The organism is Halorubrum sp. FL23, assembly GCF_052439115.2.
In the GTDB taxonomy this organism is placed as follows: Archaea; Halobacteriota; Halobacteria; order Halobacteriales; family Haloferacaceae; genus Halorubrum; species Halorubrum persicum.
In genome coordinates, this window is the sequence record NZ_JBQVRO020000008.1 from 1 (window position 1) to 54273 (window position 54273).

The 54273-nt window shown below is 69.1% G+C and carries 58 protein-coding genes, 1 tRNA gene and 1 pseudogene (1 of these 60 only partly in view); 34 read left to right on the forward strand and 26 right to left on the reverse strand.

All coding sequences use genetic code 11. From position 1 onward, the window contains the following. Positions 1-77, reverse strand: a pseudogene (locus ACT4MF_RS11015) (superoxide dismutase); the annotation flags it as partial. Between the two features lie 202 nt (positions 78-279). Here ACT4MF_RS11015 and ACT4MF_RS11020 point away from each other — a divergent pair. Continuing rightward, positions 280-1059 carry a pirin family protein gene (locus tag ACT4MF_RS11020; protein WP_444682650.1) on the forward strand — a complete coding sequence of 260 codons (780 nt, stop codon included), beginning with the start codon at positions 280-282 and terminating at the stop codon, positions 1057-1059. Between the two features lie 79 nt (positions 1060-1138). Continuing rightward, a complete protein-coding gene (locus ACT4MF_RS11025; RefSeq protein ID WP_099253794.1) occupies positions 1139-1825 on the forward strand; it encodes a haloacid dehalogenase type II in 687 nt (228 codons plus the stop codon). 39 nt (positions 1826-1864) lie between these two features. On the opposite strand, the gene ACT4MF_RS11030 is transcribed toward ACT4MF_RS11025, so the two are convergent. Both ACT4MF_RS11030 and ACT4MF_RS11035 read right to left on the reverse strand, forming a co-directional pair. Further along, the gene (locus ACT4MF_RS11030) at positions 1865-2497 is read right to left on the reverse strand and encodes a protein sorting system archaetidylserine decarboxylase (protein WP_444682651.1); all 633 of its coding nucleotides are present in this window, start codon (positions 2495-2497) and stop codon (positions 1865-1867) included. 2 nt (positions 2498-2499) lie between these two features. After that, positions 2500-3549 (reverse strand): AAA family ATPase, encoded by a 1050-nt coding sequence (locus ACT4MF_RS11035; RefSeq protein WP_444682652.1) that lies wholly within the window; start codon positions 3547-3549, stop codon positions 2500-2502. Positions 3550-3966: 417 nt separating this feature from the next. Here ACT4MF_RS11035 and ACT4MF_RS11040 point away from each other — a divergent pair, with 417 nt between their 5' ends. The 4 genes from ACT4MF_RS11040 to ACT4MF_RS11055 all read left to right on the forward strand — a co-directional run bounded on the left by ACT4MF_RS11040 (position 3967) and on the right by ACT4MF_RS11055 (position 8393). Beyond that, the gene (locus ACT4MF_RS11040) at positions 3967-5124 is read left to right on the forward strand and encodes an ABC transporter substrate-binding protein (RefSeq protein WP_444682746.1); all 1158 of its coding nucleotides are present in this window, start codon (positions 3967-3969) and stop codon (positions 5122-5124) included. 30 nt (positions 5125-5154) lie between these two features. Then, on the forward strand, positions 5155-6177 hold the full coding sequence (locus ACT4MF_RS11045) for a carbohydrate ABC transporter permease (RefSeq protein WP_444682653.1): 1023 nt from the start codon (positions 5155-5157) through the stop codon (positions 6175-6177). After that, positions 6174-7112, forward strand: a complete 939-nt coding sequence (locus ACT4MF_RS11050) for a carbohydrate ABC transporter permease (protein ID WP_099253798.1) — start codon at positions 6174-6176, stop codon at positions 7110-7112. Before ACT4MF_RS11045 ends, ACT4MF_RS11050 begins: the two co-directional genes overlap by 4 nt. Before the next feature lie 129 nt (positions 7113-7241). Then, positions 7242-8393, forward strand: coding sequence for an ABC transporter ATP-binding protein (locus ACT4MF_RS11055; protein WP_444682654.1), 1152 nt, complete (start codon positions 7242-7244; stop codon positions 8391-8393). A 128-nt stretch (positions 8394-8521) separates the two neighbouring features. Here ACT4MF_RS11055 and ACT4MF_RS11060 read toward each other — a convergent pair whose 3' ends face one another. From ACT4MF_RS11060 to ACT4MF_RS11070, 3 genes are all read right to left on the reverse strand, one after another. Next, positions 8522-9202, reverse strand: a complete 681-nt coding sequence (locus ACT4MF_RS11060) for a DUF4013 domain-containing protein (protein WP_444682655.1) — start codon at positions 9200-9202, stop codon at positions 8522-8524. A gap of 51 nt (positions 9203-9253) precedes the next feature. Then, complete coding sequence (locus ACT4MF_RS11065; protein WP_099253801.1) at positions 9254-9670, reverse strand: SHOCT domain-containing protein; 417 nt, start codon at positions 9668-9670, stop codon at positions 9254-9256. Positions 9671-9749: 79 nt separating this feature from the next. Next, positions 9750-10229, reverse strand: coding sequence for a DUF192 domain-containing protein (locus ACT4MF_RS11070; RefSeq protein WP_444682656.1), 480 nt, complete (start codon positions 10227-10229; stop codon positions 9750-9752). A gap of 61 nt (positions 10230-10290) precedes the next feature. On the opposite strand from ACT4MF_RS11070, the gene ACT4MF_RS11075 reads away from it, so the two are divergent. From ACT4MF_RS11075 to ACT4MF_RS11090, 4 genes are all read left to right on the forward strand, one after another. Beyond that, a tRNA-Val gene (locus ACT4MF_RS11075) sits at positions 10291-10364 on the forward strand. Between the two features lie 203 nt (positions 10365-10567). After that, positions 10568-11242: an HVO_2922 family protein gene (locus tag ACT4MF_RS11080; RefSeq protein ID WP_099253803.1), complete on the forward strand. Its 675-nt coding sequence runs from the start codon at positions 10568-10570 to the stop codon at positions 11240-11242. Between the two features lie 7 nt (positions 11243-11249). Next, positions 11250-11702: a DUF5518 domain-containing protein gene (locus tag ACT4MF_RS11085; protein ID WP_099253804.1), complete on the forward strand. Its 453-nt coding sequence runs from the start codon at positions 11250-11252 to the stop codon at positions 11700-11702. Between the two features lie 108 nt (positions 11703-11810). Beyond that, on the forward strand, positions 11811-12974 hold the full coding sequence (locus ACT4MF_RS11090; RefSeq protein WP_444682657.1) for a DNA primase: 1164 nt from the start codon (positions 11811-11813) through the stop codon (positions 12972-12974). Between the two features lie 5 nt (positions 12975-12979). Here ACT4MF_RS11090 and ACT4MF_RS11095 read toward each other — a convergent pair whose 3' ends face one another. After that, entirely contained in the window at positions 12980-13195 is a 216-nt protein-coding gene (locus tag ACT4MF_RS11095) for a DUF7472 family protein (RefSeq protein WP_099253806.1), read from the reverse strand. Positions 13196-13382: 187 nt separating this feature from the next. On the opposite strand from ACT4MF_RS11095, the gene ACT4MF_RS11100 reads away from it, so the two are divergent. Then, positions 13383-14036: an SWIM zinc finger family protein gene (locus ACT4MF_RS11100; protein ID WP_444682658.1), complete on the forward strand. Its 654-nt coding sequence runs from the start codon at positions 13383-13385 to the stop codon at positions 14034-14036. Here ACT4MF_RS11100 and ACT4MF_RS11105 read toward each other — a convergent pair. The 4 genes from ACT4MF_RS11105 to ACT4MF_RS11120 all read right to left on the reverse strand — a co-directional run bounded on the left by ACT4MF_RS11105 (position 14017) and on the right by ACT4MF_RS11120 (position 16380). Further along, positions 14017-14208 carry a hypothetical protein gene (locus ACT4MF_RS11105; protein WP_099253807.1) on the reverse strand — a complete coding sequence of 64 codons (192 nt, stop codon included), beginning with the start codon at positions 14206-14208 and terminating at the stop codon, positions 14017-14019. The two genes, ACT4MF_RS11100 and ACT4MF_RS11105, sit on opposite strands and share 20 nt — an antisense overlap. A 127-nt stretch (positions 14209-14335) precedes the next feature. Continuing rightward, entirely contained in the window at positions 14336-14680 is a 345-nt protein-coding gene (rpl12p, locus tag ACT4MF_RS11110; protein ID WP_099253808.1) for a 50S ribosomal protein P1, read from the reverse strand. An 18-nt stretch (positions 14681-14698) separates the two neighbouring features. After that, a complete protein-coding gene (locus ACT4MF_RS11115; RefSeq protein WP_099253809.1) occupies positions 14699-15745 on the reverse strand; it encodes a 50S ribosomal protein L10 in 1047 nt (348 codons plus the stop codon). Next, positions 15742-16380 (reverse strand): 50S ribosomal protein L1, encoded by a 639-nt coding sequence (locus ACT4MF_RS11120; RefSeq protein WP_008847380.1) that lies wholly within the window; start codon positions 16378-16380, stop codon positions 15742-15744. The genes ACT4MF_RS11115 and ACT4MF_RS11120 overlap by 4 nt, the downstream gene beginning before the upstream one ends. A gap of 318 nt (positions 16381-16698) precedes the next feature. On the opposite strand from ACT4MF_RS11120, the gene ACT4MF_RS11125 reads away from it, so the two are divergent. Both ACT4MF_RS11125 and ACT4MF_RS11130 read left to right on the forward strand, forming a co-directional pair. Continuing rightward, a complete protein-coding gene (locus ACT4MF_RS11125) occupies positions 16699-18243 on the forward strand; it encodes an acyl-CoA carboxylase subunit beta (protein ID WP_099253810.1) in 1545 nt (514 codons plus the stop codon). Beyond that, positions 18243-18572, forward strand: a complete 330-nt coding sequence (locus tag ACT4MF_RS11130) for a DUF8022 family protein (RefSeq protein ID WP_099253811.1) — start codon at positions 18243-18245, stop codon at positions 18570-18572. Before ACT4MF_RS11125 ends, ACT4MF_RS11130 begins: the two co-directional genes overlap by 1 nt. Before the next feature lie 28 nt (positions 18573-18600). On the opposite strand, the gene ACT4MF_RS11135 is transcribed toward ACT4MF_RS11130, so the two are convergent. Next, on the reverse strand, positions 18601-18843 hold the full coding sequence (locus ACT4MF_RS11135) for a DUF7987 family protein (RefSeq protein WP_444682659.1): 243 nt from the start codon (positions 18841-18843) through the stop codon (positions 18601-18603). Between the two features lie 140 nt (positions 18844-18983). Here ACT4MF_RS11135 and ACT4MF_RS11140 point away from each other — a divergent pair, with 140 nt between their 5' ends. After that, the gene (locus ACT4MF_RS11140; protein ID WP_444682660.1) at positions 18984-20849 is read left to right on the forward strand and encodes an acetyl-CoA carboxylase biotin carboxylase subunit; all 1866 of its coding nucleotides are present in this window, start codon (positions 18984-18986) and stop codon (positions 20847-20849) included. A gap of 4 nt (positions 20850-20853) precedes the next feature. Here the strand turns inward: ACT4MF_RS11140 and ACT4MF_RS11145 are convergent, their stop codons facing one another. Further along, positions 20854-21696, reverse strand: coding sequence for a beta-keto acid cleavage family enzyme (locus ACT4MF_RS11145; protein ID WP_444682661.1), 843 nt, complete (start codon positions 21694-21696; stop codon positions 20854-20856). Further along, the gene (locus ACT4MF_RS11150) at positions 21693-21953 is read right to left on the reverse strand and encodes a hypothetical protein (RefSeq protein ID WP_444682662.1); all 261 of its coding nucleotides are present in this window, start codon (positions 21951-21953) and stop codon (positions 21693-21695) included. The genes ACT4MF_RS11145 and ACT4MF_RS11150 overlap by 4 nt, the downstream gene beginning before the upstream one ends. Before the next feature lie 97 nt (positions 21954-22050). Here ACT4MF_RS11150 and ACT4MF_RS11155 point away from each other — a divergent pair, with 97 nt between their 5' ends. The 3 genes from ACT4MF_RS11155 to ACT4MF_RS11165 all read left to right on the forward strand — a co-directional run bounded on the left by ACT4MF_RS11155 (position 22051) and on the right by ACT4MF_RS11165 (position 23635). Further along, positions 22051-22398: a hypothetical protein gene (locus tag ACT4MF_RS11155; protein ID WP_099253816.1), complete on the forward strand. Its 348-nt coding sequence runs from the start codon at positions 22051-22053 to the stop codon at positions 22396-22398. Between the two features lie 123 nt (positions 22399-22521). Next, the gene (locus ACT4MF_RS11160; RefSeq protein ID WP_444682663.1) at positions 22522-23007 is read left to right on the forward strand and encodes a TRAM domain-containing protein; all 486 of its coding nucleotides are present in this window, start codon (positions 22522-22524) and stop codon (positions 23005-23007) included. Positions 23008-23143: 136 nt separating this feature from the next. Continuing rightward, positions 23144-23635 carry a Tfx family DNA-binding protein gene (locus ACT4MF_RS11165; protein WP_099253818.1) on the forward strand — a complete coding sequence of 164 codons (492 nt, stop codon included), beginning with the start codon at positions 23144-23146 and terminating at the stop codon, positions 23633-23635. 31 nt (positions 23636-23666) lie between these two features. Here ACT4MF_RS11165 and ACT4MF_RS11170 read toward each other — a convergent pair whose 3' ends face one another. Further along, on the reverse strand, positions 23667-24692 hold the full coding sequence (locus tag ACT4MF_RS11170; protein WP_444682664.1) for a succinylglutamate desuccinylase/aspartoacylase family protein: 1026 nt from the start codon (positions 24690-24692) through the stop codon (positions 23667-23669). Positions 24693-24837: 145 nt separating this feature from the next. Between ACT4MF_RS11170 and ACT4MF_RS11175 the strand changes: the two genes are divergently transcribed. Together ACT4MF_RS11175 and ACT4MF_RS11180 are read left to right on the forward strand one after the other, a co-directional pair. Further along, entirely contained in the window at positions 24838-25665 is an 828-nt protein-coding gene (locus tag ACT4MF_RS11175; protein ID WP_099253820.1) for an MBL fold metallo-hydrolase, read from the forward strand. Between the two features lie 58 nt (positions 25666-25723). Further along, positions 25724-26827, forward strand: a complete 1104-nt coding sequence (locus tag ACT4MF_RS11180) for a molybdopterin-dependent oxidoreductase (RefSeq protein ID WP_444682665.1) — start codon at positions 25724-25726, stop codon at positions 26825-26827. A gap of 25 nt (positions 26828-26852) precedes the next feature. On the opposite strand, the gene ACT4MF_RS11185 is transcribed toward ACT4MF_RS11180, so the two are convergent. Then, positions 26853-29249 carry a DEAD/DEAH box helicase gene (locus ACT4MF_RS11185; RefSeq protein WP_444682666.1) on the reverse strand — a complete coding sequence of 799 codons (2397 nt, stop codon included), beginning with the start codon at positions 29247-29249 and terminating at the stop codon, positions 26853-26855. A gap of 304 nt (positions 29250-29553) precedes the next feature. On the opposite strand from ACT4MF_RS11185, the gene ACT4MF_RS11190 reads away from it, so the two are divergent. Beyond that, positions 29554-29994: a DUF5807 family protein gene (locus ACT4MF_RS11190; RefSeq protein WP_099253823.1), complete on the forward strand. Its 441-nt coding sequence runs from the start codon at positions 29554-29556 to the stop codon at positions 29992-29994. A gap of 62 nt (positions 29995-30056) precedes the next feature. On the opposite strand, the gene ACT4MF_RS11195 is transcribed toward ACT4MF_RS11190, so the two are convergent. The 3 genes from ACT4MF_RS11195 to ACT4MF_RS11205 all read right to left on the reverse strand — a co-directional run bounded on the left by ACT4MF_RS11195 (position 30057) and on the right by ACT4MF_RS11205 (position 34488). Next, the gene (locus tag ACT4MF_RS11195) at positions 30057-31709 is read right to left on the reverse strand and encodes a long-chain fatty acid--CoA ligase (RefSeq protein ID WP_444682667.1); all 1653 of its coding nucleotides are present in this window, start codon (positions 31707-31709) and stop codon (positions 30057-30059) included. A gap of 177 nt (positions 31710-31886) precedes the next feature. Next, the gene (gene metX / locus ACT4MF_RS11200) at positions 31887-33185 is read right to left on the reverse strand and encodes a homoserine O-acetyltransferase MetX (protein WP_444682668.1); all 1299 of its coding nucleotides are present in this window, start codon (positions 33183-33185) and stop codon (positions 31887-31889) included. Positions 33186-33189: 4 nt separating this feature from the next. Next, positions 33190-34488, reverse strand: a complete 1299-nt coding sequence (locus ACT4MF_RS11205; protein WP_444682669.1) for an O-acetylhomoserine aminocarboxypropyltransferase/cysteine synthase family protein — start codon at positions 34486-34488, stop codon at positions 33190-33192. Between the two features lie 163 nt (positions 34489-34651). On the opposite strand from ACT4MF_RS11205, the gene recJ reads away from it, so the two are divergent. Next, positions 34652-36073 carry a RecJ family nuclease gene (gene recJ, locus ACT4MF_RS11210; RefSeq protein ID WP_444682670.1) on the forward strand — a complete coding sequence of 474 codons (1422 nt, stop codon included), beginning with the start codon at positions 34652-34654 and terminating at the stop codon, positions 36071-36073. A 19-nt stretch (positions 36074-36092) separates the two neighbouring features. Here recJ and ACT4MF_RS11215 read toward each other — a convergent pair whose 3' ends face one another. The 5 genes from ACT4MF_RS11215 to ACT4MF_RS11235 form a co-directional block, all read right to left on the reverse strand. Next, positions 36093-36392 carry a DUF8036 family membrane protein gene (locus ACT4MF_RS11215; RefSeq protein ID WP_099253828.1) on the reverse strand — a complete coding sequence of 100 codons (300 nt, stop codon included), beginning with the start codon at positions 36390-36392 and terminating at the stop codon, positions 36093-36095. Beyond that, positions 36389-36670, reverse strand: a complete 282-nt coding sequence (locus ACT4MF_RS11220) for a winged helix-turn-helix domain-containing protein (protein WP_099253829.1) — start codon at positions 36668-36670, stop codon at positions 36389-36391. The genes ACT4MF_RS11215 and ACT4MF_RS11220 overlap by 4 nt, the downstream gene beginning before the upstream one ends. A 93-nt stretch (positions 36671-36763) precedes the next feature. After that, positions 36764-38326, reverse strand: coding sequence for a molybdopterin-dependent oxidoreductase (locus ACT4MF_RS11225; protein ID WP_444682671.1), 1563 nt, complete (start codon positions 38324-38326; stop codon positions 36764-36766). 198 nt (positions 38327-38524) lie between these two features. Beyond that, positions 38525-38734 carry a hypothetical protein gene (locus ACT4MF_RS11230; RefSeq protein ID WP_444682672.1) on the reverse strand — a complete coding sequence of 70 codons (210 nt, stop codon included), beginning with the start codon at positions 38732-38734 and terminating at the stop codon, positions 38525-38527. A gap of 208 nt (positions 38735-38942) precedes the next feature. After that, positions 38943-39506 (reverse strand): HalX domain-containing protein, encoded by a 564-nt coding sequence (locus ACT4MF_RS11235; RefSeq protein WP_099253832.1) that lies wholly within the window; start codon positions 39504-39506, stop codon positions 38943-38945. A gap of 144 nt (positions 39507-39650) precedes the next feature. On the opposite strand from ACT4MF_RS11235, the gene ACT4MF_RS11240 reads away from it, so the two are divergent. Beyond that, positions 39651-40379 (forward strand): RAD55 family ATPase, encoded by a 729-nt coding sequence (locus ACT4MF_RS11240; RefSeq protein WP_099253833.1) that lies wholly within the window; start codon positions 39651-39653, stop codon positions 40377-40379. Positions 40380-40485: 106 nt separating this feature from the next. Here ACT4MF_RS11240 and ACT4MF_RS11245 read toward each other — a convergent pair whose 3' ends face one another. Beyond that, complete coding sequence (locus ACT4MF_RS11245; protein ID WP_008847358.1) at positions 40486-40824, reverse strand: helix-turn-helix domain-containing protein; 339 nt, start codon at positions 40822-40824, stop codon at positions 40486-40488. A 185-nt stretch (positions 40825-41009) separates the two neighbouring features. Here ACT4MF_RS11245 and ACT4MF_RS11250 point away from each other — a divergent pair, with 185 nt between their 5' ends. The 4 genes from ACT4MF_RS11250 (at position 41010) to ACT4MF_RS11265 (ending at position 43711) form a co-directional block, all read left to right on the forward strand. Further along, complete coding sequence (locus tag ACT4MF_RS11250; RefSeq protein WP_444682673.1) at positions 41010-41348, forward strand: hypothetical protein; 339 nt, start codon at positions 41010-41012, stop codon at positions 41346-41348. A gap of 329 nt (positions 41349-41677) precedes the next feature. Continuing rightward, complete coding sequence (locus ACT4MF_RS11255; RefSeq protein ID WP_444682674.1) at positions 41678-42256, forward strand: flagellin; 579 nt, start codon at positions 41678-41680, stop codon at positions 42254-42256. Positions 42257-42258: 2 nt separating this feature from the next. Further along, on the forward strand, positions 42259-42939 hold the full coding sequence (locus ACT4MF_RS11260; RefSeq protein ID WP_444682675.1) for a flagellin: 681 nt from the start codon (positions 42259-42261) through the stop codon (positions 42937-42939). Positions 42940-43024: 85 nt separating this feature from the next. Then, positions 43025-43711 (forward strand): DUF7500 family protein, encoded by a 687-nt coding sequence (locus ACT4MF_RS11265; protein ID WP_444682676.1) that lies wholly within the window; start codon positions 43025-43027, stop codon positions 43709-43711. Positions 43712-43723: 12 nt separating this feature from the next. Here the strand turns inward: ACT4MF_RS11265 and ACT4MF_RS11270 are convergent, their stop codons facing one another. Continuing rightward, entirely contained in the window at positions 43724-44170 is a 447-nt protein-coding gene (locus ACT4MF_RS11270) for a zinc-ribbon domain-containing protein (RefSeq protein WP_444682677.1), read from the reverse strand. A 334-nt stretch (positions 44171-44504) separates the two neighbouring features. Here ACT4MF_RS11270 and ACT4MF_RS11275 point away from each other — a divergent pair, with 334 nt between their 5' ends. From ACT4MF_RS11275 to arlG, 8 genes are all read left to right on the forward strand, one after another. Then, entirely contained in the window at positions 44505-45848 is a 1344-nt protein-coding gene (locus ACT4MF_RS11275; protein WP_444682678.1) for a CARDB domain-containing protein, read from the forward strand. Between the two features lie 89 nt (positions 45849-45937). Then, positions 45938-49630 carry a carboxypeptidase-like regulatory domain-containing protein gene (locus ACT4MF_RS11280; RefSeq protein WP_444682679.1) on the forward strand — a complete coding sequence of 1231 codons (3693 nt, stop codon included), beginning with the start codon at positions 45938-45940 and terminating at the stop codon, positions 49628-49630. A 117-nt stretch (positions 49631-49747) separates the two neighbouring features. After that, the gene (gene cheY / locus ACT4MF_RS11285; RefSeq protein ID WP_444682680.1) at positions 49748-50104 is read left to right on the forward strand and encodes a chemotaxis protein CheY; all 357 of its coding nucleotides are present in this window, start codon (positions 49748-49750) and stop codon (positions 50102-50104) included. Further along, positions 50104-51303 carry a chemotaxis protein CheC gene (locus ACT4MF_RS11290; protein ID WP_444682681.1) on the forward strand — a complete coding sequence of 400 codons (1200 nt, stop codon included), beginning with the start codon at positions 50104-50106 and terminating at the stop codon, positions 51301-51303. Before cheY ends, ACT4MF_RS11290 begins: the two co-directional genes overlap by 1 nt. Beyond that, complete coding sequence (locus tag ACT4MF_RS11295) at positions 51300-51818, forward strand: chemotaxis protein CheD (RefSeq protein WP_444682682.1); 519 nt, start codon at positions 51300-51302, stop codon at positions 51816-51818. Before ACT4MF_RS11290 ends, ACT4MF_RS11295 begins: the two co-directional genes overlap by 4 nt. A gap of 117 nt (positions 51819-51935) precedes the next feature. Further along, entirely contained in the window at positions 51936-53777 is a 1842-nt protein-coding gene (locus ACT4MF_RS11300) for a FlaD/FlaE family flagellar protein (protein WP_444682683.1), read from the forward strand. Then, positions 53767-54228 (forward strand): archaellum stator protein ArlF, encoded by a 462-nt coding sequence (gene arlF, locus ACT4MF_RS11305; RefSeq protein WP_099256129.1) that lies wholly within the window; start codon positions 53767-53769, stop codon positions 54226-54228. Before ACT4MF_RS11300 ends, arlF begins: the two co-directional genes overlap by 11 nt. Next, on the forward strand, positions 54229-54273 hold the start of the coding sequence (arlG, locus tag ACT4MF_RS11310; RefSeq protein ID WP_099256130.1) for an archaellum stator protein ArlG. 453 nt of this gene lie beyond the right edge of the window; 45 of the gene's 498 nt are visible here — the first part of the coding sequence; it begins with the start codon at positions 54229-54231; the stop codon falls past the right edge of the window.

Below are 54273 nucleotides of genomic sequence, written 5' to 3' on the forward strand. Positions count from 1 at the left end.
CATTCCAGCACCTGCTCGGAAATGTGCGGCTCTAACGCGTCGTAATCGTACGGCAGCGGATCGAGTTCGTAGCTCATGTCTACATTCGTGTCCATGCGCGGGACGGGTAAGAACGTTCTCTGTATCGTTTTTCAGTAATATCCTTGTCACTACTTCGAGCGCTATTTAACCCCTTCAATTGGCAGTTAACACCAAATTACGAGACAAACATACTATACCTGTTTGTTTTTGGCTACTGGCGACGCGGGGCTTATCTGTGCCGAACTCGTCAGATCGAGTATGACACCAGACGAGACGACCGCGGGCGGCGTCGAGCCGCTCTCGGGCGAGACGGTCAGACACGGAACGGGCGTGAACTCCGATCGCGCGTTTCCGACGAACGGGCATCCGGACAATCTCGACCCGTTCGTGCTGTTCGAGCGGTTCTACATCGACCCGGACAAGGGGTTCCCGATGCACCCGCACAAGGGGTTCGAGATCGTCTCGTACATGATCGAGGGCGGGATGGAGCACGCCGACTCGCTCGGCGTCGAGCACACCGCCCGCGAGAACGGGGCGATGCGGATCACGACCGGGAGCGGGATCCGTCACTCCGAGTTCCCCGCCGACGGCGAGGCCTGTAACGGGCTCCAGCTGTGGGTGAACCTCCCCCGCGAGGAGAAGGAGGCGGACCCGGACTACGTCGACGCGAGCGCCGAGGAACTTCCCACGACCGAGCTCGACGGTGCGACCGTCACGACCGTCGTCGGCGAGGGCTCGCCGATCGAGCTACGCACGCCGATGGAGTATCTCGACGTTCGCGTCACCGACGCGTGGACGTGGGAGATTCCGGACGAGTGGACCGGATTCCTCTACGGCGTCGAGGGAAGCGGGACCGTCCGAGAAAGCGGTGCCGGCGCCGACGCCAACCGCGAGTTCGGCGCGGGCGACGTGTTCCCGAACGCGGACGCGCGGGACGTGACGGTCGAAAGCGACGAGGGAGCGGGGATCCGGTTCGTCGCCGTCTCCGGGCGGTCGCACGGGGAGCCGATCCGGCAGCAGGGGCCGTTCGTCTTATAGAACCGCTCGGCAGCAGGGGCGATCTCCGAGCGAGCGGACGACGGGGTATGATAACGCGGGCCGCCGAAGGGACGACCGAATGCCACTCGATCCGGACCGCGTTCAGACCGTCACCTTCGACTCGTACAGCACTCTCGTCGACGTCGAGGCGGCCGAGGCGGCGCTCGCCGACCGCGTCCCCGATCCGGAGCCGGTGTCGCGGCTCTGGCGCTCGCGGTCGCTGGCGTACACGTTCGTCGCGAACGCGATCGACGCGTACCAGCCGTTCTACGAGATGAACCGCGACGCGCTGACGTACGCGCTGGCGGCCCACGGCGTCGACCTGACGACCGAAGAGCGCGACGAGGTCCTCGCGGTGTACCACGAGCTGGAGGTGTTCGGCGACGTGCGGTCGGGCATCGAACGCCTGCGCGACGGGGGGTACGAGCCGTACGTGCTCTCGAACGGGAACCCGGAGATGCTCGACGCGATGGTCGAACACGCGGGGATCGAGGACCTCGTCGCGGACACGATAAGCGCCGACGAGGTGGAGACGTTCAAGCCGGCGGCGGAGCTGTACCGCCACGGCGCCGCTCGAACCGGCACGCCGATCGACCGGATCGTCCACGTCACCGCGGGCTGGTTCGACGTACTGGGAGCGTCGCACGCGGGGATGCAGGCGGTTCGCGTCGATCGGAAGGGGACGCCGTGGGAGCCGTTCGCGGGCGACGACCCGGACCGCACGGTCGAGTCGATCCACGAACTGGCCGACGCGCTGGGCGTCTAACGGTCGATCCGAGGTCGGTAGCGGCGGCGACGTGCGCGATCAGTCCCGCTCGGCGATGATCGTCTCGCCGGCGCGCACCGCGTCGCCCTCGCTCACGAGGAGGTCGGTCTCGGCGACGTCTGCAGGGAGAATCACGTCCGCTCGCGAACCGAACGAGACGTGCCCGACGCGCTCGCCGCGGTCGACGTCGTCGCCGGGCTCGACCGCAGGGTGGATCCGCCGGGCGAACCAGCCGGCGATGATCAGCAGCTCGTACTCGCCGAAATCGATCGCGACCTGCTCGTTGCGGTCTGACTCCTTGTCGAAGGCGGGACGGTTCGCGCCGGGCCGGTGCCGCACCTCGCGGACCTCGCCCGCGAGCGGCGCGCGGTTCACGTGCACGTCGGTGACGTTCATGAACACGCCGACGCGCAGGCGCTCGCCCTCCTCGCGGACGACCGACACGGTGCCGTCGGCGGGAGCGACGACGGCGCCCTCGGCGTCGGGCGTCGAGCGCTCGGGGTCGCGGTGGAACCAGAGGACGCCGAGCGCGAGCGCGAGCAGGCCGATCCCGACCGGCGGCAGGAGCGGGAGCGTCACCGCGGCGGCGAGCGCGGGGACGAGCGCCAGCCGCCACGCCTCGTCGACCACCTCGAACGGGAGCACCGTCGCGAGCGGGGGGTTCCGTCCCATCGTCACGCCTCCGCAGGCTCCCGAATGTCGGGACGGAGTTCGGTGCGCCCCGCCGCCCACGCCGCGAGCAGGTGGACGAGGTGGGTCCGGTCGTCGAGGCCGTCGACGAGGTCGAGGTCGGCCTCGCCGGCGAGGACGTGAAGCCGAGCGAGGTCGTCGCCGCCGTACTCGGAGCCGGCGCGGGCGACCCGCAGGGTCTCGCGGAGGAGCTCGCCGCCGTCGTATCCCCCCTCGTCGAGGAGGTCGTCGAGGGTCGACCGGGCGTCTTTGAGGTCGCCGGCGCGGGCGTCGGCGAGCGACTCCCGGATCGCGTCGTCGTCGCCGACCTCGCCGAGCGTCTCGTAGGCGGTCGACATGGTGATCTCGCCGCCCTCGACGGCGGTCGCCTGCGCCGAGAGGATCGCCTCCCGGAGGTCGCCGCCGGCGGCGCTGGCGACGAACTCCAGCCCGTCGCCGTCGTAGTCGACCGCCTCGCGCTCGCAGATCGTTTCGAGCACGTCGATCGTCTCGTCGGTGGTCGGCGCGCGGACGCGGACCGGGAAACACCGCGAGCGGATCGGCGCGATCAGCTTCGACGGCTGCCGGGTCGCGATCACGAACTGCGTGGTCCGGTGGTGCTGTTCCATCACCCGACGGAGCGCCTGCTGGAAGTCCTCGCGGATCGCTTCCGCGTTGTCGAGCAGGACCGTCTTGTACTCGCCCGACATGGGCGCGTACGACGCCGACTCCTTCAGCACGCGGTTGATCATGTCGCGTTTCGCCATCCGGCTGCGCCCCTGCAGGAACCCCTCGAAGCGGGGGTCACTCCGGATCTCCTTTTTGGTTCGGCCGAAGAAGTCGGCGACGTTGATCTCGATCAGGTCGCTGTCGGGGTTCTCGTGAGCGGCCCGGGTCAGCGCCCGCGTCGCCGCCGTCTTCCCGACGCCGGGCGGCCCCTGAACGACGAGGTTCATCGGCTCGTCGACCGCGCGCTCCAGCCGCTCGCGGGCCTCGTCCTGTCGGATCTCGTCGAGCGCCGGGGCGTGCGCGTCGATCCACAGCGGTCCCTCCATGTGCCGTCCTCCGGGCCACGCGCTCAAGAATCGGTCGGTCCGGCCCCCAGCCGCTGCCGTCGACCCCAACGGCCCCCCGTGGGACCCGGTCCGGTGGGTCTCACCCGGTTGAGTCCGGCTCATAGAATTATTAACAATCGAAGTAAACGAACATCAATCGTTAAGTACCGGGAGTAAACATGTTCATTGTACATGTCACAAGACAGCCGATCTGACGACGACCGACTTACGCGTCGCCACTACGTGGCCGGCGCCGGAACTCTCGCCACCGTGGGAATCGCCGGCTGTTCCGGCGGCGGCGACGGCGGTGACGGCAGCGACGGGAGCGACGGTTCGGACGGCAGTGACGGCTCCGACGGCAGTGACGGCTCCGACGGCTCCGACGGCAGCGACGGGGGAGCGGCCGGTCCCGTCGAAGTGCTCCACGGCTGGACCGGCGGCGACGGCGCCACGGCCGCCGAGGCGCTGGAGGAGGCGTTCAACGAGGCGCATCCCGACACCGACCTCAGCATGAACCCCATCGGCGGCGGCGGGAACGAGAACCTCGACGCCGTCGTGGCCAACCGCCTCCAGAGCAACGATCCGCCGGGCGCGTTCGCCGGCTGGCCGGGGCCGAACCTCGAGCGCTACGAGGGGGCCCTCGGTACCGTCGACGACGTCTGGGAGGAGAACAACTTCGAGGACGCGATGGTCGAAGAGGCGGTCGACCTCCACCAGCAGGGCGGGAGCTACCGCGCCGTTCCGCTCGGATCGCACCGCCTGAACTGCCTGTTCTACAACGTCTCCGTCGTCGAAGACGCCGGTATCGACGTCGAGTCGCTGAACAGCCCCTCGGCGCTGATCGACGCCTTCGGCACGGTCGCGAGCGAGACCGACGCCGTGCCGATGACGCACGCGATGTCCGGCACCTGGACGACGACGCAGCTGTGGGCCGCCGTGATGCTCGGCGAGAACGGCTACCAGCCGTACATGGACTTCCTCGCGGGCGACGGCGACGAGAGCGCCGTCCGGGCGGCGTTCGAGACGACCGCGGAGATGCTGGAGAACCACATCAGCGACGACGCCGCGTCGCTCAACCTGACGCAGTCGAACCAGAACATCATCAACGGCAACGCCGCCTTCATCCACCAGGGCAACTGGGCGGCAGGCGCCTTCCGGAACGCCGAGGACTTCGAGTACGAGGACGACTGGGGCTTCAAGACGTTCCCCGGCACGGAGGGGATGTACACCCTTCACTTCGACTCCTTCCTGTACCCGGCTGACAACCCGACGCCGGAGGCCTCGAAGACCTGGCAAGCGTTCGTCGGCAGCGAGGAGGCCCAGATCGCGTTCAACCAGTACAAGGGGTCGATCCCGACCCGGACGGACGTGAGCATGGACCAGTTCGGCCCGTACCTGCAGGAGACGGCCGAGGACTTCGCGAACGCGGAGTACCGTCCGCCGAACCTCCAGCACGGACTCGGCGTCACCTCGCAGACGATGACGGCGCTCAACGAGGTCATCTCGTCGGAGTTCACCGGGCCGTACAACGTCGACGCCGCGACGCAGGGCTTCCTGGACGCGGTGTCGAACTAAGCCCACCAGATGCTCGATTTTTATCGTCGATTGCACCGGGCGATCAGTCCGTCCTCGGGCGACGGAGACGAGGCCCGTACGGACGGCGGCGTCGTGAGCGACGGCGCTACCACGAGTCCGGAACCGGGACCCGACCGAGGAACGACGGAGCGGCTCAAAGCCGCGATCGACGACCGCTTCGGGACCGACTTCGTCGAGTCGTCGATCTTCTGGCTCCCGCCGTTCCTGCTGATGGGGCTGTTCGTCTACGGCGCGGTCATCTGGAACCTCCTCATTTCGCTGACCGACTACGAGGGGTTCGCGAACGCACCGGACTACTCGAACCTGGACTTCGGGATGTACGCCCGGGCGCTCGGGGACTCGGGCTTCATCGACGCCGCGGTCAACACGCTCATCCTGCTGATCGCGTTCACGGCGGGGACGCTCGCGGTCGGCCTCGTGCTGGCCATCCTGGTCGACAGGGGGATCCGGTTCGAGAACACGTTCCGGACGATCTACCTCCTGCCGATGAGCCTCTCGTTCGTCGTGACCGCCCAGTTCTGGCTGTGGATCTACAACTACAACAACGGGATCGCCAACAGCGTCATCGGCGTGTTCGGACTCGGACCGGTGAGTTGGCTCGGAAACCAGGCCATCGTCCTCTACGCCGTCATCTTCGCGCTGATGTGGCAGTTCTCGGGGTACGCGATGGTCGTGTACCTCGCCGGGCTCCGCGCGATTCCGGACGAGCATTACGAGGCCGCCAAGGTCGACGGCGCGTCGACGCTGAAGATGTACTGGCGCGTGATCATCCCCCAGCTGAAGGGCGCGACGATCAGCGCCGCGGTGGTGCTGATGGTGTTCGGCATGAAGGCGTTCGACTTCCTCTACTCGCTGGTGGGGGGGTACCGGCCGCCGAACGGCGCCGACATCCTCGCGACGAAGATGGTCCGTGAGGCGTACTCGAACTCCCAGTGGGCGTACGGCGCGGCGATCGCGATCGTCCTCTTCGGGATGGCGCTCGCGGTCATCGGCCCGTACCTCGTCTACGAATACCGGAGGAACAACCTATGAGCGACGGAGAACTTCGAACGGACGGAAGCGGCGCGACGGCGAACTCCCGCTGGAATCTCGACGGGGTGACGGTCGAAGACGCCGCGCTGTACGTCGTGTTGGCGCTCGCGGCGGCCTTCTACCTCGTTCCCATCGAGTCCGGATTGGTCACGTCGTTCAAGACCGGCACCGCGATCGTCGAGACCGCCCCGTTCGCGCCGCCCGGAGCGTCCGGGTTCACGTTCGAGAAGTGGCAGACAGCGACCGACGCCCTGTTGCGCGGCATGGGGAACAGCCTCCTGTACGCCGTGCCGGCGACGATCATCTCGGCGCTCATCGGGAGCATCACGGCGTACGGACTGACGATCCCGAACTGGAAGGCGTCGTACAAGGCGCTGGTGCTCGCGCTCATCATCGCGGGGATCTTCATCCCGTACCAGGCCGTGTTGGTCCCGCTGACCCAGTTCTGGTCGCAGTGGGTCCAGCTCAGCGACCTGCTCTCGTTCGTCTGGGCGCTCGGCATCGACGACGACTACGTCGGGATCGTCGAGCTGGTGGTCACCCACGTCGCCTACGGGATCCCGATCTGTACGCTCCTGTTCCGGACGTACTACAAGACGATGAGCGACGAGATGATGGAGTCCGCCCGCCTCGACGGGGCGTCGCTCCGCCGCGTGTACCGGCGGATCGTCCTGCCGCTCTCGGGGCCGATGTTCGCCGTGGTGCTGATCTACCAGTTCACCCAGATCTGGAACGATCTGCTGTTCACGCTGGTGATCGTCTCGACGGAGTCGAGCCCCGCGGCGCCGGTCGTGCTGATCCTCGCGGGTCTCGGGACCTCGATGGAGGGCCAGGACTTCGCGCTCCGGATGGCCGGAGCGTTCTTCGCGGCGCTCCCGACGCTCGCGGTGTACATTCTCTTCGGCGACGAGTTCGCCGAGGGGGTGGCGGCGTGACCCGCGCCCGAACGGCGGGCGGCGTCGACGCGGCTCGCACGCGAACGGCGGACGAAGTCGGCGACGGTTCGATCCGGGAGTCGGCGCGACGCACAAACGACTATTCGACAGCGATCACAACTCAAAGATATGGCAACGCTTGAACTCGATTCGGTAACGAAGACGTTTCAGGACGGCGACGAGGAGATCGTCGCCGTCGACGACATCTCGATGTCGATCGACGACGGGGAGTTCCTCGTCGTCGTCGGTCCGTCGGGCTGTGGAAAGTCCACGACGCTGCGGATGATCGCCGGGCTGGAGACGATCACGTCCGGCACGATCGCGCTCGGCGATCGCGTCATCAACGACGTGAAATCGCAGGACCGAGACATCGCGATGGTGTTCCAGTCGTACGCGCTCTACCCCCACATGAGCGTCAAGCAGAACATGTCGTTCGGGCTCGAGGAGTCGACGGATCTCCCGGACGACGAGATCAGCCGAATGGTCTCGGAGACCGGCGAGCTGCTCGACATCGGCGAGCTCCTGGGCCGGAAGCCGAAGGACCTCTCGGGGGGGCAACAGCAGCGCGTCGCCCTCGGGCGCGCCATCGTCCGGGACCCCGAAGTGTTCCTGATGGACGAGCCGCTCAGCAACCTCGACGCGAAGCTCCGCGCGGAGATGCGGACGGAACTCCAGCGGCTGCAGAACGACCTCGGCGTGACGACGGTGTACGTCACGCACGACCAGACGGAAGCGATGACGATGGGCGACCGGATCGCCATCCTCGACGGCGGCGAACTACAGCAGATCGCCGAGCCGCTGAAGTGCTACCACGAGCCGGCCAACCAGTTCGTCGCGAGCTTCCTCGGGGAGCCCTCGATGAACTTCTTCGACGTGACCCGCGACGGCGACCGACTGGTCGGCGACGTCTTCGAGTACCCCGTCGGTGACGACGTACGTGCGAACCTCGGGGAGACGACCGACCTCGTCCTCGGGATCCGCCCCGAGGCGATCGAACTCGTCGAGGGGGAAAGCGACGCACACGAGTTCGAGATGACGGTCGATGTCGTCGAGCCGATGGGCGACGAGAACACGGTGTACCTCCACTTCGACCCCGACGCGGACCCCGAGTCCGCCGAGACGCTCGTCGCGACGATCGACGGGTTCACGCGCGTCAGCGAGGGCGACACGGTGACCGCGCGGATTCCGGAGGACGCCATTCACCTCTTCGACCGCGTCACGGGCGAGGCGCTCCACAACCGGTCGATGGAAGACGCCGCCGATCAGGTCAATCTGACCTGACCCGGCCCGGCTATCCTGACCCGTCCTGACCTATCCTACCTTGGCCTGATCGAACCGTTGTTGGCCCGACCGTTCCGGACGCGGGCTGGCGCGGTTGGTTGTTGTTTTCGCCGTCCGTCTCCGTTGCCTCACCAGTACGCGGTTCGATCGACGCCCTCGGCGAGGAGCGCGGCGGCGGCGACGTGAGCGTAGGCGCACCACCCGAGCGCGAGGAGTGCCGCGACGCTGCGCGTGGCCGTCGCCGCGAGCGCGCTCCACGCGGCGACGACGAGCACGGTCGCCCCGACCCACGCGAGGAAGTACGTGCTCGACGCCGTGCCGCGGAGCGCGTCCCGCCGGAGCCCGGCCCGGAGCCCGTCTCGAACGCTCACGACGGCCGCCGCCGGAAAGAGGTAGCTGCAGGTGACCGTGACGAGCAGCGCGCCGGTCGCGAGGGTGGCGAGGGTCACGCCCCCTAACGCGTCCGGGACCGTCCCGCTCGCGACGACGTATCCCGCGGCGACGACGGTGACGGCCGCGGGGAGGAGGTAGACGGCGGCAACGCCGAACAGCCGACCGGCGAGCCGCGCCGTGGCGGCCGTCGCCAGTCGGGGAAACCCGTCGTCTGCGAGGACGCCGCCGAGCAGGCCGAGCCACGCGAGGAGCGGGGCGACGGCGAGGGCGAGCGGCGCCACCAGCGACCAGTCGGGCCAGAGGCGCGCCGCGACCCGGACCAGCGCCCCGCAGAGCAGGAGCGCCGCGAGGCACTTCGCGGTGCCGTCACGGCGCGTTCGGTCGGCGAACGGATACCGGAGCGCGTCGGTGAACACGTCAGAATCTCTCGCCAGCGCCGCGCAAAACGGTGACGGTCGCGGGCGGGATCACTCGCGGACCCGCTCGACCTCGCGCCGGAGCCCGTCGCGGACGCGGTTCGCGATCTCCTCGGCGTCGCCGCGGTCGACGGTTTCGGCGTCCTCCGTCTCCAGGAGCCGGTCGAGCTTGCGCTCGAACTCGCGCTCGTCGATCTCCCCGCGGGCGTAGCGCTCGCGGAGCGCGCGGAGGGCTGGGTCTTGGGGCGCGTCGGCGTCCTCGTCGTCGTCCGCGTCGGGCAGGGGCTTCGTCAGCGTGTGGAGGACGGGGAGCGCGACGAACAGGCCGAAGAACCAGACGAGCGGCAGCGACCACCAGAGCCCGGTGGCGAGCGGGGCGGCGACGCCGGCGCCGACGACGAGGACCGCGAACAGCCGCCGCCAGCGATGGCGGAGGTTCCACGCGATCCGGCGGGGGAGACCGGTCATACGTCGGTCGACGCCCGCGAGGGGCAAATCGGTTTCGTCGCCGGGCGTCGGTTCGTCACGGACGGGAGATCGCCGCGGGTCAGTCCAGATCGAAGACGAGCCGGTCGCCGGGGTCGACCCCGTTGCGCTCGCTCCACCCCCGAGGCACCTCGAGGACGTATCTCCCCGTACCGCGGTACCGGGTGTACGGGCGCGATTCGGGCGCCGCCTCGTGGACCTCGGTGACGGTGCCGTCGGGGGCGACGAAGACGATGTCGAGCCCGAACGCCATCCCCCGCATCACGTAGGCGTGCTCGCCCGTCTCGTCGTGGACGAACAGCATCCCCTCGTCGGCGGCGAGCGCGTCGGTCTCGGAGAGTCCGACGTACTGCTTCGCGAGGCCGTCGGCGACGCGGGCTTCGACGGTCGCGAGCGAGTCGCTCGTCTCGCCGTCGACCGCCTCGACGGTCGTCGTCTCGTAGCCCGCGATCAGGAGGGTCGGGTTCGCCGCGACCGCGGCGGCGAACAGGAGGGCGACGGCGACGAGGGCCCCGGCGACCGCGAGGAGGCGGCGGTTCACGGCCGATCCTCGCGCCGGAGAAAGAAACCGTTTTCCGCTCCCGGCGGGTTTGAAACCCTGAGGGCTCGTGGTCTAGCTGGTCATGACGCGGCCTTTACAAGGCTGAGGTCGGCGGTTCGAACCCGCCCGAGCCCACTTCCTGCGGCGAGCAATCCGCGAGCCGCAGGTGTGGCGTGGCGGGTTCGAACCAGGGAGCGGGAGGTGAGCGAGCCCCGGCGAGCGAACGGGAGCGACTGAGGTTCGAACCCGCCCGAGCCCACTTCGCGCGTTTATAACTGGCTACCGGCTAACCGGAGTCGGCCATAGCGTTTTGTGCGCTCGCCGTAACGTGTTCCTGTATGCCCGAAGAAACCGTTCACGAGTCGCGGAAGCCGCGAAGTCGACAGGCGCTCGCAACCTACTTCCGACGCATCGCGAGGGCGCTCGGTCGCGGAGAGCCGGTGCCCGTCGACGACGCCGGCACGGTGACGGTCGATCCGGCGGCGGAGCAGGAGGTCGAAGTCGAACTCGAACGCGAGGATGGGACGGTCCACTTCGAGGTCGAGATGGAGTGGCCGGAGGCGGAGGGCGAGATCGACGACGACGCCGCGGCGAGCAAGGCGACCTTCGAGCTGTACGCGGACAACGCCGGCGACTGGCGCTGGCGGCTCGTCCACGACAACGGCAACATCATCGCCGACGGCGGCGGCGGCTACTCGGACAAGCGCGACGCCACGTCCGGCATCGAGAGCGTGCAGCGGAACGCGCCGGGCGCCCACGTGATCGACGCCGCCCGCGACGAGGAGGCGCCCGACGACGGCGGCAGCAACGCGACCTTCGAGCTGTTCCGCGACAAGGCGGACGACCACCGCTGGCGGCTCGTCCACGACAACGGGAACATCATCGCCGACGGCGGGCAGGGGTACGCCTCCAAACAGAAGGCGAAGCAGGGGCTCAACAGCGTGAAGTCGAACGCGCCCGGCGCCGCCGTCGAGGAGCCGGGCGACGACGATGAAGCAACCGAGGAAGAGTAGTCAGACCATGGTCCCCGACAAGAGACCCTCCACTGACGATCGCAGTGCGACCGACACCGCCACCACGGAGGTGGGCAGCACCTCGGCCGACTTCCTCGCACCCGGAGACGACGCGCCCGCAGAGCTGGTCGACGTGCTCGTGTACGGGCTCGTCGGCGGGATCGCCGGCTCGGTGCTGTCGTTCGTCCCCTTCGCCACCGTGCTCGGCGGCGCGGTCGCCGGCTACCTCTGCGGTGGCCGATCGGCGGACGCGCTCAAGACGGGGACGGTCGCCGGCGTCGTGATGACGCTACCGTTCGCGGTGATCGTGTTCGCCCTGCTGTTCTTCCTCGGCTTCGCCGGAGCGCCGGCGGAGTTCGGGCTCATCGCGCTGGCCGTGGTCGGATTGGCCGCCGTCTACACCCTCGGATCCGGGATCGTCGGCGGCTACCTCGGGCATTATCTCCGAGGGCAGCTCTGAGGCCGTCTCTGAGCCAGCCCCGCGGGCTACCCGCCGGCTCCGGAGGGGCGCCCGCGCCGACGCGGACCGCACCGCTTATTCGCCGCCCGTTGCTACCTCGGCCCGGACATGGACGCGCTCGACGCCAAGTACCCGTTCTTCGCGACCGCCCGCGAGGCGGTCGCCGACGCCGCGGTGTCGCTGCCGGAGCTCGTCGCGGCCGACGCGCCGGCCGTCGAGCGCGCCCGCGAGCGCGTCGAGCGCGCACTGATGGACGGAACCGTCGCCTCCGAGAGCGGCGCCTTCCCCGCGGAGTCCGAGTACGACGCGCAGGCCGAGCTGCTCTCGTACCCGATCGCCCGGATCCTCGTCTCCCTGCTCGACTCCGACCCCGCCATCGAGAAGTACGCCGCCGCCGAGGCCGCGACCGCGATTTCCCGGATCCGCGAGGACCTCGCGACCGACGACGAGCTGCGGTCGATGTCGACCCCGACAATCGGGCTGGACGACGTGCTCGCCGAGTTCGACCTCGCGGACGCGGTGCGGCCGGAGTCACCCAAACTGGACGCCGGAGGCGGCGGCGCGACCGCGACGGGTGGCGGTTCCGGCCGCGACCCGGAGCACTACTGGATCGCCGTTGGGCCGTACCTCCGGCTCACGTCGCCGTCGTGGGGCACGTCGTGGCGGCTCGTCAACCGCGCGCTCGCCGGCGGCGAGGTGCGCGTCGCTCGCGAGGAGCTGCTGGACGCGCTCGAAGCCGCGGTCGAAGACCGAGTCCGAGAGGGGCTCCCGTTCGAACTCGCCGCCGGCGAGGGGATCGCCGCCGAGCTCGAATCCGGCGTCGCGGACCTCAAACGGCTGCTCTCGGAGCGCACCTACGCCGGTCCGGTGGACGTGGTCGCGCCCGACCTGTTCCCGCCGTGCATGCGGAACCTGATCGAGAAGGCCGAGCGGGGCACGGCGCTGTCTCCGCCGGAGTCGTTCGCACTGATGGCGTTCCTCGTCGGAATCGGGATGACGCCGGACGAAGTGGTCGCGTTCTGCGCCGACACGAGCCTCGACGCGGAGGGGATCCGGTATCAGACCGAGTACCTGAGCGACGACCGGGGGACCCAGTACCCGCCGCCGACCTGCGAGACGCTGGCGAACTACGGGATCTGCCACAACGAGGCGGATCATATGCAGGTCGCCGCCGACCCGCTCGCGTACTACGAGCAGCGCGTGGCCGAGGCGGACGACATCACCGACTGGAGAGAGGAGAACGCGAACGCAGCAGAAGCCGAGAGCGAGTAGCCGGTCTACGCGTCGTCGCCCGCGCGGATGAGGTACGCGCCGACGAGCGCCATTAGCAGTACGAACGCGGCGAGCAGCGCGACGAGGGCGATCGCACCGGTCTCCGGCAACCCCTCGGGACCACCGAACGTGAACCCGATCCCCACCAGTCCGGCGACGAAGACCGCGGCCGCCGACAGCGAGACCGCGATCTGCCGACGAAGCTCCGCGTCGATTTCCATGCCCGCGATTTTCCGTCGCCGCTAAAAAAGGACTTCGATGAGGGCGTCGACCCGTCGACTCGATCGGGTCGAGCGAGAACGCCCCCGAAACGGAGAATATCGGCTTTTCGACCCGCATCGGCGGCGATCTTATCCGTTTCCGCCTCCTATCTCGACAGGAAGCGAGGGACCACCCTCGCAGTCACCCATGACGCACATCCGAAACACATCCGCGTCAGCAGCCTCCGACCCGACCCCGTCGCGAGAGCCGTCCGCGGTGCCGTCAACGGCCGCCGGCGAGAGCGACGACCGGTCCTCCCGGGCCGCCGCCGAGGAGATGACGGTCCGCCCGCTCCGCGACCGGCGCTACGTCGTCGAGACCGACGGCGGCACCTACGTGGTCGCGCTCGACGCGGGCACCTGTACCTGCCCTGACCACGCGATACGCGGCTCGCGCTGTAAACACCTCCGCCGCGTCGCGATGGAAGTGACTGCGGGGACGGTCCCCGCGCCGGACGAGCGGGTCGGCGCCTGCGCGGTCTGTGGCGCGGAGACGGTCGTCCCCTTCGACGCCGTCGGCGCACGGCTCTGTGACCGACACGCGTTCGAGCCGGGCACGGTCGTCCGCGACCGCGAGACGGGGAAGCGGCTCGTCGTCGCCGCGGTCACGACCGAACGGGCCGACGCCTACCGGACCGACGAGGGGCGGACGGTCGCCGAGTACCCCACGAACGCCGACTACGGCGCCCACGAACCCGTCGTCGAGGCGGTGTACGTGGAGGCGATCCGCTCCGATCAGAGCGTCGGAGACGGCGACCGGTACGGGTTCCCCGCCTCGCGGCTCACCGGGCGAGATGACTGATGTCCCGGCGGAGCGTGTACCCCTTCGGGACGCCGACGACGCCCACGCACTCATCGCACAGCACCCGCTCGTAGTCGCGGTTCGTCTCCTTCTCGAGCAGCGAGACGTCTCCGATCGGGAACACCGACTCGCACCGATCGCACTCTGCCTTGTCGCCGTCGACGATCTTCATTACCTCCCCGTTTCCGAGATCAGTATATAAACTCGCGGACGGCGTTATCACTCCGGATAGCGGGTCGATAAAAATCGGATAGTTGAGAGTCGGTCGACGCGGCCGTGGTCTCGGTGGTCGTCCGGCGTTAGCCGAAGAGCTCGCCGAGGCCCTCGCCGCCGTCGTCCTCGTCCTCGTCCTCGTCGTCGGCCGCTTCCTCAGCGGCGTCGGCCTCGTCCTCCTCGGCCTCGTCGTCGGCCTCGTCGGCCTCAGCGGCGTCCGCGGAGCCGCCCGCGGCGGCGCCGGCGGCGGGGGCCGCGGCGGCCGTCTCGATGGCCTCCTCGATGTCGACGTCCTCCAGCGCGGCGACGAGCGCCTTGACGCGGGATTCCTCGACGTCGACGCCGGCGGCTTCCAGCACGCCGGTGATGTTGTCCTCGTTGATCTCTTCGCCAGTCTCGTTCAGGATGAGCGCAGCGTAAACGTATTCCATTGGTGTGTCCTCGTAGTGTTATCCGAACATTGCGCCGAGACCCTCGCCGCCGTCGTCGCCGTCGTCGTCGTCGGCATCGTCGGCGGCCTCGTCGGCCTCAGCGTCGTCCGTGTCGTCTTCTTCCTCCGCCTGTTCCTCCTCGTCGGCGTCGTCCGTCTCGGGAGCCGGGGCGGCTTCGACGCCCTGCAGCTCCTCGGGGAGCGCCTCCTCGTCGTCGATCTGGGCCGCGAGCGAGCGGAGCTGGGCGTCGGCCTTCCCGATGAGGTCGGGCACGACGTCCGGGCTCTCGATCTCCGCGAACAGCCCGACGGACTTCGCCTCGCCGGACGCCTTCGCGAGAAGGCTGCCGGCCGTGGCGGCCGTCGGGTACGCGGCGTTGATCGAGAGGTTCCGCGCGGCGGCGGCCGCCGAGCGGATGTCCGCTTCGTACTCGTCGACGTCGATTTCGAGCTCGTCCGGCTCGAACAGGACGCCGTCGGAGTAGACGCCCTTGAGGTCGAGCCCGACTTCCTTCGGCTCGATGCCGAGCTCGGTCAGGACGTTCGCGAGGTCGTCGTCGACGACCTCGCCCTCCTCGAGGACCTTCGAGTCCTCGGTGACCATGATCGAGCCGTCCTGGATACGCGCAGCGGCGCCGATCGTCTGCAGTTCGCCGACGAACGGCCCCGGGTCGACGCCCGTGTCACCCTCGGGGATGACGACGTCGTTGGGGGCGACCTCGCCCGCGTTGATCGGGGCGGGGGTCTTCGAGGCTTCCAGCTGCTTGAAGAGGCCGAACGGGTTGTCGTTCGTACCGATGAGCGCGACCTGACCCGAGACGTACTGGGTCAGCTCTTCGACGCCGTCGTTCACCTCTTCGAGGGCGCGGACGGTGAGCGTGTTGCGGCTCATCCGGACGTCCGCGGAGCCGTGCAGTTCGCGGCGCATGGCCTGGAGCTGTCGGCTCGGGATGCCGGCGACGCCGACGATCCCGACGGAGTTGAACGAGTCGATGAACTCGACGAGCTCGTCGACCTCCTCCTGTTTCCACTGCGGGATCGTCTCGGTCTTGCGGACCGAGCTCATACGGGCACCTCCTTCGCGGGACCCATCGTGGTCTTCACGTAGATCCCGTCGATGTTGAGCGGGCCCTTCTCGAGGCTCGCTTCGAGCCGCCGGATGATGACGTCGATGTTGTCCGAAATCGCGTCGGGGCCCATATCTTCGGCACCGACACGGGTGTGGAACGTGCGCCGGTCACGCGACCGGAGCTGCACGGTGTTTTTCATCCGGTTGACTGTGTCGACGATGTCGTCGTCCGGCTGCAGTGGGGTAGGCATCTTCCCGCGCGGACCGAGGACGGTACCGAGGTACCGACCGATGTCCTGCATCAGGTTGGCCTCTGCGACGAAGAAGTCGGTCTCGCCGGCCAGATCCTTTGCGCGGTCGTCGTCGTCTCCGAGGTCCTCAAGGTCGTCGCTGTCAAGCACTTGATCAGCAACTTCCTGAGCGCGGACGGCGGTTTCGCCCTCCGCGAAGACGACGATCTGTGTCTCCTGCCCCGTTCCAGCCGGCAGCACGACGGACTCGTCGATGCGGTTCGACGGATCGTTGAGGTCGAGATCTCGCAGGTTGATCGCGATGTCCACGGTCTCGCGGAAGTTCCGCTCGGGCGCATCGTCGAGTGCGAGGGTTACGGCCTCTTGTATTGTGTCTGCCATTTTCACCTCCGTAGTACGCAGGTCGCTCCTACGGGTCAGTGAAACAGGCGAAGCCTGTCTCACCGGAAAGTGGTTCATCGGAGGTTTAAAAGCGTCGAACCGCCCCTCCGGGTGTGAACCGGAGACAGGGGTCGTGCGGGCCGTTCTCGCGGCTGGCGTCGTCGAGCGCCCGCGGCGTCGATCGCCTTCGACGCCGAACGCTTTGGAAGTCGAGCACCGCTTCGACGCCCGTCGAAGGCGAAAACGTCGTATAGGGGAACCCTTTTGATGCCGCTCGTCGACCCACGAGGTAATGACTCAGGGTGGTCCGGCGTGACGATGGACGACCGTATCGAGGACCTCCGCGAGCGTCGCGAGCGGGCGGCGCTCGGCGGCGGCGAGGACCGGATCGAATCCCAACACGAGAAGGGGAAGATGACCGCGCGCGAGCGCATCGACTACTTCCTCGACGACGGGACGTTCCACGAGTTCGACCGGTTCCGCACCCACCGGAACCACAAGTTCGGCATGGAGGAACAGCAGATCCCGGGCGACGGCGTCGTCACGGGGTACGGTGAGGTGAACGGGCGGAAGACGTTCGTGTTCGCCCACGACTTCACCGTCTTCGGCGGCTCGCTCGGCGAGGTGTTCGCCGAGAAGGTGTGTAAGGTGATGGATAAGGCGATGGACGTGGGCGCGCCCGTCGTCGGCCTCAACGACTCCGCGGGCGCCCGGATTCAGGAGGGCGTCGGGGCGCTCGGCGGCTTCGCGGAGATCTTCCGGCGCAACACGGAGGCGTCCGGCGTGATCCCGCAGATCTCGGCGATCATGGGGCCGTGCGCCGGCGGGGCGGTGTACTCCCCGGCGATCACGGACTTCACGTTCATGGTCAAGGACACCTCGCACATGTTCATCACCGGCCCGGACGTCATCGAGACCGTCACGGGCGAGGAGGTGAGCTTCGAGGAGCTCGGCGGCGCGGTCACCCACACGTCGACGTCCGGCGTCGCGCACTTCGCCGAGGAGAGCGAGGAGGAGGCGTTGGACAACATCGCGCGGCTGCTCTCCTACCTCCCCGCCAACAACGTGGAGGACCCGCCCCGCGTCGAGCCGTGGGACGACCCCGAGCGCGCCGACGAGTCGCTGGGCGACATCGTTCCGGACGCCCCGCGGAAGCCGTACGACATGAAAGACGTGATCGGCAGCGTCGTCGACGAGGGGTCCTTCTTCGAGGTGCAGGAGAACTTCGCGAAGAACGTCGTCGTCGGCTTCGCCCGGCTCGACGGTCACTCGGTCGGGGTCGTCGCCAACAACCCCCGCGTGAACGCCGGCACGCTCGACATCGAGTCGAGCCAGAAGGGGGCGCGCTTCGTCCGGTTCTGTGACGCGTTCAACATCCCCATCGTCACCTTCGAGGACGTGCCCGGGTTCATGCCCGGCACCGATCAGGAGCACAACGGGATCATCCGTCACGGCGCGAAGCTGCTGTACGCCTTCTCCGAGGCGACGGTCCCCCTCCTCACCGTCATCACTCGCAAGGCGTACGGCGGGGCCTACTGCGTGATGTCGTCGAAGCACATCGGCGGCGACGTGAACTACGCGTGGCCGACCGCGGAGATCGCCGTGATGGGGCCGAAAGGCGCCGTCAACGTCCTCTACCGCGAGGAGCTGGCCGAGGCCGACGACCCCGACGCGCGCAGACAGGAGCTCATCGACGAGTACCGCGAGGAGTTCGCGAACCCGTACACCGCCGCCGACCGCGGCTTCGTCGACGACGTGATCGAGCCCGCGGAGACGCGTGCGCGGCTGATCGACGACCTCCAGATGCTGAAGGGGAAGCGCTCCGAGGCGCCCGAGAAGAAACACGGCAACATCCCGATCTGATGGCGGCCGACGCATCAGACGCGGACGACCCGGCGTCCGGCGATTCCGCGACGCCCGGCGATCCCGGCGCCGTCCTCGACAGCCTGTCGATCCCGGACGACGCCGGCGACGCGGAGGCCGCCGCCATCGCCGCCGCGGTCGCGGCCCACCTCCGAGACGGCGAGCGCGCGGCGGCCGCGGCCGCCGCGGCGAACGACGAGCCCGACTGGGAGGGCGAGCGCTGGTCGTTCGCCGGTCGCGTCGATCGGCTGCAGAGTCGGTCCGTCCGGGTGCCCGTCGACGCGCCGACCGATCCGTGGACCGCGGCCGGTCGCGCCGACCGGTTCTGAGTCGGGTCGCGCAGACGCTCCCGGCGGCTCAGGCCTCGCGCGATTCGTCGCCGTCGCCGTCGCCCGCGTTCTCGAGCGGGTCGTCGCGCCACTCATCCGCCGAACCACCGCCGAGGAGTCGGTTGAGCACGATCGGTACGACGCCCGCGAGGAACGCGAGGAGACCGATCCGAACGAGCAGCGAGACGTCGGTCAGAAGCGTCACGGCGAGGTACGTGCCCGCCGCGACCAACACCGACGGCAACACGTAGGGGTTTCCGGGCGAAAGCATGTCCGAGTATGGTGGTCGGCAGGCTCTTAATCGTCTCGGGGAGTCGCAACGAGCGCCGACATGGTACGACGATCGTCGTCATCGGTCGTCGTCGCCGACCGATAGAATGAGGTGGGTTATGGTGGAAATGACGTGCAGGAATGTTCGATAAGGTTCTGGTCGCGAACCGCGGGGAGATCGCGGTTCGGGTGATGCGCGCCTGTGCGGAGCTGGGTGTCGACACCGTCGCCGTGTACAGCGACGCGGACAAACACGGCGGCCACGTCCGGTACGCCGACGAAGCGTACAACGTGGGCCCCGCCCGCGCCGCCGATTCGTACCTCGACGGCGAGGCGGTCGTCGAGGCCGCGCGGGCGGCCGACGCCGACGCGATCCACCCCGGCTACGGCTTCCTCGCCGAGAACGCCGACTTCGCGGCCCGCGTCGAGGCCGCGGACGGGATCACCTGGATCGGCCCCGCCAGCGACGCGATGGAGCGGCTCGGGGAGAAGACCCACGCCCGCCGCGTGATGGACGACGCCGACGTGCCGATCGTCCCCGGGACGACGGAGCCGGTCACGGAGGTCGAGGCGGTGACCGAGTTCGGCGACGAGCACGGCTACCCCGTCGCGATCAAGGCCGAGGGCGGCGGCGGCGGCCGCGGGATGAAGGTCGTCGAGAGCGCCGAAGAGGCCGAAGAGGCGCTCGAATCCGCCAAGCGCGAGGGTGAGGCGTACTTCTCGAACGACTCCGTCTACCTCGAACGCTACCTCCAGACACCCCGCCACGTCGAGGTGCAGATCGTCGCCGACGCGGGCGACGGCGACGGAGAGACCGAGGTCGTCCACCTCGGCGAGCGCGACTGCTCGCTCCAGCGCCGTCACCAGAAGGTGATCGAGGAGGGGCCCTCCCCCGCGCTCTCCGACGAACTCCGCGAGAAGATCGGCGAGGCCGCCCGGCGCGGCGTCGCGGCCGCCGACTACACCAACGCCGGCACCGTCGAGTTCCTCGTCGAAGAGGACGTGGACCGCGACCCGTCGGAGCCGCTCGGCCCGGACACGCCCTTCTACTTCCTCGAGGTCAACACGCGGATTCAGGTCGAACACACCGTTACGGAGGAGCTGACGGGGATCGACATCGTGAAAGAGCAGCTCCGGGTCGCCTCTGGCGAGGGACTCTCCGTCTCGCAGGACGAGGTCGAGCTGGAGGGTCACGCGATCGAGTTCCGGATCAACGCCGAGAACGCCGCGAAGGGGTTCCAGCCGGCCAACGAGGGGCGGCTCGACACGTACGATCCGCCGGGCGGGATCGGCGTCCGCGTCGACGACGCGCTCCGGCAGGACGACGAGCTGGTGACCGACTACGACTCGATGATCGCGAAGCTGATCGTGTGGGCCCCGGACCGCGAGGCGTGTCTCGCGCGGTCGAAGCGCGCGCTCGCGGAGTACGATCTGGATGGCGTCGTCACCGTCGTCCCGTTCCACCGGCTCATGCTCGACGACGAGCGGTTCGTCGACGGCACCCACACGACGAAGTACCTCGACGAGGAGCTCGACGAGGAGCTGGTCGCCGAGGCCCAGGAGAAGTGGGGAACCGAGTCGTCCGCGAGCGACGAGGGCGACGAGGAGGTGTCCGAGCGCGAGTTCACCGTCGAGGTGAACGGGAAGCGCTTCGAGGTCGAACTGGAGGAGCGCGGCGCGCCCGCGATCCCGGTTCCGGAGGGCGGGGCGGGCGGCGGCAGCGGCGGTCAGCGCCCGCCGCAGGCGACGAGCGACGACGGCGGCGACGACAGCGGCGTCGACGTGGCCGAGGGCGGCGAGGCGATCGAGGCGGAGATGCAGGGGACGATCCTCTCGGTCGACATCGACGAGGGCGACGAGGTCGCCGCCGGCGACGTGGTCTGCGTGCTCGAAGCGATGAAGATGGAGAACGACGTGGTCGCCGAGCGCGGCGGCACCGTCGTGAGCGTCCACGTCGGCGAGGGCGACAGCGTCGACATGGGCGACGTGCTGATCGTGCTGGAGTAGCGGGCTACCGACCGCGAAGCCCCAACAGCTCGCGCGTCTCCGCGGGCGTGGCCACGGGTCGCCCCACCGCTGTCGAAATCCGTGCCGCCCGCGCCACGAGCTGCTCGTTGGTCGCCAGTTCGCCCCGCTCGTAGTACCGGTTGTCCTCCAGCCCGACGCGGACGTGACCGCCGATGAGGAGCGACTGCGTCGTCAACGGGAGCTGATGGGGGCCGAACCCGATCACGGTGAACTCGACGCCGTCGGGGAGCGCCTCGACGCGGTTGATCAGGTTCCGCGGGTGCGGCGGCGACGTGGTGCCGCCGCCGAAGAGGAAGTTGAGGTACGGCGGGTCGTCGAGCTCGTCGAGGACCGCTAGCGACTCGTTGAGGTGGCCGTCGTTGAACACCTCCAGTTCGGGTTTGATCCCGCGGTCCCGCATCTCGGCGTGCAGCGAGTCAACCAGCCCGCGGGTGTTCTCGGAGGTGAGCCGCTCGTAGCGGTTGAGCGGCCCCATGTCCAGCGACGCCATCTCGGGGGCCGGGTCGGTTCGCAGCGGTTCGTGGCGGAGGGCGTCGGGCGCGCCGGTCCCACCGGTTGAGTGCTGAAGCACGGCGTCGTCGGTCGCGTCACGGACCGCGTCGGCGACCGCCTGAAAGCGCTCGGTCGAGAAGGCGCGCTCGCCGTTGTCGCGGCGGGCGTGGAGGTGGAGCACGCTCGCGCCCGCCTCCTCGCAGGCGGCCGCGGCCGCCGCGATCTCCGCCGGGGTCTCCGGGAGGCCGGGGTGAGCCTCCTTCCCGTGGACGCCGCCGGTGAGCGCCGCGGTGATGATCACCGGCTTCCCCTCGAGGTAGTCGTCGTAGGTCATCGATCGGCGTCGTCCCCCTCCGCGTCGTCCCGCTCCGCGTCGTCCTCCTCCGCCGAGTCCGGCTCCGACTCGACGTAGAACTCGCAGTCAGTCTCTGGATCGAGGCCGTACCGCGCGTTACAGATGTCCGCGCGCATGGGCTGGACGAACGACTCCGTCACAGTACAGAACGCCCGGGGTTCGGCGAACTCCTCCCCATCGAAGGAGGCCCCGTCGCCCGCCTCGCGGTACGTTAAGTGTGGACACTGCTCAGCCATAGCGGACGGAGGCGGGCGAGCGGCTTGAAACCACGCGTCGAAACCGGTCCCCGTTCTGACCGACGACGTTTAACCGAACGCCCGAAAAGGAGGCGGCATGGAGCCCGTCGACGACTGGCGCTCGGCGATCGCGGAGGCCGGGGAGCTGACCGGCCCGATCGCCGCGGCCATCGTCGACGAGCACGGGGACCGCGGGAAGCGCGCCATCGAGGCGGTCGGTGAGGGGCGGGTGAAACGCTATCGAGATTTCACCGTCGTCGTCGGCCACGACGACGAGTACGTCGTCGAGGAGGGCGAGTGTAACTGCGCGGACGCGACCTACAACCTCGACGCGGAGAACCCCTCCGAGCGCTGCTGGCACGCGATCGCGGTCGACGTGGCGGACGCGGTCGGCGCGGTCGACCACCACGACATGTGGTATTCGGAGGTCCGGGAGTTCCTGTGAAGCGGCGGCGGAACCGGGGTCCTGACCGATTCATCCACTGTTCACCCGGATGAGACCCCGACACGCCGGGTTTTCGACCGCTCAGTCGAAAACGTTTCAATGGCGGCCGGTCTGCCCTACGGTATGGCGGACTGTCCACTCGCCGACGACTGCCCCAGTTTCGACGAACGAATCGAGGGGATGGGGTGTCAACACTACGGCAACAAGGGCGGCGCGGAGTGGTGTAACCACTACGACATGCCCATCTACGAACTGAAACAGCAGCCGGTCCAGCCCGGCGAGGAGGTCGTCGTCGAGGTCGACGACATCCACGAGAGCGGCGCCGGCGTGGGGCGCACCGACGACGGGTTCATCGTGCTCGTCGACGGCCTGCTCCCCCCGGCGCGCGCCGAGGTTCGAATCCACCGGGTGAAGTCGAGCCACGCGACCGCGCAGGACGTGGTCGAGCGCCTCCCCGAGGATCCGGAGGAGGACGAGGCGGACGAAGAGAACGGCGACGACATCGAAGGCGACGACGCCGACGAAGGCGACGGAGGGGATGGCGACCGGCGCCGCGACCGCCCCGACCGCGAGCGACTCGGCAGCCGGGAGAACTTCTGGGGCAAGTAGGCGCGTTCCGGGGACGGCCCCACCCCACGGACAGTCCGGACGTTACCGATCCGCCGCCCTGCTTGGTTCGTTCCCCTCTCGTGCCGCGCCGTCGCCGAAACCGCCGTTTTTTGAGCGCGCGTCCCCTGACGCCGGTATGGTCGCAGACGACGGGGACCCCGATCCCGACCCCGACGAGATCGACGCCGCGGCGCTGTTGGAGCGCGCGGGGTTCGACGCGGACGAGAGCGTCCTCACTCGCCGACAGGCCGAGGTGCTGGCCCTCCGCGAGCGGGGGCTCCGTCAGTCCGACATCGCGGATCGGCTCGGCACGTCGCGCGCCAACGTCTCCAGCGTCGAGGCCAGCGCTCGCGACAACGTGGCGAGCGCTCGCGAGACGATCGCGTTCGCGGAGGCGCTCTCCGCCCCCGTCCGCGTCGAGATCGAGCCGGGGACCGACCTCTACGACGCGCCGAAGCGCGTGTACGACGCCTGCGACGAGGCGGGCGTGAAGGTGAACCAGACCGCGCCGGACCTGATGAAGACGATCGGCGAGGGGGCGGGCGGCGCGGTCCGCGGGCGCGAGGTGCGCGACCGGCTGTTCGTCACCGTCGACACCGCGGGGACGATCCGCGTGCGGAAACCCTAGGTCGACGCCGGAACCGGCTCCCCGCGGTCACTCACTCCGCCAGCCGCTCGGCCACGCCCACGAGCGTCGCGCCCGCGGTCACGGTCGCCTCGCGGGCGATCGAGTAGACGATCCCGTCGCGGTCGGCCGCGGCTGTTTGGAGCGGCTCGAACGTCGCGGGGTCGTGGACGACGCCGAGCCGGTCGCCCGCCTCGATCTCGTCGCCGACCGAGAGGCCGCGCTCCGGGGTGAACAGCCCGGAGTCGGCGGCCTCGACGCGCCCGAGGTGGTTCCGCGCGACCGTGCCGTCCCACGGCGCCGGGTCGCCGGGCAGGATCCCCTCGTGTCGGAGCACGCCGATCACCCCCTCCACGCCGGCGTCGACCGCCTCGGGGACGATCTCGCGGCTGTGCGCGAGTTCGGGGGTGACCGTCGGAATGCCTTCACGGGTGGCGGCGACGCGAAGCTTGCCCGCGAAGCCGCGCTCCGACCACTCCGCGTCCGCCTCGTCGCCGGCGGCCTCCGCGAGCAGGATGTCGGTGCCGAACGCCTCCGCGAGCTCCCGACAGGCAGCGTCGTCGCGCATGTACACCGCGTGGGTGAGCATCGCGGGCGACCCGGTGTGGAGGTCGACGATCGCGTCCGCCCTGCTCGCGAACCGCCACAGCCGCGCCGCCATCCGCTCGTGGAGGGTCCCGTCGGCGTCGCCGGGCCAACACCGATTCATGTTCGAGTGGACCGCGTCGAGCGGCTCCGGAGTGGTGTACGAGACCCGGTCGAACGTGAGCGGGTCGGCGACGGGAACCGTCACGAGGGTGCCCGCGGGCGCCGCGTCGGGCGCGTCCCCGTCGCGTCCCGTCAGTCGCTCGTGGAGCCGGCGGAGGACCGCGGTTCCGTTCACCTCCCGACCGTGCTGGGCCGCCTGCGCGTAGACGACCGGGCCGCCGTCGGCGGGAACGTCGAGTTCGGGACCGTCGGGGCCGTCGACGAGGCGCCCTTCGCCGTAGGCGTGGACCGTCGTGCGGACCGGGACTCCCGAGGGCAGCCGCGCGAGGACGAGGTCGCGAGCGTCGTGCATACCGGAGCGTCGGTCCTGAGGGGCTTATAAGCCGGCGGCGGAGTCGACCGCGGAGACCCCGGCTCGTGTCCGCACCCGCGAGTGAGGGCGACTCGATGCGTCGACCACGGACGCTAAGTCGGTGGGCCGCCGATCCCGATCCGAGATGCGGGTCACCCTCCTCGGCACCGGCGATACGACCGGGACGCCGACGGTCGGCTGCGACTGCGACACCTGCGCCGCGGCGCGCGAGCGCGGGGTGTCGCGCTCGCGGTTCTCGGTCCACGTCGCGAACGAGCGCACCGGGGAGTCACTGCTCGTCGACTTCAGCCCCGACTTCAGGAGCCAGTTCCTGGACCGCGATGTCGCGCTGCCCGACGCCGGGCTCGTGACGCACATCCACTTCGACCACCTCGACGGGCTCGGCAACGTCTATCGGTTGGTCGACGGGCTGCCGGTCCACGCGCCGAGCGAGACCGATCCCGCCACCGACGAGAGCGTCGCGGAGACGATCCGCGCGAAGTACGACTACCTCGAGGACCGGATCGGCGTCCACGCCCGCGACCCGTTCGAACCCTTCGAGACGTGCGGGTTCGAGGTCCGGTTCGTCCCCGTCGACCACCCGCCGCTTCTGTGTTACGGCGTCGTCATCGAGGACCCCGAGACGGGCGGGACGCTCGCGCTCACGGGCGACACCAGCTACGACGTCCCGGAGCGGTCCAGAGAGGCGCTGTCCGACGCCGACCTCCTCCTCGCCGACGCCATCGTCCCCGCGTCGCTCTGCGAGCACCACCCGATCGGCGGGCGTCACGAGGACGCCGACGGCGTGCCGCGCACGTTCGGTACGAAGCACATGACCCGGGAGGGCGCGCTGGCGCTCGCCGACGAGCTGAACGCCGACCGCACCCGGCTCGTCCACCTCGCGCACTACTACCCGCCGGACGAGGCGTTCGCGGAGCCGCTCGCGGTCGACGGGGAAGTGTACGAGCTGTAGCGCGGAGCGAGCGGCCCGTGACGACGCTTTTGTCTCGCTAGCACGTACCACGGTCGAGATGGGAGCGAGAGCCCGACTCCGCGGGGCCGTCGACCGGCTGGAGCCGCCGCCGCGCGCGGTCGACTGGTCGCTGTTCGCGTTCGTCGTCGCCGAGGCGATCACCGGTCTGGTCTCGTTCACCGTGGGCGTCCCCGAGGGGTGGCCGCTGTTCTGGCTCCACCGCGCCCTCGGGGTCGGGATCGTCGCGCTGCTCGCGTGGAAGCTCGCGCGCGTTCGGCAGCGGCTCACCGACCCCGGCCTCTGGCGGCGGTCGACGGCGCTGTCGGTCCTGACGCTCGTCGCCGCGCTCGGCGCGCTGGCGACCGGCATCGCGTGGGTGTTCGGGCTCGACGTGCGGCTCTCCTACTGGACGCTCCTCTCCGTCCACGTCGGCTTCGGCCTCGCGCTCGTCCCGCTGGTGGGTGCGCACGCGGCGACCCGGTTCCGGCTCCCGCGGCGGGTCGACTTCGAGCGCCGCCGGACCGCGGTCCGGTACACCGTCCTGCTGGCCGCGGGCGCCGCGATGTACCGGCTCCAACAGGGGATCAACGACGCGCTCGACACCGCCGGGTCGGATCGGCGGTTCACCGGCTCACAGCCGCGGGCGGGCGCCGGAAACGGCGCGTTCCCGATCACCTCGTGGGTCGCCGACGACCCGGACCCGATCGACCGCGACGACTACCGGCTCCGGGTGGACGGGCTCGTGAGCGCCCCCGTGGATCTGACCGCCGCCGACCTCGCCGCCGACCACGAGGCCGAGCTCCTGCTCGACTGCACCAGCGGCTGGTACACGGTCCAGGAGTGGGGCGGGATCCGCGTCGGCGACCTGCTGGAGGCCGCCGGCGGAACGGCGACTGAGAACGCGGACCGCGAACCCGCATACGTCAGATTCACCTCCGTGACGGGGTACCGCTGGAGCCTCCCGCTCGACGAGGCCCGGGGCGCCCTGCTCGCCACGCACGTCGGCGGCGAGCGGCTGAGCCACGGCCACGGTGCGCCCGCTCGGCTGGTCGCGCCCGGCCGCCGCGGCTTCCAGTGGGTGAAGTGGGTGACGCGCGTGGAGGTCCGCTCGGAGTACGACCTCGGACAGTGGGTCGTGACGCTGGTGAGCGGGTTCGATTAGGGGCAGCGGCGGCAGGAGAGCCGGACTACGCGTACTCGCTCCCGACGACCTCGCGGATGCGCTCCGCGGTCACCGGGCCGACGCCGTCGACCGCCAGCAGGTCGTCCTCGGGCGCGGTCATCACGGCCTCGACGGTGCCGAAGTGCTCGAGGAGGGTCCGCGCCGTGACGGGGCCGATGTCGGCGATCGAGGAGACGACGTACTCCTGCTGTTCCGCGCGGGTCTTCGTCGTCTTCTCGCCGTGGACGCTCACCTCGCGGTCGCGGGTCTCCTGCTCCCGTTTGGCGATCGTTGCGAGCAGTTCCGTGGTGTCCGACTCGCCCTCGGTGCGGAGGACGCTCACGTCGAAGTCGACCGCGAGCGACGCGAGCGCGCCGCGGATCGCGTTGGGGTCGATGTCGCGCTGGCCGTAGAGGTTCGTCCCCTCGACGACCATCACGGGGCGGGCGTACGCCCGCGAGAGCTCGCCGACCTGCTCGAACATCGACCGGTCGGCGTCGAGCATCGAGTCGACGAAGTCCGCCGCCGACTTGCGCTCGACGGCGACCCGGTCAGAGAGGACGTAGTCGCCGACCGCGAGCGTCTCCAGCCGCGTGACGAGCCCGTCGCGGGTCGAGAGGTCCTTCGCGATCGAGGAGTCGAGCTCGCGCTGGTCGACGACGACCTCGACGCCCTCGTCGACGCCGGCGGTGGCGACGACGCCGTCGTCGTCGCTGTCGCTCGCCTCGGCGTCGTCGCTCTCCCCGTCTTCGCCCCCCCTCGCCGCCGCGAAGTCGGTGAGGCCGCCGTCGCCGTCCCCGCTGTCGGTCGCCTCGCCGTCGCCGCCGGAGGTCCCGGCGAACGCGTCGAGTCCCGCCTGGCCGTCGTCCCCGACGGTCTCCTCGATGTCGTCGGTGGCCTCCTTCAGCTCGGTGAGCTGGCTGGCCATCTTCTTCTCGCGGCGCCGCGAGATCCAGAAGAACGCCTCGTCGCGGGTGTCCTCGGCCATCAGGACGACGACCTTCCCCTCGGCCTGCCGCCCCGTCCGCCCCTTGCGCTGGATCGAGCGGATCGCGGTCGGGACCGGCTCGTAGAAGCAGACGAGGTCGACCTCTGGCACGTCGAGCCCCTCCTCGGCGACGCTCGTGGAGACGAGCACCTCGAACTCGCCCGCCTTGAACTCGTCGAGCGTCTGCTGCTGCTGTTTCTGGCTCATCCCGTCGGAGCCGTCCTTGTCGCCCTGCCCGACGAACTTCCGCACGTCGAAGCTCGCGGAGAGGAACTCCACGAGCGCCTCGGCGGTGTCGCGGGACTCCGTGAACAGGATGGCGCGCTCGCCCCCGTTGATCCCGAGCATCTCCGCGAGGAGGATCCGAGCCTTCGAAAACTTCGGGTGGAGCCCGTCGAACGACTCCGCCTTCCGCATCGCCTCGCGCACCTTCGGGTCCGCCACCATGCGCTGGCTCGCCTTCGACGCCCCCGACGAGCGGGCGGCCTCGCGCTGGCGCTCGAAGTAGCGCCGGACGGACTCGACCGACTGCGTCTCGACCAGCTCGGTCGCGCGCCGGAGCTTCATCACCTCGGCGTGGGTGGACATCCCCTTGTACCCCTCCGACTGGTCGTTGTCCATCATCTGCTTCAGCTGCCCCCGCATCTTGTTGAGGTCTTTCTGCGAGAGGTCGGGGTTCGTCGTGTTCGTCACGCCCAACTGTTTCAGCTTCTCGAGCCGGTCGGTGATCACCTCGTTGAGCGCGTCCCGGATGTCGAGGACCTCGTCCGGGAGCGTGACCTGCTCCCACTGCACGTCGGTGTCGTGGGTGTACTCGTCGACGTCGGCGTCGTCCTCGGTCATCACCTCGACGTTCACGAGCCCGAGGTTCTCACACACCGTCTCGATCTCCTCGGTGTCGCCGCCCGGCGAGGCCGACATCCCGGTGACGAGGGGATCGGCCGCGTCGGCGTGATAGCGCTCCGCGATGTAGACGTACGCGTAGTCGCCGGTCGCGCGGTGGCACTCGTCGAAGGTGCAGTGGGTCACGTCGCGCAGCGAGATCCGGTTGCCGACCAGGTCGTTCTCGACGACCTGCGGGGTCGCGATCACGATCCGGGCGTCGTCCCACAGCGCGGCGCGGTCGTCCGGCTTCACGTCGCCGGTGAACACGACGATCTCGTCGTCGGGTATCGACAGCGCCTCGCGGTAGAAGTCGGCGTGCTGCTGGACGAGCGGTTTGGTCGGCGCCAAGAAGAGCGCCTTCCCGCCCGCTTCGTGGAGGCGTTCGGCCGTGACGAGCAGGCTGACCGTCGTCTTGCCGAGACCGGTCGGGAGACAGACGAGGGTGTGTTCGTCGGCGGCGGCGTCCGCCAGCTGGAGCTGGTAGCGGCGCCGCTGGAGGAAGTCGTCGACGAGCAGCGGTCTATCGATCCCGGCGGCCTCGGTCGCCATCGCCGGCTCTTGGCCGGCGCCGGCCTAAAGCCTTCGCGAAGCGGGGTGAAAGTTATCTGTCACCGGATCGCTCCTCTCGGAGCTCCTCCGGTACGTCCTCGTCGACCAGCTCCGCCCATTCTGCGAGCCGGTCACCGGATGGCGTTTGCGCACTCATCAGGCGACGGATCTCAGTGGTACGTATTAACACTTACCCCGATTCTACGCGATTTGACATCGTTTCGGGCGTCCGTCTCCCCCGCTCGTCCGATCGCCCTCGGAGTCGACTCGCACGCCTTTTACCGCTCACGCGCCTCGGGCCGGCATGAGCAACCTCGACGAGTTCCTCGCGGGCGAGCGGCTCGACGACGTGGTCTTCTACGTGAGCGACGCGTACCTGGACGACGACTCCCGGCTCCGCAACGTCGGAACCGAGACGGACGCCGGGGTCCGGCTGATCCTCGACGGCGAGACCGGTCGGTCCGCGTTCCAGGCCGGCACGGGCATGGGAGCGATGGAGTTCGCGAAGACCGCGATGGGCGCGGAGGGCGAGATCGCGCGGTCGCTGGACGGCGGAGCGTGCCCCTTCGCCGAGGAGACCTCCGACGAGGAGCACGAGGTCCAGTTCGTCTTCGCGTTCGCGGAGGCGAAAAACGAGGAGGTCGGCGGGATCTACGCCGACGGCGACGTGGTCCACGCCTACGCCCACTGCACCTGCGGCGAGAGCTACTCGCACAAGTGGGTCGTCGGCGACCGCGACGACTGAGGGCCGAGCGAGAGTCGACCGGGTGAGAGTCGACCGGGCGAACAGCCCGCCTCAGCCCGGATTCACTCCGAGTCCGGGGCGTCGTCCTCCGGCACCGACCCCTCCACGAGCGACTGGTCGGCGTACTGCTCGCGGAGGTCCTTCTTCGAGAACTTCCCGGTCGCGGTCTTCGGCACCTCGTCGATGAACTCCACCGCGTCCGGCACCCACCACTTCGGGTACTCGTCGCGGAGCCCGGTCTCGATCCGGTCGACGAGTTCGTCGCGGTCGGCGCCCTCGGCCGCGACGACGAACGCGACCGGGCGCTCCTGCCAGCGCTCGTGGGGCACGCCGACGACGGTCGCCTCGCTGACGCCGTCGTACGCCATGATCTCGTTTTCCAGCTCGACGCTGGAGATCCACTCGCCGCCGGACTTGATCACGTCTTTGGTGCGGTCGACGAGCTGCATGTAGCCGTCCTCGTCGACGGTGACCACGTCGCCGGTCTTCAGCCAGCCGCCGACGAACTCCGCCTCGTTGGCCTCCGGGCGCTTGAAGTACTCCTTCGTGACCCACGGGCCGCGGATGCGGAGCTCGCCGAAGTCCTCGCCGTTCCACGGCACCTCCTCTCCGTTCTCGTCGATCACCTCGAACTCCAGGCCGGGGACGACGAGGCCCTGCTTCGACCGCTTGTTGACCTTCGTCTCGTAGTCCGCGTCGCGCAGGTCGTCGGTGAGGTGCGAGACGGTGCCGATCGGCGAGAGCTCCGTCATCCCCCACGCGTGGAGCACCTCGACGTCGCGCTCGTCGTACCACTCGATGAGCGCCCGCGGCGCCGCCGCGCCGCCGATGATCACGGTGTCGAGCGTCGAGAGGTCGACGTCGTTGCCGCCCTCGATGTACTCGCGGAGGCCGAGCCACACCGTCGGCACGCCAGCGGAGATCGTCACGCCCTCCTCCTCGATGAGGGCGGCGAGGTCCGCCGGCTCCGGGGAAGGACCGGGATACACGTGTTTCGCGCCCGCGGCGGTCGCGGTGAACGGCATCCCCCACGCGTTCACGTGGAACATGGGGACGACCGGCATGACCACGTCGGAGTCCTCCATCGGGATCCCCTGCGGCGTCTGGGAGGCCATCGTGTGGCTCCACAGCATCGACTGGGTGTACTCGACGCCCTTCGGCTTCCCCGTCGTGCCGGACGTGTAACAGAGGCCCGCGGGCTGGTCGCCGTCGAGGTCGGGCCAGTCGTAGTCGGTCGAGTGGTCCGCGACGAACGCCTCGTAGGGGGTCGCGTCGAGCGCGTCGATCTCGGACGACCCCATCACGACGAAGTCGACGCCGTCGAACTCGGCGGCGCCCTCGGCGGCGCCGGCGATCTTGGGGGCCAGCGACGGGTCGACGAAGATGATCTCGTCGTCGGCGTCGTCGACGATGTAGCGGATGTGTTCGTCGGGCAGGAGCGGGTTGATCGTGTGGAGCTGCGCGCCGGTGTTCGGGACGCCGAAGTACGTCTCGAAGTGGCGGGTGTGGTTCCAGCAGAACGTCGCGACCCGGTCGCCGCGCTCGATCCCGTGCGCGTCGAGCGCGTTCGCGAGCTGCGCGGTGCGGTCGGCGTACTCGGCGTACGTGTGTCGCGTGCGCCCCTCGTGGGTCCGAGAGACGATCTCGGTGTCCGGGTATAGTCGTTCGGCGCGCCACAGGAACGGTCGGAGCGTCTGGGAGTGTCCGCCGGGCATACCTCACACACCACGGGGGCGAGAACTATGAACGTTGTCATGGTTGATCGTGACGGTTAGGGATGGCCGAATTCGACGAGGCAGCCGCTCGGCGGCGTGGTTGACAGCGAGACCGTCGAGGACCCGCACCTCGCAGCCCGTCGGCCACGCGGTGGCGCGCGGCCACCGGGTCGCCCGCTATCCCCTGAAGAGGCTCGCGTGGACCGGCGCGTGGTCGGGTTCGGGCCGCGCGGAGTCGTCGCCCTCGCCGCCGCCGTCGGAGATCGCCCGCCCCTCGACCCCCTCCGCGAGGAAGTCGCGGAGCGGCGGGCCGACGTGTTCGGGCTCGACGAGGAACGCGTCGTGGCCGTGGTCGGAGTCGATCACGTGGTGCGCGGTCGGGGCGTTACCGGCCCGGAAGGCGTCGGCGAGCGACGACGACTGCTCGACGGTGAAGTGCCAGTCGGCGGTGAAGCTCAACAGGAGCGCCTCGCCGTCGAACGCCCCGAGCGCGTCGGCGTCGGTGCCGTGGCCCGCCGCGAGGTCGTACTCGTCCATCGCGCGCGTGAGGTAGAGGTAGCTGTTCGCGTCGAACCGGTCGCTGAACCCCTCCGCCTGATAGTCGAGGTACGACTCCACCTCTCGATACGGGAAGAAGGCCGCCGTGGGCTCCGGTGGGAGCCCCAGATCGCCCTCCTCGCGCGTCAGCGAGTCGCGGCCCGCGGAGCGTCGCCCGAACTTCCGCTCCATCGACGCCTTCGAGAGGTACATGATGTGGCCGATCTGACGGGCCAGGGCGAGCCCCTCGTCGGGCGAGGGGCGGCCCTCGCCGTAGTAGTCCCCGCCGTTCCAGTTCGGATCCGCGCGGATCGCCCGTCGCGCGACCGCGTCGAGCGCGAGACACTGCGCGTCGAGCCGCCCGGCGGTCGCGATGGCGACCACGCGGTCGACGTCGTCCGGGTAGCGCTTCGCCCACTCCAGGGCGTTCATCCCGCCGACGCTCCCGCCGACGACGGCGCGGAGCCGGCCCACACCGAGGTGGTCCAGCAGGCGGCGCTGCGCGCGCGTCCAGTCTTCGACCTGCACCGGCGGGTAGGCGGTCCCCCACCGGTCGTGGTCGGGCTCGTCGGGGAGGTCGAGGCCGGCGGGGCGCTCGCTCGCCGGTCCCGTGGTGCCGTAACAGGAGCCGGGGACGTTCGCGCAGACGACGTAGTACTCGGTGGTGTCGATCGCCTTCCCCGGGCCGACGATGTCGTCCCACCACGCGCGGGCCTGCCCGGCCTGCCCGCCCCCGCGGGTTTCCTCGTCGCGCTCCGGCGCGGGGGAGCGAGCGACGTTCTGACTGCCGGTGAGGGCGTGACACACCAACACCACGTTGTCGCCGTCGAACTCCCCGTGGGTCTCGTAGGCGACCTCCAGGTCGGGGACCGACTGGCCGCACTCGAAGGTGAACTCCCCGAGCGCGGCGACGCCGTGGTCCGCCGGAACGGCACTCACGGTGTCACACCTCCGTGCCGGACGCGGCGCGCTCGCCGGCCGCGAGCCCTCGGTCGAGGTCGTCGATCACGTCGTCCGCGTCCTCGATCCCGACGGAGAGGCGGAGCATCTCCGGGTGGACGCCGGCGAGCCGCTGCTGCGTCTCGTCCATCTGCGCGTGGGTGGTCGAGGCCGGGTGGATGACGAGCGTCTTCGCGTCGCCGATGTTCGCGAGGAAGCTCGTCAGATCGACCGCCTCGCAGAACGTCTTCGCGGCCTCGTAGCCGCCGTCGACGCCGAAGGTGACCATCCCGCCGTAGTCGTCGAGGTACGCGGCGGCGTTGTCGTGGCTCCGGTGGTCCTCGAAGCCGGGGTAGGCGACCCAGTCGACCCGGTCGTCGTCGCGGAGGAACTCGGCGACGGCCCGGGCGTTCTCGCAGTGGCGCTCCATCCGGAGCGGGAGGGTGTTGAGCCCCTGGATCGTCTGCCACGCGTCGAAGGGCGACTGCTGACCGCCGGTCGGGCGCACCCCGCGCTGGCGGGCGACGTTGGCGAAGGCGGCGTCGCCGAACTGCTCGACGAAGTCGATCGGGTAAGCGGGCGACTGGCCGTCGAGCTCGTCGTAGTCGGCGTCGGGGTGACCCCACGGGAACTGCCCCCCGTCGACGACGACGCCGCCGACGGTGGTCCCGTTGCCCGTGATCCACTTCGTCGTCGACTCCCAGACGATGTCGGCGCCGTGGTCGAACGGCCGGCAGAGGGCGGGCGTGGCGAACGTGTTGTCGACCACGAGGGGGACGGCGTGTTCGTGGGCGACCTCGGCGAGCCGCTCGAAGTCGGGCGTGACGAGGGAGGGGTTCGCGACCGTCTCGACGTGCACGAACGCGGTGTCGTCGTCGATCACGTCCGCGTACGCCTCGTAATCGAGCGTGTCGACGAGCCGCGTCTCGACCCCGCGGCGGTTCGCGATGCTCGTGAGGTACGCGGCCGTGCCGCCGTACATCTCGGAGCTGGCGACGACGTTGTCGCCCGCAGTCGCGAGCACGGTGGTGATCGCGTCGAGCGCGGCCATCCCCGAGCCGGTCGCGACCGCCTCGGAGCCGCCCGACAGGTCGGCGAGGCGGTCCTCTAAGACGTTCACGGTCGGGTTAGAGATCCGGGAGTAGATGTCGCCCTCCGCCCGGAGCGCGTACATCTCCGCCGCCGTGTCCGCGTCATCGAAGACGTAGGAGGTCGTCTGGTGGATCGGGGTCGCTCGCGACCCGGTCGCCGGGTCGGCCTCGGCACCGGCGTGGAGACTCCGGGTGTTGAACCCACGTGTCATGTGTGTAGTGCATATATCTACAAATATCTATAACCGTCAGTTACGGCAAGTGATGCCTCGGCCTGCGCCGGATCGGCGGCGACGAGACGCGCGGGAGCCGCCCTCCCCGCTGCCGACCCGCCGAAGCGTGAGTTTATCCCCGATCGGGAGCCAACGGGTGGTAATGGCAGTCGCCGATCCTCCCGTGCCGGAGCTCGCCGAGCGCGCGGACGCCTGCGCCGACCGGCTCCGCGCCGCGGACCGCGTGCTGCTCGCGTCCCACATCGACGCCGACGGGCTCACCAGCGGCGCGATCGCCTCGACGGCGCTCGCGCGGGCGGGGATCGACCACGAGGTCGTCTTCGAGAAGCAGCTCGACGCCGAGTCGATCGCAGGTATCGCCGCCCGCGAGTTCGACGTGGTGCTGTTCACCGACTTCGGCTCCGGCCAGCTCGACGTGATCGCCGACCACGAGGACCGCGGCGACTTCGTCCCCGTGATCGCCGACCACCACCAGCCGGCCGACCGCGACACCGAGTTCCACCTCAACCCCTTACTCGAAGGGCTCAACGGCGCGAGCGAGCTGTCGGGAGCCGGTGCGAGCTACGTGCTCGCCCGCGCGTTGGAGGGGCCGGGCGGCGACAACCGCGATCTCGCCGCGCTGGCGGTGGTCGGCGCGGTCGGCGACATGCAGGACTCCGACGGCGGCCTCGTCGGCGCCAACGAGGCGGTCGTCGCCGACGGCGTCGACGCCGGCGTCGTCGAGGCGCAGACGGATCTGGACCTGTACGGCAGACAGACGCGCCCGCTCCCGAAGCTGCTGGAGTACGCTTCGGACGTGAAGATCCCGGGCGTGTCGAACGACGAGGCGGGCGCGATCTCTTTTCTCACCGACCTCGACATCGACGTGAAACGCGACGGGGAGTGGCGCCGCTGGGTCGACCTCGACGGGGAGGAGCGACAGGTGCTCGCGTCCGCGCTGATGCGCCGGGCCGTCGCCTCCGGCGTTCCCGCCGACCGGATCGAGGCGCTCGTCGGTACCTCCTACACGCTCGTCGACGAGGAGCCCGGGACGGAGTTGCGGGACGTGAGCGAGTTCTCCACGCTCCTCAACGCCACCGCCCGGTACGAGCGGGCCGACGTGGGGCTCGCGGTGTGTCTCGGCGACCGCGGCGACGCGCTCGCCGAGGCGCGCCGGCTCCTCCGGACCCACCGGAAGAACCTCTCGGAGGGGCTCCAGTGGGTGAAAAACGAGGGCGTCACCGACGAGCAGCACCTCCAGTGGTTCGACGCCGGCTCGCGGATCCGCGAGACGATCGTCGGCATCGTCGCCGGGATGGCGATCGGCTCGCCGGCCCTCGACCGATCGAAGCCCGTGATCGCGTTCGCCGAGGAGAGCGCCGAGGAGCTGAAGGTGTCCTCGCGGGGGTCGCACGCGTTGGTCCGACAGGGACTCGACCTCTCGGCGGTGATGCGGGAGGCGGGTCAGGCGGTCGGCGGCGACGGCGGCGGCCACGACGTGGCCGCGGGTGCGACCATCCCGATCGACGAGCGCGACGCGTTCATCGTCGAGGCGGACCGGATCGTCGGCGACCAGCTCGCGTGACCGGTCACCGCCACCCCGATCACTTCAGCGTGGCGTAGCTCAGCAGCGACACCGCGAGCAGTTCGAGCAGGCTCATCCCGAGGACGACTCGCCCCACCAGCGGGTCCATCGCGTACAGCGTGCGCATGCTGCTGAAAAAGAAGGCGATCGAGACCAGGTTTTCGACCAGCAGGACGGCGCTGAACCCCACCAGTCCCAGGAGGAGCGTCGAGCCGAACTCACGGTAGTTGTCGAGCCACACCGCGGCCAACACGGCCAACAGCGCGCTGTTGATCCCCGCGATCAACACGGCGACCCCGGTCGGCGACACGGGGTTCATTCGGTGTCCACCTCCGACGTGATCTCCTCGAACGCGTCCGTGTGGCGCTCGAAGCGGTCGGTCAGGAAGTAGAGCTTCCCGTAGTCGTGGTCGCTCGGCTCGACGACATCGTGGTCTTTCAGCATCTCGAGGTGGTGTGTGATCGTGTTGTAGTCGACGTCCAGTTCCTCCGCGAGTTCGTTGGCGTTCCGCGGGCGAGCGCGAAGTCTCCGGACGATCCGGACCCTGTTGGCGCCACCGCGACTCGCGACGAACAGGTACCACAGGGCCTTCTCCATCTGGCGTACTGGTGTGTCGGGGTGGGAATCAAATTCGTTTCGGCTCTGGCGGGGCGCTCTGGCGGCTGATCGCGTGGGATCGAACCGGACGCATCAGCCGACCGTTCGACGGACCCACCCCGTCGCGCCGCTCGGTGACGAGTCCGACGGCGCTCGGGTCTGTCGGGTCCCCTCGCCGTCGACCGCGCGGACGACGGCCTCGTGTTCGCCGTCGGGGTCGAAGACGTGCCGCCACTGCCGCCAGACGTCCACGTCGGGGAGCGGCTCGGAGAGCGTCGCGTCGGTCCACGAATCGCCGCCGTCGGTCGACACCTCGACGCGCTCGATCCCGCGCGTCCCGGCGTAGGCGTGGCCCGCCAACTCGATCCGGCCGTCGCCGAGGTCCGTGACCCCCTCGTCCCAGAGCTTGGCGACCGTCTTCACCTCGCCGGTCCCCTCCCAGCCGCGCTCCTCCCAGTAGCCGTCGTCTTCGACGCGCAACAGCTCGATCTCCGAGAGCCACTTCACGTTCGTCTCCCCCCAGTGCCCCGGGATCAACACGCGAACCGGATGGCCGTGACCGGACGGAAGCTCCTTCCCGTTCATCCCCCACGCGAGGAACCCCTCGGCGAGCACGTCGACCGGGAACTGGACGTAGTAGCCGTCCTCGCCGCGCAGCATCGCGCAGTCGCAGTCCCCCTGCGGGTCGACCGATTCCAGGAGCGGGCGGATCGGCGTCCCGGTCCAGACCGCGTTGTCCAGCTTGCGGCCGTTCAGGTCCTCGCCGACGCACCGCAGCGTGATCGCGCGGTGCTCGACGGGGCGGTCGGTCAGCTCGTCGAAGGTGACCGTCCGGTCGGTGCCGGTCTCGCCGGTGAACGTCAGCGACCACTCGCTCGCGGTGACCGCCGGGTCGAACTCCGCGATGTCGACGTTGTAGAACGCCCCGATCGGGCTCACCAGGTCGTGGAGATCGGCGCTCTCGACCGATAACGCGGCGTCGTCGAGCTCTTGAAGCCGCGCGGCCGCACCCTCGGACCGCGGAGCGTCGGCGAGCGGATCGTCGTCGGTCGCGAGCGCCCGACGCCCGACCACGGTCGCGGCGACGAACCCGAGCGCCCCGGCGACGACGGCGAGCGTCCGTCGCCGAACCGCGTCGACACCGGCGGTCAGGCCGGCCGCGTCCGCGGAGTCGGTCCCCGACACCGAGTCGCCTGCGTCGGGGGACGAGGCGTCCCCGGCGGGCGGTCGCCCGGTCGGCGACCGCAGCCACCCTATCCCGACGACGGCCGCGCCGGGCAGCGCCGCGCCGAGCGCCTGCGTCGAGATCCCGGTGAGCCCCGCGGCGAGCAGCCACGACCCGACTCCCGCGGTCGCGACGCCGACCGCTCGTCGATCGGTGCGCGCGGCGAGCCGAAGGCCCGCGAACGCGACCGCGCCGAACAGCCCGACCACGACCGCGAACGCCATGCCGATGTGGATCAGGTGGCCCGCGTCGCCGAGCGTCTCGATCGCGAGCGTCACGATCGGCCCCGGCGTCAGGTTGACGATGGCCTGGTCGACCGGCCTGACGACGAACGACGGCGCCCACCCGGTGACCAGATACGAGCCGGCGACCGCGGCCCCCCCGGCCGCCGCCGCGAGGAGCGTATCTCGTTGTTTGGTACCGCTACTCATAGCGTATCTCGGGGTTACAGTTACTTGAATCACGTCCTCGGCGGACGGGCGTCCGCGGCCGTCGTCGGCACCGCTCAGTCGGCGCACGACTCCCCGGTCGTACGCTTCCTGCGCCGGCGACACCGGTCGACGTATCGGAGGGGTAAGGCGACGAGGAGACGACGCTCTCGGTCGGGACCCCGGCCGTGACCGACTCGGTCATCCGTCCTCACCGGCCATCTCGTCGTCGCTCATCCCGTCGTCGCTGTCCATCCCGTCGCTCTCGTTACCCATCTCGTCGCCGTCCGTCTCGCCACCGTCGTCCATCTGGTCATCAGTGTCATCGTCGCCGAGACAGCCGGCGAGCGCCAGCGTCACGAGTCCACCGCTCGTCACCAGGAACCGGCGCCGCGTGTTGTGTTCCGTCATGCTCTCGACGAGGGCGATGACGGGAATATAGATTTTTCAACTACTGGACAAATTTGGTGCGGAGTCGGGGCGAACTCCGTTCAAACTTCGTCCGAACTTCGGACGCAGTCGAGAGGTTCAGGAGAGAGACCATCAACGGTGACGAGAGCGGAAGCGGGCCGGCGAGCGAACCGGCGGCGGCAAGCGACAGCGAGCGGTCAGCGTCGCGTCAGGCCTCGCCGAGGTCGCGAAACATCGCGCGGTAGTCGTCGGACGACAGCGACTCGCCGAGCTCGTCGATGTCGGCGTCGAGGGCTTCGAGCCGCTCGACCAGATCGGCGTACGCCTCGTTCCCCTCGCGCTGGGCGGCTGGCTTCTGCGCGTTGAGCACCGCGCGCTTGCTCGCCAGCGCCGCGGCCTCCTGAATCATGTCGTCGTACTCGCTGCGAGCCAACAGCGTGTCGATCGCCGCCAGCAACTTCGAGCGGCTGACGGGCTTCGTGAGATACAGGTCGAACCCCATATCGATGATGTCGAAATCCGGTTCCACCGCGGTGACCATCGCGACGCGACAGTCGTACCCCGCCTCGCGGATGTGATCGAGCACGTCGTCACCGCTCCCGTCGGGGAGGCGTCGGTCGAGCAACACCACGTCGACCGTGCCGTCGACCTGATCGATCGCCTCGGCGGTGGTCTCGGCGAGGTCGACGTCGTATTGCGTTTCGAGGAAGCCGGCGTACAGCGCGGCGATGTCGGGCTCGTCCTCGACGACGAGGACCGAGGGATCGCTCACCGCCGATCACCGCCGGGGGCGACGGGGGACGCTTCACCGGGCATACAAGAAGGGGCGGCGTGTCGAGGAATAAACCTGTCGGCGTCCGTGCGGCCGGTCCGTCGGATCGTCTTTTATGTACTCCCGTCGCCAAAGGAGGGACGAATGTCAGAACTCGTCTCGACCGGGGTCGAGGGGCTCGACTCGATCCTCTCCGGCGGAATCACGGAGCGGTCGACGGTCCTCGTCTCCGGAAACCCCGGTACCGGCAAGAGTATCTTCGGGATCCAGTACCTTCACCACGGCGTCACCGAACACGACGAACGCGGCGTGTACGTCTCCTTCGAGGAGGACGAAGCGGACATCCGCGGCGCCGCGGAGTCGATCGGCCTGGAGGGATTCGGCGACCTCGTCGACAGCGGCGACATCGTCATCCTCGACAAACGCGAGATGCTGCGGGAGACCGACTTCTCGACGGCGGTCGACAAACTCCTCGACACGATCGAGGACGGCGACTTCGACCGACTGGTGCTCGACTCGCTGTCGATGTTCCAGCTCTTCTTCGACGCCGAACAGGAGAAGCGGACGTACCTCCTGAAGTTCTCCGACATCCTCAAGGCCAACGGCCTCACCTCGCTGCTCATCAACGAACAGGGCGCTGTGTTCCCGGACACCGAAGTCGGATTGGAGAACTTCCTCACCGACGGGAACATCTACTTCATCCAGACGCCGACCGACTCCGGGGTCAACCGCTACGTGTGGGTTGCCAAGATGCGGAAGCAGGACATCGACACCGACATCTTCCCGATGGAGATCGGCGAGGGGGGGATCACCGTCCACGAGCGAGCCGGCGGGTTCTCGATGATGGGACGGTCGGACGAGCCGTCGTTCTAACGCCCGGCGAAAAAGCGACAGGCGAACAGGAGGACGGATCAGGGACGAAGCGGACGAGAGGGCGGATCAGGGACGGAGACGGCGTCGCGGGAACGAGTGCGAACCGTTACTGTCCAGAGGAGAGGTCGCGCCACACGTCGTCGAGTCGGTTCTTCACCGCGGAGCGCTCCTCGACCTCGACGGTGAGCCCGTCGCGGAAGTCGACCTCGACTCCGTCGACCTTCCGGCGGTACACCTTCACCCGACGGTGCTCGTCCGAGAGCGGTCGGTCGTGGAGCTCCAAGAGGTCGGCCTCCTCCAGTTCGTTGATCCGACGGTAACACGTCGCGATCGGCACGTCAAGCTCGTCGCTCAGGTCCTGCGCGGACATCGCGTCGCCGGTCGCCGTCAGGATGTCCGTGTTGTACTTGTTGCCGAGCACCGTGATCAGATCGTCCCCCACCATTCACGTTATCGTTGTTGATTCTTGGAAGGTAAAAGGGTGCCGGTGATCGACACGGTTTGAGAATCCGGTTCGGCGGCGCGTCGGTCGCCGTAGCGGGGGTTAGCTCGACCCTGGCTATTCACCGGTGTTATCGCCGGTGATAGTCGCCACCGTAGATTTATACCCCGACTCCGGCCACAGCGTGTATGGAACTTATCGAGGGGTTGTATCTCGTGACGACCACCGTGTTGGCGGGGGCGAGCGCGACGCTGCTCGCGTTCGCGATCTCCGCGTACCGGTCGTCGGGGCGGACAGCGATGGCGTATCTCGCAGTCGGATTCGGCCTCATCGTCCTCGCCGCCGTGGCGACGCCCGTCGCCGCTTTCCGGACCTCCTTCGCGAACCCGCAGGCGCTGCTCCTCGTCAACACCGGCCTGATCGCGGGATCGATGGCGCTGGTCGCCGGGAGCCTCGCGGTGTACGAGCCCGGCACCCAGGAGTTCGTGATCCCCGACTCGGAGCTGACACGGATTCAGGACCGCTGAGGCGGCGCAGGCGCACAGGCGCCGCGATCGACACCGAAACCGGTCGACGCAGTAAGAATTCTTCGACGCTCACGCCCGCTCGCGTCAGAGCCGTGCCGCCGATCGCCCCTGATCGGGTCGCTCAGGCGGAGTACTCCCAGATCCAGCAACGATAATCCCATCTCGATGTCGTTGAACTATTCAGAAATTAGACTTCTGAATATAAGCCAAAAATCGCATGACTGCGGTCCCTTATCAACTTGAATAATCGGCACGGAGTCTTTAATAGGGAAATCCTACTCCATAGCGATAACGCCCGCCGGGCAGGCCGGGGGCCAACGCAACACACAATGTTCGAAACACTACTGGACGAGGAAGAGCGCGGTCAAGTGGGGATCGGGACCCTCATCGTGTTCATCGCGATGGTGCTGGTGGCGGCGATCGCCGCCGGCGTTCTGATCAACACGGCCGGGTTCCTTCAGACACAGGCGGAGGCGACAGGTGAAGAGAGTACGAGTCAGGTGAGCGATCGGCTGCAGGTCGTGAGTACCTCCGGGAACGTGTCCGATGACGGGTCCGGTATCCACAACGTTACCTTCGTTATGGCCAAGGCTCCCGGTGCCGGAAACGTCGACTTAGACGAGACCACGATCCAAGTTATTGGTCAGCAAGGGCAGAACAATACTCAGATAAGTAACCTCTACACGGAGGATATCCTCGACGTTAACAACAACGTTCTCACCGACAACAGCGATCGCGCCGCGGTCACCGTGAATTTCTCTGACCCCGGTGACTTCTCCAATTACAACAAGCTCAGTTCGGGCGAGGACCTCACCGTCACGTTCACGACGGCGTCGGGTGCCTCGACGACGAAGGAGATCCGCGTCCCGACTACGCTAACGGCTGAACAGGACTCCGTGAGGCTATAACAATGTTCGAAGCAATCACAAACGAGGAGCGCGGTCAGGTGGGGATCGGAACCCTCATCGTGTTCATCGCGATGGTGCTGGTGGCGGCGATCGCCGCCGGCGTCCTGATCAACACAGCCGGGTTCCTCCAGTCGCAGGCAGAGGCAACGGGTCAAGAGAGTACGGACCTCGTCTCCGAGCGCATCGACGTGACGAGTACGATCGGTGTCGTCGAAGACAGTGAAGGTACCACAGCATACGGTCAGAATATCGGTGACAACCCGCAGAACCTCTCCCAGATCCGGATCGGGGTCGCGGGTGCTGCCGGCGCTGACCAGATCGATCTGAACAAGACGACCATTCAGGCCGTCGGTCCGAACGGGCAGCGGACGCTGACCTTTGACGACACCATCACCGAAAACAGTGACCCGGGCGTGAGCGACATTAGCGATGACACATTTGGCGTCCAAAACAGTAGTGGAGAATTCATCGGCGCTGATAAGGCGGTCCTCAACTCGAGCAACTCGTTCACGGTCGTGCTCAATACAAATAAGGAGCCGCTCGGAAACAGCTCCGCTAACAATCCGTTCGGCGAGAGCGAGACCTCGTCGCTCGACATCGTCTCGCCGTCCGGTGCGACGACATCCGTCGAACTCACCGCGCCCGACCTGTTCAGCAACGAGGGCGAAGCGGTCAAGCTCTAACGAGCTTCGAATAGCCCCCTAACTGCTGTCCCGGCGGATCCGTCCGCCCGGAACACCTATTTTCTCGCGTCTCCACGACTACGCCATGAGTGACCACGAGGCACCGCCGGCTGACTCGGACGCGACGCCGGCCGATCCCGACGAGCTCGACTTCACCGACGACGAGAACGTCGTCGAGATCGGTGAGGGGCGGTACGTCGTCGGGACGAACGGCCGGCCGAACGTCCGTCGGTCGCAGCCGGACCGGTCTCCCTCCGACGAGACCGGCTTCACGTCCGCGGATCCGGCGAACCCGGCGGAGCGGCGACCGCCGGATCCGGGCGGCGGGCCGGAGGGCGGAAGGGCCGGTGGCGGAGCCGGCCAGCCGCGGAGAAGCGCTCCCACCGACCGCGCGCAGAGCGGTCACGCCGCTCCCGAAGTCGATCGCCAGTCGGTGAGCCGGTGGCTGGCGTCCTCCTTCGACGACGACGGGTTCACCTACGGGATCGACGCGACGCTCCACGTCGACGGCGACACCACCCGCCAGCGGATGGTCTCGAACGACGTGACGGCGACGTTCGACTCGCTGGTGTCGTGGTTCGCGTCGAACGCGGGCCCGAGTTCGCCGACGCCGGAGGCGCTCGGGCTCCTGCTCGTCGCGAGCGAGACGACCGCCGACGTGCCGCCGGTGGCGATCAAGCGGTTCGCGGCGAGCCAGGGGCTGACGGCGAGCGACAGTATCGGCGACCTCGTGCGCGCGGCGGAAGAGGCCGGCGGCTTCCGGATCGAGTGACCGGACCGGGCGTCACAACGCGAGGAGCAGCGCGGCGCCGAGCAGCGCGAACACCGCGTACAGCCCGACCATCACCTCGCGTTTCAGCGGGCTCCCGAGGGGCTCGGCGGTCAGGCGACGGATCGGCGGCAGGATCGCGATCCCGCCGAAGATTAGGGGGAAAGCCCCCGGACGCGGGACGAACGTGAGCGCGACGACGATCGTCCCGTACCCGAGGACGTAACACCCGCGGCGCCAGAGCTGCTCGCGGTCGGTGAGGTCCTCCGTCGGGACGAAGCCCGACCCGCCGTCGTCGTCGCCGTCGGCGCCGCCCTCGGACTCGGCCGCGACCTGCTGGGCCTGCCGCTGCACGTACTCGTCGAGCTCATCCGCGGCGTCCTCCGTCTGCGGGGCGCCGCACTCGACGCAGTAACGGGCCCCGTCGTCGAGCGACGAGTCGCACCGAGGACAGGTCTTCATCGTAGTGTGTACGGCAGACGGCCCGGATTAATTCTTCCGAAGAACGTCGCCCACCCGTCCCCGACTTTCGGGTTCCCTCTCCCAACCCCGCCGGCTCGAACCGGTTATCAACCGTAATATTCGAAGGCGTACGTTTTAATCCGTCACTCCCGCACGTCGACGCAGATGGACCCGCTGCAGCGGTATCGACCTCGCGAAGCGAGCGGCGACAACGGGTCTGACCCGTCCGACCGGTTCCCGTCCCTTCGGACCGAACGCCCGGACTCTCGGACCGTGACCGCGCCCAGTCGGAACTCCGGCGCGCGGCGGGGCGCCCGCTCTCGATCGCACGACCATGTCTGAACGCGCCGACGGAGCGCCGCTCCCCTTGCTGCTGGTCGTGCTGTGCGTCCTCGCCTCGGGGACCGGCGCAGCGGCGGGCCACGGACTCGACCGCGCCGACGGGACGGCGCCTCTCCACGCGGCGGGTGCGGACGGCTTCCACACGGTCGACGACGCGGACCGGAACCTCCGCTCGGGCGGGACGTTCTGGCAGGGACAGACGGTCGCGTTCGACGATCCGAACGAGACCGTCGAGGGCGACCGGTTGCACCTCCGGGAGTACGACCAAGAGATCGACGAACCGGGGACGCTCGTCCGCGAGTTCGAGGTCGACGGTCCGGTGCGGATAGACACGGCGGCGCTCAGCGGGACGTACGTCCTCGTCCCGGCGGGACAGCGGACAAAGGCGGTCGTGGTCGACAACGGGACGATCGCTGGAACCACCGACGTGGAGGCGGCGGCACCGTTCGAGGTGCTCGTACAGACGCTCGACGCGCGGTTGGTGGGGAGCGGCACCGGTAACGGGACCGTCGAGACGGACCTCGAACTGGAGCTGACATCCAACCGCGCCCGATACAACGTGAACGTCACCGCTCCGGGCCTGACGTTCGACGAACTGGAGTCGGCGTTCATCCGCGATCGCCTGCTCAGAGACCGTAACGCACCGCACGCCGACCGGCCGCCGATCGAACGCCGCGCCGACGGCTACGGGATGTACGCCGACGCCGACGTGATCGTCCTGCGCGGGTTCGCCGACGGGCGGCTCCGATCGGACTTCGGCGAGGCCGACTCGATCCCCCGCGCCGTCAGCGTCGAAGTGTCCGACACGGGCGTCACGGACACCGCGGAGATATCGGCGCGCGGCATCGAGACCGGTCCGTTCGAGATAACCGACGTCACCGCGCCGGGATCGGTCGACCCGGGCTCGACCGTGACGCTCTCCGCCACGGTCCGGAACCGGTGGAGTGCGACGAGCGAGCGGGCCGTGACGTTCCGGTTCGGTGACGGGGCGGAGACCGCGATCGAACCGTCTCTCTCCGGCGGCGCGTCGACCACCGTCTCCACGACCCTCTCGGCGCCGACCGAGCCCGGAGAGTACAAGTTCGTCGTCGATACCGACGGCGACTCGGCGAACGGGACGGTCACGGTGACTGACCCGAACGGCTCCGACGGCGCGTCGGACGGCGACGAGTCGGACGGTGACGACGAGAGCGACGAGGATGACGACGAGGGCGACGGGGACGGCAGCGACGACGGCGACGGCCCCATGGCGATCGACGTCGACCTCCGGCTGGGCACGGGAGCGCTGCTCACCATCCTGTCCGGGGCCGGCGTCGTCGCGTGGCGGCGTCGCTGAGGGTCGGGAAATTCGGCCGCTCCGATTATAGCGGGCGAGAACTGCACCCGATATGTTAAATTCTCTCGTTCGATACCTCGCCGTATCCGATGGATCTCGTCACGTCGACCGTCGGCGCCCCCGGTCCCCGCCGCCGCCTGCTGGTCGTTGGACTGCTGTTGTGCTGTACCGTCGGCCTGGCGGTGTCCGTCCCGTCGGGCGCGGCGCAGTCCGGCGCCAACGGCACCGTCGAGGGGACCGTCACCAACGCCGCCGCCGAGCCGATCGCGGGCGCGACGGTGACGGTCGACGGCCACCCGGACCTGACGAACACGACCGCCGAAAACGGGAGCTACGCGATCGACGGCGTTCCGTACGACGAACAGCGGCTGGTGGTGACCCACGACAAGTACGAGGAGCTGGGCACCGATGTCGCGGTGTCGACGACGAACTCCCCGGTGAGGGAAGACGTCACCCTGACGCGGAAGACGGGAACGGTGACTGGAACGATCGAGGGCGAGTTCGGTCCGATGGGGGGAGAGACGCTTCCCGGGGTCACCGTCACGGTCCGACACCACAACGGGACGGACCGAGAGATACTGGAAGCCACCGCTGGAGAGTACGACTGGCGCGTCGAGACCAACCAGAACGGCGAGTCCGTGATCGCGACCGAGACCCGCGACAACGGCCGGTACACGATCGATATCCCGACCGGAGACGTCACGGTCACCGCGACCCAGGACGGGTTCGAACCGGGAGAGGGGGAGGCGACGGTCCTGGACGACGGGACGGCCACCCGAAACGTCGATCTGGCTCCCGCTCTCACGACCGTCGACGGAACGGTCACCAACACGGAGGGGGAACCGATCGCGGGCGCGACGGTGTCCGTCGACGCGGACACCGCCATCTGGCCCGGCATCGGTCAGGGCGATCTGACGACAGAAACCGATGCGGACGGGAGCTACGAGATACCCGAGGTCCCCTCGACGACGACCGGCGGGCAGCGCGAGGTCAAGGCCGCCGCCGACACGTTCCAGACGGAGACGGCGTCGCTGTCGATCCCTAGCGAGAACGGGGTGACGCAGAACTTCGGTCTCGTCCACGTGGACAACGACATCGCGGGACGCGTCACCGACCGGGACGGGAACGGGCTGTACAACGTGTCGGTCCGGATCGAGGGCAGCGTGGACCGCACCGCGACCACCGGCCCGGACGGGCGGTACCAGCTCTCGGACGTCCCGTTCGGGACGCACACGATCGTCGCGGAGCACGCCGACTACGAGAGCCGGGAGCATCTCGTGGAGGTCGGGCGGACCGGAGAGCCGGAGACCGAACGGGACTTCGACCTGCCCCGCGCGACCGACGTGCGGCTGTCGGTGGACGACGTGTGGACGGACCTCGGACAGGCCACGGAGACGGTGACCGTCCAGTACACGTTCGACGAGGAAGTGGAAGACGAGGTGAACGTCGCGGTCGAGGGGGCGTCGTCGACGATCGACGACAGGACGGTGACCGTCGGCCACGAGCCCGACTCGCCGTACACGGAGACGTTCCAGTTGCCGCCCCGAAGCGAGATCGACGACGGCGACTACACCGCCGAAGTCAGCGCCCTCGGCGAGAACGCCTCGTCGTCGTTCGCGGTGTCGAACGTCTTCGAGAGCGGCACCGTCGAGTTCTCGCAGGACCGGTACCAGTCGCCCGCAGGCGACTTCGTCGTGGTCGACGTCACGATGGACGACTCGCTCGACGAGGCGTACCTCCTCGTCGGCGGCGACCGGGAGGCGGGGGAGCAAAGCCTCCAGAACCACCTCGACGTCCTGCACGTGACCGGCGACGCGTCGTTCGTGATCAACACCCGCCTCGTCGGGACCGACGCGCCCTCCGAGGACGTGTACATCCCGGTCTCCGACGGCGACGTGACGAGCTACGCGCACAGCATCGGCGCCGCGAGCGATCCGGACGCCGAGGGCGTGGACCCGGAGGGGACGTTCTCCGACGTGACGTTCCAGAACCACCGCGGCACCGAGGTGGCGGACACGCTCGCCGAGTTCCGCGACGAGGTCGGACTCACCGCGCGCGGGAGCCCCATTCAGGCCGGCCGATACCGCCTCGTCGCCGGCGCGACCGGAACCGTGATGCTCCGCGACGACGACGTCCCCGGTTTCCGGCACCCGGTCGACCGGTCGAACCTCGTCCTCACGCAGCCGGAGCTCGGCGAGGTGAACACGTACGTCCTCCCGCCCGGTCCTGCCGATCGACTGGACCGGTTCGACGAGGAGTCGGGACCGATGGGGCTCGGCGACATCGGGGCGCTCCGCGCCGACGCCACCGAGACCGACACGATCGCTCGCGGCGACCGGATCCTCGTCGAGGTCCGCGGGAGCGGGACCTTCGGCGCGCTTCTGGCGGGCGACACCGAACACCCCGCAATCAACGAGAACGCCGACTCCGGGGAGGGCGCCCCCGGAAACATCGACACCGAGCAGTTCGCGACGCTGCTCGAACGCCACGAGGGCGTCCACGCGGAGCTCACGCACCGGGCGCTCGGCGCACCCAACAACCCGGGATCAACGCTTCGGTTCACCGACGTCGCCAGCAGCGACCTCTACATACTCCCGGACGACAGCGCGTTCCAGTGGGAGAACGGCGACGCCGTCGGCGACGACCCCGTCGTCGGCGGTCTCTACTTCGTGATCGACACCCGCGGGTCGGACCCGTTCGACAACCAGCCCCGCGACGGCGACGAGCTCGCCTTCGAGATGGCGTACGAGTCCCCCGAAGACGAACGGTATCAGTTCGAGGACTACTCGCTCGCCGACGGAGAGCGGCCTGCCCCGTTCGACCCGGCCGTCGAGGAGACCAACGGACTCGAACACTACCCGTACTTCGGCGACGCCGACACGACGGTGCGGACGAACGACTCGTTCGTCTTCGAGGCCCCGTACGTCGAGTACCGGCAGACGGGTCTCGACAGGGAGCTGATGGTCCCGTCGAGCCAAGACGGAGTGATCGCCGGCAACACGAACATCGCTCCCAACTCGGACGTCACGGTCCAGCTGATCGCGAGCGATCGCCCCGAACCGACGACGATCACCGTCGAAGACGTCACCATCGACGAGGACGGGGGCTTCGAGGTCGTTCACGACTTCTCCGAGCTGGAGCCGGGCGAACGCGTCGAGGTCGAGTTCTACACTCCCGAACGGCTCGTCGGGAACAGGCTGCTGGACAAACGCGGCGCGATCGTGGTCGACGACCTCGACGATCCGGCCTACTTCGAGGTCAGCAACCTCACGGCGGAGACGACGGTCGCCCAGGGCGAGCGCTTGGACTCGATAGCGGGCGAGGTCACCAACACGGGCGAGATCGCCGACCGGCAGATGGTCGAGTTCGCCATCGACGGCGAGACCGTGACGGAGACATCGACGACGCTCGACAGCACGGAGTCGACGACGCTCGACCTCTCCGACCGGTTCGTCGTCCTCCCTCCGGGCCAGTACGAATACGCCCTCCGGACCGACAACGACGAGGAAACCGGGCGGCTGACCGTCACGGAGGGAGACAGCGAGAACGTCACCATGAGCGATCGGGACAACGAAACCGCCCAGACGGTGAGCGCGTCTCCGGACGACGGGGACGCAACGGACTCGGAGCCCGACGCCGGGGACGACTCGAACGGCGGTGAGGACGGTCCGGACGGCGACGACGCGCCGGCGACGTTCCTCCCCTTCGGCATCGGGACGCGGGAAACGTTCGGCGGGACGGTGCTCGTCGGGGCGACCTACCTCCTCGGGCACTGGGTGTGACCGTCGGACAGTGAGCGTGATCGGCCTCCCCGCACGCGATCCGTCCGCCATCCGTTCTCATCGCTGAGAACCGCGGGGGAGTCGTTAAGTGAACGCTGTCCCCCCTTCCAGGTAACCATGGCTACGCGCGTACTTATCGCGGACGACTCGGAGTTCATGCGGAACCTGCTCCGGGAGATCCTCGAAGGGGAGTTCGAGATCGTCGGCGAGGCCGAAAACGGCGTGGAAGCGGTCAACATGTACGATGAATACGGGCCCGACCTCGTGATGATGGACATCGTGATGCCGATCCGGGACGGTATCGAGGCGACGACGGAGATCCTCGAGGAGAACCCGGAGGCGACGGTGATCATGTGCACCAGCGTCGGGCAGGAGGAGAAGATGAAGGCGGCGATCAAGGCCGGCGCTGAGGGGTACATCACGAAGCCGTTCCAGAAGCCGAACGTGCTCGACGCCATCGGATCGGCGGTATAATGCGCGTCGACGTTCGGGCGCTCGGCGCCTGCAACCGGTTGGCGGAGCGGGGGGCCGGACAGGCCGCCGGCGCGCTCACCGACCTGACGGGCACGGACCTCTCCGTGGAGGTCACGGGTGCCAGCGTCGCCAGCGGCGAAGACCTCGCAGAGGCGTTCGCCGGCCGCGAGTCGATCGGCGTGAGCGTCGGGCTTCGCGGCGGGCTGGAAGGCGAGGCGGTGCTCGCGTTCGACGCGGACAACGTCGACGCCCTGCTCTCGCTGTTACCGGGCGGGTCGTCGATGGGGCGGAGCGCGGTGACGGAGGTCGGGAACATCGCGCTCGGCGGCTTCCTCGACGGGTGGGCGAACTACCTCGGGAAGGCGATCGACATGACGCCGCCCCGGTACTTCGAGGCCGACGGCGCCGCCGTCCTCCCCGACGGAGCGCTCGCCGGCGACGGCGTGTTCCTCTTCGAGAGCCGGCTGGACGCGACGACGACGGATCTCGACTTCTCGATCTACATGCTCCCCGACTCCGGGCAGTTCCGCGACCTCGTCGTGGGCAAGACCGCGCCGGCCGCGGCGCCGGGCGCCGACGGTGGGGCGGGGAACGACGGCACCGACAGCACCGCGGTCCCGTACGAGTCGCTGTCGACGTTCGCGTCGCTGGCGAAGCGGGGCTCCGCGAACGCCGCCGACAACATCGCGATGATGACCGGGCTCGACACGAACGTCGACGTGAGCCGGCTGCGGTTCGTCCCGCTGGCGGACGTGCCAGCCGAGGTCGGCGTCGAGCCGCACGCGGGGACCGTCTTCGAGCTTCAGGGGGAGCCGAGCGGCTACCTCGCGATCCTCTTCGAGGAGGAGTCCGCGGCGAAGATCGCGGCCTCGATGCTCCCCAGCGAGCCGGACGAGCCGCTCGGTGGGATGGCCGAGAACGCGCTCTGCGAGCTCGGGAACGTGATGACGAGCGGGTTCATCGACGGCTGGGCGAACGTGCTCGGCACCTCGATCAGCCACTCGCCGCCGGAGTTCGTCCACGACATCGGCTCGGCCACGATCAGTCCGCTGGTCGCCAAGCTGAGTCGACGGCAGGACTACGGGTTCGTGATCGACGCCGCGATCCAGACGGAGGGTGTCCAGACCCGGTGTGACGTGTACGCCCTCCCGGACGAGCGCGAACTGGCGCGGGCGCTCGACCGTCTCTCCGAGTCGTGAGCCACCACCGGTCGTCCCGCGGGGGAGAGCTCTCTCGGGAACGTGACTCGGGGCGGATCAAGGTCGGCGTCAGCGACCTGTCAGTCGCGACCGACGGGGAAACGCTGACGACGAGCGGCCTCGGCTCGTGCGTCGCCGTGGCGCTCGTCGACGGGTCGACCGGCGTTCGGGGGCTGTTACACGCGATGCTGCCGAACGGCACCGAGTCCGAGACCGGCATCGAGCGGCCGGGCAAGTACGTCGACACCGGCATCAAGAGGCTGATCGAGGAGCTGGAGGCCGCGGGCGCGTCGCCCCGTCGGCTCGAGGCGCGCGTCGCCGGCGGCGCGGAGATGCTCGATCTGACGGACGCGATCGGGCCACGGAACGTCGCGCGCGCCGAGCAGTGCCTCGACGCGGCCGGGATTCCGGTGGTCGAACGCGCCGTCGGCGACGACGTCGGGCGGACCGTCCGGTTCAGGGCCGACGGGCGGCTGGTGGTCCGGGCGGCCGACGGGTTCGAACGGACGCTTTGAGGAGTCCATCCGGAAACCGCCGGGAAAGCGTCGCCGGAGCTTCGTTGTGGCGGTGTCTTCTCACAGCTGATATTTTGAGGGGTGAATTGAAGTGTGTTCTGGGGGTGGTATTCGGTAATGGGCCTCGAACTACCGGTGTGGGGAGCTCCGGCCGCCGCATGGATAGTCGCCACGCTGGGGCTCGTCGGTGCGAGCGTCCTCGACAGATTTCTCGACGATGACGGCTCCGACGACGACGATTCCGGAGGCATGGGCGGCGACGACGATCCCTTCGGCGGCGGGATGGGCGGTGGCGGCGGAATGGGTGGAATGGGCGGCGGCGGTGGCGGCGGAATGGGCGGCGACGACTTCGACGAGTTCGACGGGATGGACGAGTGGGACGACGAGTTCGACGACGGCGGCGGTGGCGGCGCCGGCGCCGACACCGACGAACTGGAGAAGCGGCTCGACGACCTGGAGAACGAAGTCGCCTCGCTCTCGTCGACCGTCTCGACGGTCCGCTCGGAGAACGAAGAGATATCGACCGCCGTCGACGACATCGAGGAGGACGTGCGGAACCTCCTCGACATCTACGAGATGGTCACCCGCGGTATCAACCCGTTCGTCGACGACTCCAGCGGCTTCGACGGCGTCGACGGCGGCGGTGAGGGCTCGTTCGGCCTCTTCGACGACGAGGAGGGCGAGGACGCGGGCGACGACGACCTCGACGACGACGTCGCGAACGCGGACGCAGACGGGTTCTTCGACGACGACCTGCTCGACGACGATTTCGAGGACGACGACGAGTTCGCCGAGCTGGACGAGGAACCGGGCGACGAGCACACGGACGACGGCGACCCCGCCGACGCCGCGTCCGAGACCGCGGCGGCGGACGACGGTGACGACATGAACGACGATGGAAAGAGCTTCAGCGAGCTGAAAGAGGAGTACGACGCCGGGGAGGCCGACTGGGCCGACGAGGACGGCGCCGAAACGGACGCGGGCGCGGACGACGACCCGTTCGACGACGGGGGCGACTCGTTCGACGAGGAGCTCGGCGACGAGGCGGATCCCTTCGACGACGAGCCCGACGACGGCGTCGACGCCTTCGACGACGGGATGGACTCGTTCGACGACGAGCCCGTCGACGACGGCCCGGCGACGAACGGGCACGAGCCGGAGCCGGAACCCGAGCCGGAGCCGGAACCCGATCGCTCGCGCGGCCGGCAACCCGGCGGCGACCCCGCCGAGGCGAACGGCGGCGGCTTCGAGTACGTCCAGCAGGACGACCTCTCGGGAACCCGCGGCAAGCCGTACCTCACGGAGCTCCCCGGCGACTACGTCGGCGACCTCCTCGTGATGGAGTGGCTGGAGTTCCTCGTCTCCGAGAGCGACGTCACCGACGCGGTGCGCGCGATCAACTACTACGAGCGCATCGAGTGGGTCGGCCCCGACGCGGCCGCGCGCCTTCGCGACTTCCTCTCCGGCTTCGGCACGATCGACCGCAACCTCGTCGACCGGCCGGGGACCGACCGACTGGTCCGCGAACACCACACGCGCAGCCTCCGATACGTGACCCAGCTCAACGGGACGAGCGGTCACCTGCTGCTGCTCGACCGCTGGGACGACCTCGCCGGCGGCTCGCTGGTCGGCGGCGGTCCGCCGCGGGCCGGTTCGGGCCGCGGGGGACGCGGAGGGCACGGTCGGCGCGAGGGCGGACGCGACCGCCGCGCGCCCGACCGCCGCAACGGTCGACGCGAGGAGCGCGGCGGCGACCGCGATCAGCGCGTGAGCGAGAACGGCCACGGGGACGAAGCGGGGCGGCGGGACGACCAGCCGGCCGGCCGAGACGGCCACGACGACCGTCGCGGCTCCGAGGGGCGCGAGCGCAACGGGAGCTCACCGCGCCCGATGAACGACCCGAACCCGCGTTCCGACCGCGCCGACCCGGCCGACGGAGGGTGGGGCGATGGGCGTTAGCGTCTCGGCGTCGACGGCCATCATCGTCGCGGGGTTGTTCTTCGCGTTCACGACGTTCTACCCCGTCGCGGCCAACGGATTCGACCGCGTCAGCGACGCGCAACACGGCATGAACGAGCGCGCGCTCGAGCGGCAGAACACGGCGTTTTCGGTGTCGAACGCGACGTACGACAACACGAATCTCACCGTCACCGCCACCAACGACGGCTCCCTCGGCCTCGTCGCGGGCGACGCGACGCTGCTCGTCGACAACGAGTACGTCGACGTAGGGGGAGCGAACGCGACCACGAGCGTCGAGGGCGACGGCGATACGGAGCTGTGGCTCGGCGGGGAAACGCTGACCATCACGGTCAACAAGGCCGACCTCTCGACCGACGTGGTCGCCGGCGAGACCCGCGTCGTCCTCGTCGTCGAATCGGGCGTCCGCGACAGCGCGGAGGTGAGCGCGTAGATGGCGAGCGTCCCCGTCTCTCACCTCATCCTGTTCATCGCGAGC

What these genes read in the sequence shown, in the direction of transcription:
- ACT4MF_RS11035 (WP_444682652.1), bottom strand. Translation starts at nt 3,549, where the DNA reads ATGGAGGGACCGCTGTGGATCGACGCGCACGCCCCGGCGCTCGACGAG.
- ACT4MF_RS11260 (WP_444682675.1), top strand. Translation starts at nt 42,259, where the DNA reads ATGTTCGAAGCAATCACAAACGAGGAGCGCGGTCAGGTGGGGATCGGA.
- ACT4MF_RS11095 (WP_099253806.1), bottom strand. Translation starts at nt 13,195, where the DNA reads ATGGAAATCGACGCGGAGCTTCGTCGGCAGATCGCGGTCTCGCTGTCG.
- ACT4MF_RS11030 (WP_444682651.1), bottom strand. Translation starts at nt 2,497, where the DNA reads ATGGGACGGAACCCCCCGCTCGCGACGGTGCTCCCGTTCGAGGTGGTC.
- ACT4MF_RS11220 (WP_099253829.1), bottom strand. Translation starts at nt 36,670, where the DNA reads ATGGAGAAGGCCCTGTGGTACCTGTTCGTCGCGAGTCGCGGTGGCGCC.
- ACT4MF_RS11085 (WP_099253804.1), top strand. Translation starts at nt 11,250, where the DNA reads ATGGTCCCCGACAAGAGACCCTCCACTGACGATCGCAGTGCGACCGAC.
- ACT4MF_RS11155 (WP_099253816.1), top strand. Translation starts at nt 22,051, where the DNA reads ATGGAGCCCGTCGACGACTGGCGCTCGGCGATCGCGGAGGCCGGGGAG.
- ACT4MF_RS11240 (WP_099253833.1), top strand. Translation starts at nt 39,651, where the DNA reads ATGTCAGAACTCGTCTCGACCGGGGTCGAGGGGCTCGACTCGATCCTC.
- ACT4MF_RS11195 (WP_444682667.1), bottom strand. Translation starts at nt 31,709, where the DNA reads ATGCCCGGCGGACACTCCCAGACGCTCCGACCGTTCCTGTGGCGCGCC.
- rpl12p (WP_099253808.1), bottom strand. Translation starts at nt 14,680, where the DNA reads ATGGAATACGTTTACGCTGCGCTCATCCTGAACGAGACTGGCGAAGAG.
- ACT4MF_RS11165 (WP_099253818.1), top strand. Translation starts at nt 23,144, where the DNA reads ATGGTCGCAGACGACGGGGACCCCGATCCCGACCCCGACGAGATCGAC.
- ACT4MF_RS11180 (WP_444682665.1), top strand. Translation starts at nt 25,724, where the DNA reads ATGGGAGCGAGAGCCCGACTCCGCGGGGCCGTCGACCGGCTGGAGCCG.
- arlF (WP_099256129.1), top strand. Translation starts at nt 53,767, where the DNA reads ATGGGCGTTAGCGTCTCGGCGTCGACGGCCATCATCGTCGCGGGGTTG.
- ACT4MF_RS11230 (WP_444682672.1), bottom strand. Translation starts at nt 38,734, where the DNA reads ATGACGGAACACAACACGCGGCGCCGGTTCCTGGTGACGAGCGGTGGA.
- ACT4MF_RS11215 (WP_099253828.1), bottom strand. Translation starts at nt 36,392, where the DNA reads ATGAACCCCGTGTCGCCGACCGGGGTCGCCGTGTTGATCGCGGGGATC.
- ACT4MF_RS11020 (WP_444682650.1), top strand. Translation starts at nt 280, where the DNA reads ATGACACCAGACGAGACGACCGCGGGCGGCGTCGAGCCGCTCTCGGGC.
- ACT4MF_RS11120 (WP_008847380.1), bottom strand. Translation starts at nt 16,380, where the DNA reads ATGGCAGACACAATACAAGAGGCCGTAACCCTCGCACTCGACGATGCG.
- ACT4MF_RS11280 (WP_444682679.1), top strand. Translation starts at nt 45,938, where the DNA reads ATGGATCTCGTCACGTCGACCGTCGGCGCCCCCGGTCCCCGCCGCCGC.
- recJ (WP_444682670.1), top strand. Translation starts at nt 34,652, where the DNA reads ATGGCAGTCGCCGATCCTCCCGTGCCGGAGCTCGCCGAGCGCGCGGAC.
- ACT4MF_RS11065 (WP_099253801.1), bottom strand. Translation starts at nt 9,670, where the DNA reads ATGACCGGTCTCCCCCGCCGGATCGCGTGGAACCTCCGCCATCGCTGG.
- ACT4MF_RS11130 (WP_099253811.1), top strand. Translation starts at nt 18,243, where the DNA reads ATGGCGGCCGACGCATCAGACGCGGACGACCCGGCGTCCGGCGATTCC.
- ACT4MF_RS11135 (WP_444682659.1), bottom strand. Translation starts at nt 18,843, where the DNA reads ATGCTTTCGCCCGGAAACCCCTACGTGTTGCCGTCGGTGTTGGTCGCG.
- ACT4MF_RS11255 (WP_444682674.1), top strand. Translation starts at nt 41,678, where the DNA reads ATGTTCGAAACACTACTGGACGAGGAAGAGCGCGGTCAAGTGGGGATC.
- ACT4MF_RS11150 (WP_444682662.1), bottom strand. Translation starts at nt 21,953, where the DNA reads ATGGCTGAGCAGTGTCCACACTTAACGTACCGCGAGGCGGGCGACGGG.
- ACT4MF_RS11090 (WP_444682657.1), top strand. Translation starts at nt 11,811, where the DNA reads ATGGACGCGCTCGACGCCAAGTACCCGTTCTTCGCGACCGCCCGCGAG.
- ACT4MF_RS11270 (WP_444682677.1), bottom strand. Translation starts at nt 44,170, where the DNA reads ATGAAGACCTGTCCTCGGTGCGACTCGTCGCTCGACGACGGGGCCCGT.
- ACT4MF_RS11140 (WP_444682660.1), top strand. Translation starts at nt 18,984, where the DNA reads ATGTTCGATAAGGTTCTGGTCGCGAACCGCGGGGAGATCGCGGTTCGG.
- ACT4MF_RS11115 (WP_099253809.1), bottom strand. Translation starts at nt 15,745, where the DNA reads ATGAGCTCGGTCCGCAAGACCGAGACGATCCCGCAGTGGAAACAGGAG.
- ACT4MF_RS11160 (WP_444682663.1), top strand. Translation starts at nt 22,522, where the DNA reads ATGGCGGACTGTCCACTCGCCGACGACTGCCCCAGTTTCGACGAACGA.
- ACT4MF_RS11245 (WP_008847358.1), bottom strand. Translation starts at nt 40,824, where the DNA reads ATGGTGGGGGACGATCTGATCACGGTGCTCGGCAACAAGTACAACACG.
- ACT4MF_RS11145 (WP_444682661.1), bottom strand. Translation starts at nt 21,696, where the DNA reads ATGACCTACGACGACTACCTCGAGGGGAAGCCGGTGATCATCACCGCG.
- ACT4MF_RS11125 (WP_099253810.1), top strand. Translation starts at nt 16,699, where the DNA reads ATGGACGACCGTATCGAGGACCTCCGCGAGCGTCGCGAGCGGGCGGCG.
- ACT4MF_RS11080 (WP_099253803.1), top strand. Translation starts at nt 10,568, where the DNA reads ATGCCCGAAGAAACCGTTCACGAGTCGCGGAAGCCGCGAAGTCGACAG.
- ACT4MF_RS11265 (WP_444682676.1), top strand. Translation starts at nt 43,025, where the DNA reads ATGAGTGACCACGAGGCACCGCCGGCTGACTCGGACGCGACGCCGGCC.
- ACT4MF_RS11100 (WP_444682658.1), top strand. Translation starts at nt 13,383, where the DNA reads ATGACGCACATCCGAAACACATCCGCGTCAGCAGCCTCCGACCCGACC.
- ACT4MF_RS11275 (WP_444682678.1), top strand. Translation starts at nt 44,505, where the DNA reads ATGTCTGAACGCGCCGACGGAGCGCCGCTCCCCTTGCTGCTGGTCGTG.
- ACT4MF_RS11050 (WP_099253798.1), top strand. Translation starts at nt 6,174, where the DNA reads ATGAGCGACGGAGAACTTCGAACGGACGGAAGCGGCGCGACGGCGAAC.
- ACT4MF_RS11105 (WP_099253807.1), bottom strand. Translation starts at nt 14,208, where the DNA reads ATGAAGATCGTCGACGGCGACAAGGCAGAGTGCGATCGGTGCGAGTCG.
- ACT4MF_RS11175 (WP_099253820.1), top strand. Translation starts at nt 24,838, where the DNA reads ATGCGGGTCACCCTCCTCGGCACCGGCGATACGACCGGGACGCCGACG.
- ACT4MF_RS11290 (WP_444682681.1), top strand. Translation starts at nt 50,104, where the DNA reads ATGCGCGTCGACGTTCGGGCGCTCGGCGCCTGCAACCGGTTGGCGGAG.
- ACT4MF_RS11225 (WP_444682671.1), bottom strand. Translation starts at nt 38,326, where the DNA reads ATGAGTAGCGGTACCAAACAACGAGATACGCTCCTCGCGGCGGCGGCC.
- ACT4MF_RS11185 (WP_444682666.1), bottom strand. Translation starts at nt 29,249, where the DNA reads ATGGCGACCGAGGCCGCCGGGATCGATAGACCGCTGCTCGTCGACGAC.
- ACT4MF_RS11190 (WP_099253823.1), top strand. Translation starts at nt 29,554, where the DNA reads ATGAGCAACCTCGACGAGTTCCTCGCGGGCGAGCGGCTCGACGACGTG.
- ACT4MF_RS11055 (WP_444682654.1), top strand. Translation starts at nt 7,242, where the DNA reads ATGGCAACGCTTGAACTCGATTCGGTAACGAAGACGTTTCAGGACGGC.
- ACT4MF_RS11250 (WP_444682673.1), top strand. Translation starts at nt 41,010, where the DNA reads ATGGAACTTATCGAGGGGTTGTATCTCGTGACGACCACCGTGTTGGCG.
- ACT4MF_RS11300 (WP_444682683.1), top strand. Translation starts at nt 51,936, where the DNA reads ATGGGCCTCGAACTACCGGTGTGGGGAGCTCCGGCCGCCGCATGGATA.
- ACT4MF_RS11170 (WP_444682664.1), bottom strand. Translation starts at nt 24,692, where the DNA reads ATGCACGACGCTCGCGACCTCGTCCTCGCGCGGCTGCCCTCGGGAGTC.
- cheY (WP_444682680.1), top strand. Translation starts at nt 49,748, where the DNA reads ATGGCTACGCGCGTACTTATCGCGGACGACTCGGAGTTCATGCGGAAC.
- ACT4MF_RS11025 (WP_099253794.1), top strand. Translation starts at nt 1,139, where the DNA reads ATGCCACTCGATCCGGACCGCGTTCAGACCGTCACCTTCGACTCGTAC.
- ACT4MF_RS11205 (WP_444682669.1), bottom strand. Translation starts at nt 34,488, where the DNA reads ATGACACGTGGGTTCAACACCCGGAGTCTCCACGCCGGTGCCGAGGCC.